The sequence below is a fragment of the Pseudarthrobacter sp. NIBRBAC000502772 genome (assembly GCF_006517235.1).
Taxonomy (GTDB): Bacteria; Actinomycetota; Actinomycetes; order Actinomycetales; family Micrococcaceae; genus Arthrobacter.
Window position 1 is genome coordinate 4,496,595 of sequence record NZ_CP041188.1, and the last position, 55,115, is coordinate 4,551,709.

Genomic DNA, 55,115 nt, shown 5'->3' on the forward strand with positions numbered 1-55,115 from the left:
AACCGAAGTTGGAGAAGGAGGCCTGACGGTCGGCGGAATCGCTGGCTGCCACCGTGACCGCTGCGGGGAGCCGCGCCGGCGAGCTCCCGCAGGCGTCCGCGGCAGAGTTGCCGGCGGCAACCACTGCAGTAACGCCGTCGTTAATGACACCTTGGAGCGCCGAATCCACGGCCGCGCTGGCCACTCCGCCCAGGCTCATGTTCACCACGGCGGGGGTTCCCGCGGAGTGGTTGGCGGCGATCCAGTCCAGGCCGGCAACGACGTCGGAGTTGAAGCCGGAGCCGGAGCAGTCCAGCACCCGGACGGGGACGATCGTCGCGGCCTTGGCCACGCCGTACGTGGTTCCGGCCACCGATCCGGCCACATGGGTGCCGTGGCCGTTGCAGTCGCCGGATCCGCGGCCATCGGCTACTGCTGTCCAGCCTGCTGCCACGCGGCCGGCAAACTCTGAGTGCGACGCCAGCACGCCGGTGTCCACCACGTACGCGTTGACTCCGGCGCCGGCGGCCGTCCAGGTGTAGGAACCCGAAAGGGGCAGGGGCCGCTGGTCCACGCGGTCCAACCCCCATGGCGCGGGCTGCTGCGTTGCGGAGAGTGTGATGGGCGCATCCACTTCAACCGACGCGACGCCCGCCGCATGGGACAATGCCGCGGCTTGCGCCGGCGTCGCCGTGACCACGGCGCCACGCAGGGCGTGCGAAAAGGAGCGGCCGACGCCGAGGCCCTGGGACTTGAGGCGCGCCGCCTCCGCCGGGACGTCCGTTTCCGCGGTGAAGCGGACCAGATAGCGGACGCTTGCGTCTTTGCCGCCCGGGGCAAGGGGCGGTGCAACGGCGGCGGCGGGCAGGCCCGAGGCGGTCAGGGCCACAACAGAAATCAGCATGGCGGCAGCGGTCAGCACAAAACGGAAGGTGCGCATGGCGGGGTCCTAGTGTGACGGTCTGGATCGATGCTGGCGGCAACAAATCCCCGCCTATCACCAGATTAGGAGCCCGCCACGCGCCGCGGCCGGGAATTGAGCTGATCTTGCGCCAACCCTTCGGCGCCTGCGGAATTCTTGAGGGACCGTCCCCGCTCCGCCGACCCTTCCGATCAGCCTTCCGATCAGCCTTCCGCGATTCAGTCTTCCGTGGGCGTGGTCCTGTTGGAGTGGTAGGTCCGCCACGTGTGTTCAGGCTCGTAGCCCAACAGGCGCCGGGCCTTGTCGATGGACAGCAAGGTCTCGTGTTCGCCCAACTCCTTGGTCACGGTGACGTTGGGGAACACCTCCGCGGCGAGGCTGGCGCTGGAACGCGTCATGACAGTGTCCGCGTTCGCGATGATGAATGCCTGGAACCCGGGCTGGCCGTTTTCCAGCGCACGCGCCACAGCCTGTGCGCCGTCGCGCCCGTCGATGTAGCCCCAGAGGTTCCACTTCCGCGCACCGGCGTCCGAATCGAACGACGGGAACCGTTCGTAGTCCTCAGGATCCATGACGTTGGAGAACCGCAGGCCCGCAATGCTCAGCTCGGGATCCCAGCGCGTCAACTGGATCGCCATCTGCTCCTCGAGGTGCTTCACGAGTGAGTACGTGCTCTCGGGCCGGGCCGGGTATTCCTCATCCACCGGGATGTAGGGAGGGTCGACGTCGAACGGCAGTCCCAGCACCGTCTCGCTGGAGGCGTAAACCACCTTCTTGATGCCGGCCCGCCGCGCCGCCTGGAAGACGTTGTAGGTCGAGAGCATGTTGTTCTCGAAGGTGGCGGCATCCGGGATGATGCCAGGCGCCGGAATGGCTCCCAGATGGACGATTGCGTCGAAGCCGTCATGCCGGTCGTCGAGACCGAGGAACACGTCAAGGACCTGGCCATAGTTGCGCAGGTCCACGATTGCCAACCCGCGGTGCCGCTCCCCCGCCCGGTCCAGGTTCAGCACCTGGTGGCCGTCGTCGGTCAGCCTGCGGACCACATGCCGTCCCAGTTTTCCGCTGCCTCCGGTCACTGCAATTCTCATGGGGACACCCGGGTGGCCAGGAACTTTTCGACGGCGGCAATGGCACGTGTGGTGATGGCACTTGGGTCACCGCTGCCATCCACCGAAACCAATATGCCCCGGCCGGCGTAGACCGCCACGACCTCGTGGGTTTCGCGGTGGTAGAGGTCCAGCCGGTGCCGGAACACTTCGATGGTGTCGTCCTTCCGGCCCTGTTCCTTGGCCCGCCGCAGCATCCGTTGCTCCAGTTCGGAATCCGGTGCGCGGAGTTCCACCACGGCGTCGAGGCGGTGGCCCTGGGACGCCAGTATGTTGTCCAGTTCCATGATCTGGGGAGCTGTCCTGGGGTATCCGTCCAGCAGGAATCCGGGCTGCAGATCGGCGTCGAGGAGCCGGTCCTTGACCAGGGCGTTGGTGAGATGGTCCGGGACAAAAGCGCCGTCGTCGAGATACTTGGCGGCCTCTACGCCCAGCGGCGTCTCGTCGCTGACGTTGATCCGGAAGATTTCGCCCGTGGATACGGTCGGAATGCGGAAGTGCTTGGCGATCTGCACCGCTTGGGTGCCTTTTCCTGAGCCCGGCGGCCCGATGATGAGCAGTCTGGTCATGTTCCTGTCCCTCCGCGGCGTCCCTGCCGGCTGGTCTCGGGTCCACTATCGGCTGCGCCAACGTGTGCTTCATTCTGCCCACAAGTCGCAGCACAACGCCAGCCTCCGGGAAGGGAGCCGGAGGGCTGGCGCTGGATTGGAGGGCTAGAACTTGGAGTTCGTCCCGGCAATTTGCGCGGCGGACAATGGATTGCCAGCGATGTCCGCGATCCCGGCGTCGGGGGTGAAGTTGGGTCTCACGTTGCCATTCACGTCCAGGGGCGAGCCGGTACCGGTACCGAGCGTAATAGTGAGTTGATTCGTTGTTACGTTCCATGAAAGGGATGATCCGGCGAAGGTCAGCCCGCCTGTCCCCGCATAGTTGCCGACAAGCCCAACTTTCCCGACCCTCATAGTTGTACAGCCGTCCGCTGTTAGGCGGAGGACGTCATCGGAACCCACGGTAACAAGCACTTGGTTCACCGTCTGGCTGCCGCCGGCCGCGGACCAGCCGCTGCAGATTGTTGACGGGTCAAGCGCCTCGTTGAATTTGAGGAAAATCTTGTCCCCCAGATCCATGATGCCGCTCGTTCCGCCGTTTTCGAGGCTAACTGTGGAAGCAATTGGCACGGAGACGTCCTTGGTGCGCGTCACTATTCGGGGATCACTCACATTACCTGCCGCATCCTTGGCGGTGGCAGTGTAGGTAACGGCTCCTGGGCTGAAGGCCGTGAGGTCGAAATCGGCTGTGGTCCAGTCTCCGCTCTCGGTGGCAGCGACCGTCTTAGAGACAGGAAGCGAACCGGACCCCGAAACAGTAACTGTCACCGATGAACTTGGCTCGGCGGTGCCACGGACTGGGACGCCTGAAACGTTGAGACTATTGACGTAGGCGGGTGCGATGATCAACGGCGGGTCCGGCTTCGTCGTGTCGGCGACGAAGACTCCCACGCTGCGGGCAGACTCCGGCCCCGCCCACGAGCCGAGCACAGGTGTAACCGTGTAATACCAGGTGCCGGAAGGCAAGGCAGGTTCGCTGCAGCTCAGCGTGGTGACTGTTCCAGCGCAGGTTCCTCCAGCGGCAACCTTGGTACCGCCGGTGACGGATGAGTAGCGGGCAACGGTGTATCCGGAGACAGGCCGGCCCGCCGCCGTCGTGCTTGCCGCCCAACTGACGGAGGTAGCACCTGCCGAAGCGGACGCCGTCGGCGCGGCCACGGCAACGATGGCATCGGCCCCGGCGCCGCCGTTGTTGCTGCTGAGGGTCTGCCAGTAGGCGCTGGCCGCCGGGGCGCCCCAGGAAATGACGAGGGCTGCAGCCATAACGCCGGCAATGCGGGCCTGGCGATTCGGGCGGAGCAGTCGTGGCCTGGTTTCGACAGGCTCAACCACCGGCCGCCTGGGAGGGATAGGGCGGCTCATTTCCGTGCCTCCAAAGTGACGGGCAGATTGAACGTGGCGCCCTGGCAGCCTGACAGCGATGCCGTGGACATGGCGGCGGCGCCCTGCAGGGTGATCAGCACAGACGAGTTCGCCGGAATACTCACTGTCGGGGCCAGCGGAGCGGCAGGTTCAACGAACGTCACTCCGGTTCCGGTGGCGGGGCAGCCCGCGGGGTTGCCGACCGCCGTCACAGCCCCGTTGCCGCGGATGGCGTAGACCTGCACGGCGTGGCCGTTGGGGTTGTGTGCCCGGACGGCAACATCGGCGGTGCCGCCCGGGACAAGGGTGTTCTGCGGGCTGTCGCCCGCCACGAGGGCCTCGACGGTGACGGTGGCCATGGTGCCGTTGGTGGCGGCGCCGGATCCGGCACCCACCGTGGCCCAGTAGGCGTACGCTCCGCCCACTCCCGTGGCGAGGCAGAGGGTGACGGTTGCTGCCGCAGTCCTGGCAGCCAGTCGTCGGGGGGTCTTTTCCGGTGTGGCGGTCATGTCAGTTCCCCTCCCCTGCTCCGGAGTACGAGAACTGCAGGGTGGCACCCTTACAGCCGTCCTGGTTCAGCGCCGTGTCCAGCATGGCGATTTTAGGCCACAGTGCCGGAGCGATGCCGAGTGATTGGAGCGAGCTGGAGCCCACAGGGACCGTGAACGGATAGGAGCCGGTGTAGTTGGTCACCACGTAGTCCGACGCCGTGCAGGGAAGCGCTGCTGCCGCTGCCGCCTGCGTCCGGGTGATGCTGGTGATGGCGACGGACAGGCTGGTCAGCGCCAGGCTCTTGTTGTTGGGATTGGCAAAAGAAAGATTCAGCGGCAGCGTGGCACCCGGCGTGAGCTGCGTGCCCAGATTCCCGGAAATGCTGAAGGTCTTTTTGGACGACTGGACAAAGAGTTGGACCACGACGGCGGCGGCCTGGCTTGCGCCGGCGGCCGTGGCGATGGTCAGGTCCGCTTTGCCGTCCGGAGTGGTTGCCGACGTCGTTACGGTGAGCACCACTGTGGCGGTTTTACCGGAACCCAGCGTGACCGACGCCGGTGCGAAGGCCGCCGTCGTACTGGCCGGCAGGCCCGAAACAGTGGGGGTGACGCTGCCGCTGAACCCGTTGGTGGAGGTCAGGGACACCGAATAGTTGACCGGGTCGCCCCGGTCAACCGTCCGACTGGAGGGATTCACCTGGATGGTGACGCCCTTTGTGGTGTTGCCCTGGCTCCCGCCCTGGCTGGCCGCGAAGATAGTGCCCGCCGAAACGAGCATCACCACAAGACCCACCAACAGCACCTTCGCTGCGGTGGTGGTTCTTCGCATGACTGTGCGGAAGTACCCAGAATCATTCTGCACGTTCAGCCCTTCTGGCCTGTTCTGAATTGAGGGGGAGGCGGTGGAATTCGCCGGCAGGAAGGCCCCTGCTCCTCCCGCCGGCGAAGACTTTTAGACGCTGCCGACAGTGATCGTGACGACGGCGCCCTTGCAGGCGTCTTGGTCCACCGTTGCGCTGTCATTGAACGTCAGGGTTCCGCTGCCGACAATTGTGTCGGTCGAGTTCTTCGCGACCGTGGTGTTGCTGGTGTCCGCAGTGACGTCGAACCAGGCCTGAAGGCAGCCCGCGACGTCCGTGCTCACACTGGCGGTCAGGACCCCCACCTGGGTGCTGGTGTTCGGGTCGGCGTTGTCCGCCGTGTAGGTCACCGTGCGGGAGTCTCCGGGCGTCAGTCCGCCCTCGAACGCAGCGTGCAGGGTGACCGTGCCGCCGCCTTCCGAGTTGGTCGCTTCGCCTGAGCCGTCGCCGGTGGTGGTCCAGTAGGCGTAGGCAGCGCCGCCGCCGCCGGCCACCAGTGCCAGGGCACCGACTGCTGCCAGGACCTTGTTCTTCTTGGTCATTTTGCGCATGAGAGAGACTCCTTTGGGCTGGGGGTAAAGACAGATGCTGAGACGCACAGCCATCGGGAACCACTAAGGGACCTTGCTTCCGGCTGATCGATGACGCCCATACTTCCCGGCGCTGGTGATCCCAACAACGCGTAGCAGTACTGGACTTTTGCAGACCTCCTCGGCCACGACCTCTTGGATGAGGGGCAGGGTACTCAGACTTCGTCGACGAGGGGTGAGGTGTCCGATGCGCCGGGAATCTTCGCACAAGCGTTCAGGAACCATCCGCACTCCTTGTAGTTTCAAGCCCAGAGGCCTCACTGCCGGATCCTCCGGCGGTGCCCCCGCACGGTAAGCAGGTAGTCCTTGAGTCCCCCTGGCCTGGCCGCCTTGTGGCGCTTTCCAAGGCTCTGGCCTGTATATACTTCTGGATATCGGTTTAGCAGCAGGCCGTTGGACAGTTCGTCGATCCAGCGACCGTCGCCACCCTTTTGCCACTACGGCAGGGTTGTGCGGAGGGTTACCGGCTCCTTTGACCTGAGCGAATGGCACTAAGAACCGTGGCCAGCGAGTCAACACCAAAAACAGCTACATCAATCACCGAGCACCTCCACGAAGAACTCCTCAACAGCTCCGACGTGGAGGAGTTCCTGGATGAGCTTGCCCGGGTGTCGGCCAGCACCCTTTCCGAACCCGGCGACGAAGTGCTGTGCGGCATCACTCTCCTGCGTCAGCGCAAGGCGGCCACCATTGCCAGCAGCGGCGCCGCTGCCCGCGCTGTCAGCCAGATTGAATACCAGTCCGAGCAAAGCCCGGGCATGGCTGCCTCGCTGGAGCAGGTGACGGTCCATGTTGCTGACGTGAAAGACGAAGCGCGCTGGCCCGGATACTGCGAAGCCGTCCTGGACCAAGGCATCCGGTCAGTCCTGGCCATCCCATTCCGGCTGGAGGGGGAAACCAAAGCCACCCTGCTCCTCTACTCCCACCGGACCTCCCGCTTCGAAGGCCGCGTCCTGAAGGCTGCCGAGGATTTCGTCCGCCAGACCTCGCTGGCCCTGCGGCTTGCGGTGCGTTTCGCGCATTACAGCGAGACTGCGGCGCATCTGCGTGCCACCCTCGAATCACGCACGGTGATCGACATGGCGGTGGGCATCATCATGGCCCAGAACCGGTGCAGCCAGCAGGACGCATTCGAGCTCCTCAAAGCGGCGTCCAGCACCCGTAATTCCAAGCTGCATATCGTCGCCGCGGCCGTGGTGAATGCGCTGGGCCAGGGGCCGGCCCGGACCCAATACGACGGCTGAACCCGGCCCCGCCGGCGGCGGCCATCGAGGTGTCCGCTGAGATCAACGACGGGCGGGTTGCGGAATACGTCGCTTTGACGGTTTACCCACCCCACCAGCCCGTACACTGGTGGCAAAGCTGGCTGAGGGGCTTTCATGGAAACAAAACGCATCTGTCTTGTCATCGAGGACAACGACGACATCCGCGGTCTGATCACGGTGGTCCTGACCCGCGCAGGCTTTTCCGTACGTTCGGTCGCCAACGGCGCCGATGGAATTGCCGCGGCCGCTGAACCATCGGTTGCGCTGATCACACTGGACCTTGGCCTGCCGGACATGGACGGGCACGTCGTAGCCCGGGCAATCCGTGCCTTAAGCACCGCTCCCATGCTGTTCCTCACGGCCAGGTCCGAGGAGGACGACATCCTGGCCGGAATGGCCTCCGGCGCTGCTGCCTACCTGACCAAGCCATTCCACCCCAAGGAACTGCAGGAGCTCGCACTGCGGCTCTGCCCGGCGGATGCCCCCGCCCGCCAGCATTCGACGCCGCAACGGCAGCAGTAAGCCGCATCCTGGCGCCTGCCCGCTCGCTTGCCCACCAGTTGACGTAACCTATTCAGCCTCAGGCGGCCGGCCGGCGTCGGACCCTGCGACTACCGCGATGGCTCCCAGGAGCAGCGCGGCGTTGGCCCAGAATATCCCCAGCACGCCAAGGGGTGCGGCGAAAGAGCCGACGGCGATGGGCAGTGTAATCTGCGCCAGCCGGTTGACCGTCATGCGCAGGCCCAGGACCGCTCCGTGGCTTGAGGACGCAGTCAGGGACACCACCCAGGCCATGGTTAGCGGTTGCGGAATGCCGAGCCCAAGTCCCAGCCCGATCATCACCGCAATGGCACCAAAGGGACCCACGAGCGGAAGGGCGGCCAGGGATAGGACTGCGGCGCCAATGGACACGATCAGCATCGCCTTGCGTCCGAAGCGCCCGATCAGCCGGGTAAGGCCCACCCTGCTGGCGACTGACACTGCAGCCCGGAGGGCCAGCAACAGTCCGACGACGGCGGCGCTCACGTTTTGTTCGGTGGCCCAGACCGGGACGAACGCATACATCGGAACTGTTCCTCGTCGCCCTGCGCTATTTCGGCCTGGTTCTTGTTCTCCTCGCCGCCAACTATGGCCTGATCTCGGCCCTGGACGCGCTCTCCGTTGCAGCACTGCCGGCCAAGATCCTTGCCGAAATCGCCCTCCTGTCCGTCAGCTGCGTGGTGCAGCAGCGCTTTCTATTCGCCCGGCGAACGCCCAGGAGCGCGGCACGGGAGGCTGAGGACCAGGCTCTGGACCCGAGCCGCGGCCACCATCCCGGGACGTTGCGCCGGTAGCCGAGGTACTGCGGGCGGGACGGCAGCAGCCGCGCTGCCTTATCCGGTGGTGCCCGTCTTCTCGGCGTAGGAGGTGGCCTGGCGGCGCACCTGGTCCACGTAGGAATCGGACTGGTTGTAGGAGTAGATGGCATCAGTCCATCCGTTCGCGGCGGTGAGGTCGCGGCCATGGGCGCATAAGTACCCGGCCGCGCTGAGGGCGGCGTCGTCGATGTTGAAGGGATCCGCTTCTCCGTCACCGTTCCCGTCAAGTCCCGCAAGCTCCCAGGTGGAGGGGATGAACTGCATGGGTCCAACGGCGCGGTCCCAGCGGGCGTCGCCATCCAGGACGCCGTCGTCGGTATCAGCGATGGCGGCAAATCCGTTGCCGTCCAGGCTCGGGCCGACCAGTGGCCCGCTCGCCTGCCCCGCGGCAGTCAGGCTTCCACCACCGTAAGCTCCGTGGGCGGATTCGATGAAGCCGATCGCCGCCACCGTATTCCAGCCGATTCCACACGCCGGAGCGGAATGATTGGCCGCGCCGGCCGCACCCACGTAGGCCCGAAGCGCGCGGGCGGGAATACCGGTTTGCGCGGCAGCCAGGATGAGCCACTCAGCGTCCGCGTTCCGGGTGATATTCACCGCAGTGGTAATGCCGGTGGAGGACGTTTCGAATTTCGCCTCCGACCGTGGCGGAGGAGGAAGAGCCCGCGGGCGGGCGCGCCGGTCTGCCCGAGCGCCCAGAATGACACCGCGGTGATGACGCAGATCGCGAACACGCAGAAAACCGCAAGGCGTTTGAGTCGGAGCACGGGTTTGATCCTATCGATCGAAATCCGCCAGTCAGAACGGCGGCTGCATGGCGCCCGGGAAACAGCAGCCGGACGCCCGGCCGGCACTCATATTCGGACTTAGGTTCCGTCACAGCACCTGCACAGTATCGCCCGGGATGGTAGAGAACAGCCCACCAACAGATTCCGGAGAATCCCGATGACTTCCATCATTTTCATCGCCGCAGACCTCGCGGCCATCAGCATCCTCACGTTCGTCCTCTACCTCCGCCGCCACCGCCGCCGCGACCTGGTGGTCTCGTACCTGGGCATGAACGTGGGCGTCCTGGCCGTGGCCACCGCCCTGTCCGGCTCCGCTGCCGGACTCGGCCTGGGACTTGGCCTCTTCGGCGTCCTGTCCATCATCCGGCTCCGCTCCACCGAGCTGGCCCAGCACGAGGTGGCCTACTACTTCTCGGCCCTGGCGCTGGGACTCATCGCCGGCCTCGGCATCGAGCCTGTGTGGCTCACCGCCTCCCTGATGGGCCTGATCCTGCTGGTGATGTTCGTCGGCGACCACCCCCGCGTGCTGCCCGCGCACAGGTACCAGATGGTCATCCTGGACCGGGCCCTGGCGGCGGACGGCGAACTGTACGCCCGGCTCGAGGAAGTCCTGCACGGCAAGGTCCACTCCGCCACTGTCCAGGAGCTTGACCTGGTCAACGACAAAACCATCGTGGACGTCCGCTACGCCTACAGCCCCCGCGTCGTCCAGCCCGCCGCCCACGCCACCATCTCAGCCATCACGACGGCGGCACCCCGGCATGCAGTACCGGTACCTTCCGTGATGCTCCCGACAGAGGAAACAGCGCCGGCTGTGCCTGCCGACTTCGCGGCCGACCCCGTTCGTGCGGCTGACCCCGTCCACGCCTCGGCAGGTGCGGCATGAACGCCCCCGCAGGCGTCGGCGTCGTCAGCAGCCTCAGCGGGCTGCCGGCCGTGGGGCTGGACGAACTGAACGCCGAAGCCGCGCTGCAGACCCGGGTGGACCCACCTTCACCGGCAGCTCGTCCACCACCTAAGACGATCGCCCCGTGAGACGCCGATGTCGGGGGCGGGAGGTCGCTCTGGCAGGCTAGGAACGTGATTGCAATCCTGTCTGCACCAAGTAACCTCGGCCTGCGGCCTCCAAGACGCGGCAGTGTGCCCGGCACAGCCAAAGCACCCGAGGCCCTAAGAGAAGCCGGTCTATTCAAGCGGCTCGCACAGGTGGGGGCGATTGACGCTGGCGTAGTCCTTCCAGGGCGGTACGTCGATGACGACACCACTCGCTCGGCTGGCCATGTTCGCAACGAGGCTGCGATGGCCGAGCACGCCCATCGACTTGCCGATCGTCTGGCGGGTGTTATCGAAGCAGGAAATACTCCGTTGGTGGTCGGCGGAGATTGCAGCGTCCTACTCGGAATCGGCCTCGCTCTCTCGCGGCGCGGCCGGACTGGCCTGGTTCATGTAGATGGCCACACTGACTTTCGGCACCCTGGCAACAGCGAGGAGTGCGCTAGCGTCGCCGGTGAAGACCTTGCCGCTGCCGTTGGCCTGCACTGGCCAGCAATCGCGAATATGGACGGATTCGGGCCGTACTTCCCCCCAGCTCGTACCGTCCACATAGGGCACCGAGACGATGATGCAGAGGCTTCCGAAGCGCGTCGGAAACTGGGCCTCGTCGTCTCCGCCCAAGAAGCCCTTGCTCAGGCGCCGGACGCCATCGCCGCTGCAGCTCTTGCAGTTGCGGGCGTTGGCTACTGGCTGCAGATCGACGTCGACGTACTCGATCCCAGCGTGATGCCAGCCGTAGACAGTCCCGACCCAGGAGGATTCGCCGCGAATGAACTGACGGAACTTCTGGCTCAGCTCGCCCCATGGGCCATCGGGGCGTCAGTGACCGTGTTCGACCCTGACCTCGACCCCGACGGACGGTACTCCCGCGTGGTTACCGACGTCATTTCGGACGGTCTCGCGCGACTAGGTGTGGCTGCCTGACCTCCCCACCCCAGTAAGGGATCCCCCTACCGGCCAACCGGGCGTGTCATTTACCGCTGCAGAAACGCCGCCATTTAGCGCTGCGATTCATAAAAGTGAGAGAGCGTTGCGAATTAAGTCGCATCAAGTGAGAGAGCGTCCGGGGGTGTAGAGGGGGCAGCGTTTTTGGTCCTGTGAGCTTTCCGGATATCGGCGCATACTTGAACGCACAGGCCACGCCATGGGAGGACACCATGAAGTTTCTCGGAGCACTTATTGTCATCTGGCTGATCATCGGAGGAATCGCCGCCTGGCAGCGCGGCTATTTCGGCGGGGCTCCAGGGTCCTGCGCCGCGGCGGGAACGGTGGCCGTGACCATCGTCGCCGGGCCCTTGAACTACCTGGGCGTCAACCCGCAGGTCGGCTGCGAGCTGCCCCAACCCTCCCAGTAGCCAGATCCTTGGTGCCCCGGCGTGTGGTCCCTAGAGTAGGGAATGCCGGGCGCTGGCTTTTGCTTGGCGCCCGAAACTGATCCCGAAGCTTCGAAAGGACCGCCGAGATGGCATTCGTCACCGTTGGAACCGAGAACAGCACCGATACCGAGCTCTACTACGAAGACCACGGGAGCGGCCAGCCCGTTGTCCTGATCCACGGATACCCGCTGGACGGATCCTCCTGGGAAAAGCAGACCACCGCCCTTCTGGAGGCCGGCTACCGCGTGATCACCTACGACCGCCGCGGCTTCGGCAAGTCCAGCAAGACCACCCGCGGCTACGACTACGACACGTTCGCCGCCGACCTCAAAACCCTCCTGGAATCGCTGGACGTCAACAACGCCGTGCTGGTGGGCTTCTCCATGGGTACCGGCGAGGTTGCCCGTTACCTGAGCACGTATGGCTCCGCCCGGGTGGCCCGCGCAGTGTTCCTCGGATCGTTGGAACCGTTCGTCCTGAAAACCGAGGACAACCCGGAAGGCGTACCGCAGGACGTTTTTGACGGGCTCACCGAAGCCGTCACCGCGGACCGGTACGCGTTCTTCACGGAATTCTTCAAGAACTTCTACAACTCGGACACGTTCCTGGGCACACCGCGGCTCAGCCAGGAAGTCCTGGACGCCAGCCGGAACATCGCAGCCGGAGCCGGCGCCACCGCATCAGTCGCCGCGCAGCCCACCTGGCTGACCGACTTCCGCGGCGACATCCCCCGGATCGATGTCCCCGCGCTGATTGTCCACGGCACCGAGGACAACATCCTCCCCATCGACGTCACCGGCCGCAGGTTCGCCAAGGCCCTGCCGTCGGCGGAGTATGTGGAGATCGACGGCGCCCCGCACGGGCTGCTGTGGACGCACGCCGCGGAAGTCAACGAATCCCTGCTCGCCTTCCTGAAGAAGCAGACCGGATAACAAAAAAGAGTGGAAGGGCCAGGCGTTTCGCCTGGCCCTTCCACTCTTTAAGGCTTAGTCAGCTCAAGCCCTGGCGGCCTTGCCCGGCAGCGCCAGCTTGAAGACCTTCGCCCAGGAAGATCCCACCTGCTTCAGCAGCGGACCAGTGGTGTACTTCAGGCCATAGCGCTGGCAGATCTCGCGGACCCGCGGAGCAACCTCGGCGTACCGGTTGGACGGCAGGTCCGGGAAGAGGTGGTGCTCGATCTGGTGCGACAGGTTGCCGGTCATCAGGTGCATGAACTTGGAACCGGAGATGTTGGCCGAGCCGATCATCTGGCGGACGTACCAGTCACCGCGGGTTTCGCCTTCCACCATTTCCTCGGTGAAGGTGTCCGCGCCTTCGGGGAAGTGGCCGCAGAAGATCACGGCGTGCGCCCACACGTTGCGGACGGCGTTGGCGGTCAGCGTGCCGTAGAGGGCCTGCTTGCCGGAACCGGTGAGCATGGCGACGGCGGGCGTGGCCGCGTAGTCCTTGGTGAACTGGGTGACCACCTTGCGGCCCAGCGCCTTGAGGTCCTTGAGCAGTGCTTCCTTGGACTTCTTGCCTGCCTGGTACTCAGCAAGCTCCAGGTCGTAAATGGCGATGCCCCATTCGAAGACAGGAGCCAGGATGGCGTTGTACAGCGGGTTGCCCAGGTTATGAGGCTTCCACGGCTGGCTCTCGTCCATCCGCAGGAGGTTGTATCCGACGTCGTTGTCCTTGCCCACCACGTTGGTCCAGCGGTGGTGGAGGTCATTGTGGCTGTGCTGCCAGGAGCGCGCCGGGGTAACGAAGTCCCATTCCCAGGTGGTGGAGTGGATGTCCGGGTCACGCATCCAGTCCCACTGCCCGTGCAGGATGTTGTGGCCGAGTTCCATGTTTTCCAGGATCTTGGCGAAGCTCAGCAGCGTGGTGCCGGTGACCCAGGCTGCCTTGTTCTTGCTGACCAGCAGTGCCGCGCGGCCGGAGATCTCGAGTCCGCGCTGGATCTTGATCATGCGGCGGATGTAGGCGGCGTCGGATGCGCCGCGCTTGGCGAGGATTTCGTCGCGGATCGCGTCGAGTTCCCGGCCCAGCTCAGCTACCTGTTCGTCGGAAAGGTGCGCGGCAGCGGGCGGGCGGACAGAGGGGCCGCCGGACTCGGCGAGCGCTCCGGGGCGCGTCTTTGCCGCTCCGGTCGGGGCGGCCTTGCTTTCTGAAACTGATTTGTTTTCTGAAACTACTGACATGCGTTAATGCTCCTCAGAGTTCGAGGTTGACGGGTCCGGCGGCTGCCGAGACACACGTTTGGATTAGTTGGCCGGGTTCGCCGTGGACTTCGTTGGTGCGAAGGTCACGGACCTGTCCGGCCAGGAGCGGAGTCAGGCAACTGTGGCAGATCCCCATCCGGCAGCCGCTGGGCATCAGCACCCCGGCGTCCTCGCCGACGTCGAGCAGCGGAGTATCGCCGTCGGCGTCAATTTCCCGGTCCGACGCCTCAAAGGTGACCAGGCCGCCGTCGTGCCCTACACCCCCGGCGAAGGTGGTGTTGAACCGTTCAATCATCAGGTTGCCGGGATCGCCGGCGAGCGCAACATCGGAACCGGGGGCACCGGCGGTGAGGGACGCCTGCTTCCACAGGGCCTCGGCGTCGTCCAGGAAACTGTCCGGACCGCAGGCGTAGGCGGCGCGTTCCTTCCAGTCCGGGCAGATGTCATCGAGCTCGGCCGTGTTGGTCAGGTCCATGCGGCCCTGCTCGCCGGTGTACCAGTGGGCCAGCCGGAAGTTGGGGAACTGGTCAGCCAGTTCGGCGAGTTCCTCGCGGAAGAGGCTGTCGCCGGGCGTGCGGGCTGAGTGGACCAGGACGACGTCGGCATCCGGGCGGCGGGGAACAAGCGTGCGGATCATGGACATCACCGGAGTGATGCCGCTGCCGGCGGTGACCATCAGGAGCGGCCTGGGGTGCTCGGGCAGGACGAAGTCGCCTTGCGGGGGTGCCAGGAAAAGGACGTCGCCCGGTTTGGTGGTCCGGACCAGGGTTCCGGAAACAGCGCCGACGTCGGTGACGGTGATGGCCGGGTCCTTGCCGGCGGGGGCGCTCAGCGAATACGAGCGCCAGTGGCGGACGCCGTCCAGCTCAACGCCTATGCGCGCCCACTGGCCAGCCAGGTGGGAATGCCAGCCGCGGCCGGGACGGAAGAAGATGGTGGCCGACTGTGCCGTTTCCTGGACCACACGGGTCACCACTCCACGCAGCTGGCGCGCGGAGAAAACAGGGTTAAAGAGCGCCAGAATATCTTCCGGTGCCAATGGCGTTGTCAGTACGGAAGCCGCCTGTGCCAGCTGACGTAGCCGGATCATGCAGTCAAACCTAAAGCGGCGCGAGCCATATGTCTCTCTCCTGACCGTTCCGCAGTCACGCAGTAATGTTGGGGCCTCAGCCCCCAATGCCCGCTACAAGCCTAACGGCTGTGGCTTGCTGATGGTTCCCGGGTCAGCGGCTGTCCCGGTCTTCGAATTCCTCATCGAGGTCGTGGTGCCTGAACTCCGTCTCCGGGTTCGGCTCCCCCTCGGCCACGTACTCGTAGTCCAATTGGCGTTGCACCTGGCTGTCCAGAACCTGCAGTTCCCGGTCCGGAACGGTGGAAAGATCTTCCGGGAACTCATCTTCCGGTGTCAGGTGGAGCTTTTCGGACATGTTGAGCCTCTCTGGGCCGTGACAGAAAGCCGGGCCACCGTGGCCCGTACCTTCTCAGGATATTCCCTTCCGGGCGGATCGCCCAGCGGAAATTACGCCGGATCAGGAACGGGCCGGGGTCCAGCCGACGGCGGGCGCAATGTACCGGGCGATGTTTCCCAGCATTTTGGCATTGAAGTCAACGCCCAGCTGGTTGGGCACTGTCACCAGCAGCGTGTCCGCGGCCTGGACCGCTGCGTCGGCCGCCAACTGCTCGGCCAGGACATCCGGAGCACCCGCATAGGTCTTGCCAAAGCGTGCCGTCAGTCCGTCGATGACGCCCACCTGGTCCCGGCTGTCCCGCAGCGCGCTGCCCGCAAAATACCTGCTGTCCTCGTCGTCCACGATTGGCAGGATGCTCCGGCTGACAGAGACCCGCGGCTGGTGGCTGTGTCCTGCCACGGTCCAGGCCTCCCGGAAGAGTTGGATTTGCTCCGCCTGAAGCTGGTCGAAGGGGACGCCGGTGTCCTCGGTGAGAAGGGTGGAGCTCATAAGGTTCATGCCCAGGCCGGCCGCCCACACGGCGGTGTTGCGGCTACCGGCGCCCCACCAGATCCGCTCTGTCAGGCCCGGTGACTGCGGCTGGACCGGCAACAGGCCAATGGCTCCGCCGGCGTAGCGCGGGTCCGCCTCGGCCACGCCGGCGCCGCTGATGGCGTGCCGGAACTCGGCTGTGTGCCGGCGGGCCATGTCTGCGGCGGTCTCCCCTTCGGCCGGTTGGTGGCCGAAGGCGGCAGCCCCGTTCCGGGCGGGCTCTGGTGAACCACGGCTGATGCCCAGCTGCAGCCTGCCGCCGCTGATCAGATCCGTGGCGGCGGCTTCCTCGGCCATGTACAGCGGATTTTCGTACCGCATGTCGATCACGCCCGTGCCCATCTCTATCCGGCTGGTCCGGGCCGCGATGGCTGCCAGCAGCGGGAAGGGGGACGCCTGCTGACGGGCGAAGTGGTGCACCCGGAAGAAGGCGCCGTCGATACCGAGTTCCTCGGCGGCCACCGCCAGCTCAATGCCCTGGCGGAGGGCCTCGCCGGCGGTTCGGGTGCGGGAGCCCTGGCCGGGGCCCCAGTGGCCGAAGGAAAGGAATCCGATGCGTTGCATGTAAGGCCCAACCTCACGCCGGGTGGCCGCATTCCCGGCTGGCATGATGAGCCTGTGAGTATTCCTGCTGAAACCGTGGCGATCGCCAAAACGACTGTGCTGTTCGTCCTGGCCGCTGCTGCCGAGATCGGCGGCGCGTGGCTCGTGTGGCAGTCAGTCCGTGAGGGCAAGGACTGGTGGTGGGCAGGGCTGGGCGTGATTGCCCTGGGCCTCTACGGTTTTGCGGCCACCCTCCAGCCGGATGCCCATTTCGGCCGGATTCTGGCCGCCTACGGCGGCGTGTTTGTGGCTGGTTCGCTGGCGTGGGGAATGATCTTCGACGGTTTCCGCCCGGACCGGTGGGACATCGCGGGATCCGTCATTTGCCTGGTCGGGGTGGCTGTGATCATGTTTGCCCCGCGGAGGTAGCCCGTACCCGCGGTTGGGAGCACAATTGATCCATCCTTTGGATGTGGATGGTGATCAGCGATGGCCACAATAATTGTGGTGGGGTCCGCCCTTTTTCTGCTCCTTGGCCTGCTGGTGGTGGTGCTGTGGGGAGGCCGCAGCATCCGTGAGCCATCCGCCTCACGACCCCACCCCTCCACGGGCACCGGCGGGCAAGAGTTCCGGACTGACGAGAAACTGAGCGCGCTGCGCCGGTTCTTCTGGTGGGCCAACGTCGTGTCCTTTTCCGCACTGGTCTCTGCGTTGCTTGCCGCCTGGCCCGGCGGGCGGCTGGTCATGCGCATTTTGGCGGACACTTCCCCCGCTTCCGCACAAGGCCGGCTAACGGAGGCCCAGGCATTCGTGGGAATTCCCAGCGTTGGGGGGACCATGGCCCTGCTGTTCTTCGGTGGCCTGCCGGCCGGCTTCCTTGCCGCGATCCTGTTCCCCCTCGTGCGCCGCTGGCTTCCACGCGGACGTCTCGCCGGACCGCTGTTCGGTTTGCTCCTCCTCGTGTGGGTAGGGTCCTTGATGGATCCCCTGCGCGCGGACAACATCGATTTCAACATCGTTGGACCCGGCTGGCTGTCGGTGGCACTGTATGCCGGACTTGCCCTCCTTCACGGCGCCGTCGTCGCTGCCGCGGCGGGGTGGTGGAGTGAGCGCCTTCCGCTGTGGGGCTCCGGAGCGGCTAAATTCTATGTTCCGTTGCTCGCTGGTGCCATCTTGTTTCCACCGTTCGCAGTCCTCGTCGTCATTGGAATCCTCCTCTTGTTCCTCTGGCTGAGCGTCGTTCCGGTTTCCTTGCTGAGATCCGCGCGGCCCCGCCGGACAGTGCCAGTTTGGGTGGGTGCCGGGGCGATAGTGCTGATCAGTGCCGCCGCGCTTCCTGTTTTCATCAGCGCCGTGGTTTCCATCTCGTCCAGGACCGGCTGACGCCAGCGGCCAAACTGGCCCCGTGCCCAGCGACCAGACGCCGCCCAACGACCCCGTGCCGCCGTCGCGCGGAAAGATCGCCGAACGGCTGCTGGCCGGCGGCATCGCCATCGAGGCCTTCACCTCGGACCTGTTCCTGGAACCGGTCCGCAAGAGCCTGGCGGTACTGCTCCTGCTCCTGGGCATGCTGCTCAGCGCCGGCGCCGCAGGGCGCTGGATCCGCGTCGAACGGAGCATGCGCAACAAAACTCCCCTCCCGCTGCCGCTCATTGTGCCGCTGCTGGCCGGCGCAGGGGCACTGGCTGCCGCCGTCGTCCTGGATTTTATCCTCTGGCGTTAGCCCGGTGGTCCGCACCAGGCTTCCGGACCGATACGTCAGCGGTGCTCTGGACCGCCTTTGCGGGTGTTGCGCTGGGCGCGCTCGGCATCGGCGTGGTGCTGGCCGGCTGATTCAGCCGCTGAACGTCAGAACATCGGCAGCAGGAAGCCCGCGATGAGCGCCGCGGCACCGATCCCGGTGAGCACGCGGCCAAGCACGACGGCGGTCCGCCCCACCGGTTCGGGCGCTGCGGTCTGCCACTGTGTGGGGCGCTTGGGGTGGTAGTAGATCGGCAGCGTGTCGCCCACGGCCAGGTCCTTGATGTCGTAGGGCGACATCGGCGCGTGGTGGACCTGGAACTTGCGGTCAAACCAGCGGAAGCCCGTTCCGGTAGCGTCCGCGTAGACCACTGCTTCCGCAACGTTCCACGGGTGCACAAACCGCCGAAGGATGCCCGAGTAGAACAGCAGGGCAACCCCCGGCGGAAGGCACAGCCAGGTCATCATTTCCAGGATGGGACCTGCCATTTCAAGCGCAGTGGGCATAGCAATGATGCTACCGGGAGTTGCGACCCCCAGCGTGCCCCCGCCCGGCGGAATCAGCCGATGGGCTCGGCCATCTGCTCCACCACGTACTGGGCATCCACGGTGGCTCCTGTCACGGGGTCTGTCATCTCCACTTTCCAGCTGCGGGCGAACTGGTTCACGCCGCTGGTCATGGCCACCGTGCCGGAAATGAGGACCGTCCCCGGCTCGTTCAGGCTGCGCTCGGCCAGCACCTCCAGCCAGTAGTCCGGGGTCAGCAGGGCTTCCAGCGAGCTGTCCTGGATCAGCGTGTCCGGAGTATCACCCTGCCCCACCCAGGCCTTCAGCGTGATCTGGTCCAGGTGGTCGCGCACGTCGTCCAGCCGCCACGCCTTGCGGCCCAGGACGTCCGGGCTGGCGTTCTTGCTCCAGGCCACCCCATGGACCTCAAGCTCTCGGTCCGTGTGGTCGCATGCGACCGTCAGCAGCACGCCGTCGTCCGTGACTACCAGCGCCCATTCGGCTTCCCCGGAGGTCCGGGCATGCTGCACGCGGACTTCTGAAACCTGCTGCGCCAGGTACGGCGAGACCGGGTAGAGCGCAGGAGTGGTGGCGGGGCCGGGGACGCCCAGTTCAGCCAGTTCGGCAATGTGGGCCTGCACTTCCTCCTGCTCCCGCCCCGCATATCCGGCGTTCAGGAGGTGCTTGACCTGGACTGTCCGGGTGCTGCCGTCGGGAAGTTCGAAGCTCAGAGTCGTCATGTTCTGTCCATCCTTTTGCGTGTCCTGCTGGAGAAATTTACAAACTGGAAACCGGAAACGGTGGCCAATGTACATCCAGTATGCGTAATGTATACATTTAACGCCAGCGTGACAGGCGTCACCCGTAAACATCTCGTGGAGGACAACACCCATGGCTAACGTCCCAGTTCCGGCTTCCGGCACAGCGCCGCATCCGGACAAGCCGATTCACCCCAAGGGCCTGTACAAGGCCTTCGCCGCCAGCCTGACCGGCACCGCCCTAGAGTGGTACGACTTCGCCGTCTACTCGGCCGCGGCCGCCGTCGTATTTCCCCTCGTGTTCTTCCCTTCATCCGATCCACTGACGGGCACCATCCTGGCCTTCTCCACATATGCGGTGGGCTACGTGTCCCGGCCTGTTGGTGGCATCATCTTCGGCCGTCTGGGTGACCGGATCGGACGCAAGAAGGTGCTGGTGACCACCCTGATGATCATCGGCGTGGCCACCGTCCTGATCGGCGTGCTGCCAGGCTACGCAACCATCGGCATCGCTGCCCCAATCATCCTGGTGCTGCTGCGGTTCGCCCAGGGCGTGGGAGTCGGCGGCGAATGGGGCGGCGCCGTGCTGCTTTCCAGCGAATACGGCGACCCCCACCGGCGCGGCTTCTGGGCGTCTGCAGCCCAGGTGGGCCCTCCCGCCGGCAACCTTATGGCCAACGGCGCCCTGGCTGTCCTGACCCTCGCCCTGACCGAGGAACAGTTCATCGGTTTCGGCTGGCGCATCGCGTTCCTGGTCTCGGCCGTGCTGGTCGGTTTCGGCCTCTGGATCCGCCTGAAGCTGGAAGACACCCCCATCTTCAAGGCCATCGAGGCCCACGGCGAACAGCCCCACGCCCCTGTCCGTGAGGTCTTCAGCACGGAGCTCCGGCCCCTCATTGCCGCCACGCTATGCCGGGTGGGCCCGGACGTGCTCTACGCCCTGTTCACCGTTTTCACCCTTACCTACGGCATCCAGACACTCGGCTACGAACGCAGCCAGGTGCTCACGGCAGTCCTGATCGGCTCCGCGTTCCAGCTCTTTATGATTCCGCTGGCCGGCGCTGTGTCCGACCGCTTCAACCGACGCCTGGTCTACGGCACCGCCGCTGTGGTGGGCGCCGTGTGGACGTTTATCTTCTTCGGCGTCCTGGGCGGCAACAACGAGCCGGTGCTCATTGCCGGCATTGTGCTGGGCCTCATGGCGCACTCGTTTATGTACGGCCCGCAGGCTGCCTTCATCGTGGAGCAGTTCTCACCCAGGCTCCGGTCCACGGGCAGTTCCCTGGCCTACACGTTCGCCGGCGTGATCGGTGGCGCCATCGCCCCGCTGATGTTCACATTGCTGCTGGCGCAGTTCGGCACGTGGATTCCGGTGGCCATCTACGTGGCCGTCGCTGCAGGCGTCACCGCCGTGGGCCTGGCCCTCGGCCGCGATTCCAACACCGTGGAGGACGAGGACTACCGCCTGCTGCTGGAAGGATCCGCACTGGAGCGCCAGCAGTCGGCCCACGGCAAAGTCAACTGACGATTCCCCACTCACCAGACCGGAGTTTTTGTCCACATAATGCACCCAAAACGACTCTCAACCCGCGTTATGTGGACAAAAACTCCCTTAGGTGCGGAGCAGGATATCTCGGGTGATGGCCAGGTGATGGTCAATGGCCTCCTGCGCCTTCGCGGCGTCGCCGGACACCAGGGCATCGAGGATGTCCTGGTGTTCGGCGCACACCTGTCCGCGCCGGTCTCCGGTGCGGAACAAGGCAGAGACGCCCACCAGGATCTGCCGGACATGGAGCTTGCTGTAGGTTCGGGAGATGAGCTCATTGCCGGCAGCGTCGATCAGAAGCTGATGGAAAAGGGTGTCCAGCCGGATGAACTCCTGCGCAGCCTCCGCATTCAGCTGCTCGGGAAGCTGGGCCTGCAGGTCGAGGGTGTCCTGCATCGTTTTCGCAGGAACGCGGTTCCGTTCGATAACCAGGCGGGCGGCATGGCTTTCCAGCACACCCCGGAGTTCCATCAGTTCCGACATTTCACGGCCCGTCACCGGCGGAACATAGGCCCCGCGCTGCGGAATCAGTTCCACCAGGCCGTCGGAGACGAGCAGCAGGAGCGCCTCCCGGACCGGAGTTCGCGAGACGCCGATCTCGGCGGCCAGCTCCTGCTCATTCAGGAACTTCCCCTGCACCGCCGGGTCAACCAGGATGTTTTCGCGCAGGTACGCGTACGCCTTCTCGCGGCCGGACGCCGCCGTCCCCGAACTTTTTCGCATACTTTATGTATACAACAGACTGGAGTAATTTCATGCGTTTAGCAGTGGCCCAAATCATCACCGGAGCCGATCTGGCCGCCAACCTGGAGCTCATCCGAGACTACGCCACGCGGGCCAAAGCCGCCGGAGCGGAGCTCGTGGTGTTCCCGGAAGCAGCCATGCGCGCCTTCGGCAACAGCCTGAAGGACATTGCCGAGCCGCTGGACGGGCCATGGGCGGCCGCCGTCCGAGGCATTGCCCACGAGCTGGACATCACCGTCGTGGCGGGCATGTTCACCCCGGGCGACGGCGGCCGCGTGCGGAACACCCTGCTGGTCACCGGCCCCGGCGTCGAGACCTCCTACGACAAGATCCACCTCTTTGATGCATTCGGATTCGCCGAGTCCGATACCGTGGACGCCGGAACAGCCCCCGTGACCTTCGAAGTGAACGGCACCACGTTCGGTCTGGCGACCTGCTACGACGTGCGGTTCCCGGCACTGTTTACGGCCAATGCCAAAGCCGGCGCCCAGGTCAACATTGTCTGCGCCTCGTGGGGCGCCGGCGAGGGCAAGGCAGAGCAGTGGGACCTCCTGGTCCGGGCCCGCGCGCTGGACAGCACCACCTTCGTGGTGGCCTGCGGACAGGGCGACCCGGCAAGCGTCGGCATCGCCTCCGCCGGCAAGGCTCCCACCGGCGTTGGCCACAGTGCCGTCATCTCTCCCCTGGGAGCTGCACTGGTGGCCCTCGGCGGCGAACCGGAACTCGCCGTCGTCGACATTGACCCGGCCGTCATTGCAGAGGTCCGCGGCCAACTGCCCGTCTTGGTCAACGCCCGGACGTTCTGACCCGGCGGGGCCATTCCCGCGGATTCTCCCCGCGGGGGCTGGCTGCGCTCGGGAAACCACGAGCGTGTGGGCGGACACCCGCTCCCACTCGGTCCACCGCGGCACACGCACCGGGCTGATGGCCGCCACCATCACGCCGGCGTCGAACCGTGGCCAAAACCCATCATCGCGCTCCTCCAAGTCCGCCCGGCGGTGAGCCGCCGTTCATGTTCAGGAAACGTTGCCCATTCAGCGTCCGACGGCGGCTTCTCACCACGTGCGCGGACCGGCGCCCGCCGTCGCTGGCATCGGAGTCCCAGGGCTTCCTGTCCCGGCGCCGTTCAACAGGTCCCGTTTACACGCCGGAAACATCACCGTCATGCGATCTTCACGTAAGCCGCCGGGCCGTAACCTATCCGCAACTTAGCGAAGCGCAAACGGAAACACACGGCGACAAATATTGATCGGGGGGAATTGCGCGGGCCAGGTAGGAAAGTCCCCGTATTCAGGATCAATGGAAGGGACCCACCGGTGGAGATCACTGCGCAACACGTCTGGATGATGATCGCGGCGGCAATGGTGCTGCTTATGACACCCGGGCTCGGTCTCTTCTATGGCGGCATGACGCGCGCCAAGGCAGCGCTGAACATGATCATGATGAGCTTCATCTCCGCCGGCATCGTGGGAGTTGTGTGGGTCCTTTGGGGATACTCGATGACCACCGGCGAGGGAATCCTGGGCATCTTCGGCAACCCCTTCGCCAACTTCGGGCTGCAGAACCTCATGGGCTCCCCTGACCTCATCAAGGCCGGCTTCAGCGCCACCTTCGCCATCATCACGGTGGCCCTCATCAGCGGGGCAATCGCGGACCGCGCCAAGTTCAGCGCCTGGGCAGTGTTCGTGCCGCTGTGGGTCACACTTGTTTATTGCCCCTTGGCCTACATGATCTGGGGCGGCGGGCTTATGAGCGCCGGCGGAGCCATCACCGAGACCTTCGGCCAGGTCATCGACTTCGCCGGCGGGGCAGTGGTGGAAATCAGCTCCGGGACGGCCGCCCTCGTCCTGGCCCTGGTGGTTGGCCAGCGCCACGGCTTCGCCAAGGATCCCAGCCACCGCCCGCACAATGTCCCCTTCATCATGCTCGGCGCGGCCATCCTGTGGTTCGGCTGGTTCGGGTTCAATGGCGGCGCCGCCACCACCGCGGAGCAGGCCGGCCTGATCTGGATCAACACCCTGGTCACCCCGGCCGCGGCCATGCTCAGCTGGCTGCTGGCGGAGAAGATCCGGCACGGCCATCCCACGTCCCTGGGCGCAGCCTCCGGTGTTGTTGCCGGCCTGGTGGCCATCACACCGTCCTGCGCCAACATCAGCCCAGTGGCCGCCATCGGCCTGGGCCTGGTAGCCGGTGCCGCCTGCTGCGTGTTTGTTGACCTGAAGTACCGGTTCGGGCTGGACGACTCCCTGGACGTGGTGGGAGTTCACCTCGGCGCCGGGCTCATCGGCACACTGGCCCTGGGCTTCGTCGCCCTCCCCGTGGACGGCCAGGGCGGCGGCCTCTTCTACGGCGGCGGTCTCCAGCAACTGACGGCGCAGGCCGTGGCGGTAGCAGTCACCGTAGTTCTCTCCGGCGGTGTGACCCTGGTGATCGGCCGGGCCATCAACAGGACCATCGGGTTCCGGGTGAGCCACGAGGCCGAGATGGCGGGGGTGGATCTCTCCGAGCATGCCGAGACCGCCTACGCCTTCGGCGGGCTGGGCAGCCACTTCAACCCGCTGGGCCGCGGCGTCACGGCACCTGCTGCCACTTCCGCCAAAGAAGACACGTTCGCCTGAGGCCACAGGGTTCAAAAGCGCTCAGTCGGCCAGGATCCGGTAGAGCGCGCGGCGGGTTTCGTCGAGCTTTTCCACCGCAGCGTTGCGCTGTTCTTCCGTAGCTGCCGTGCGGAACTGATGAATGACCCCCATCAGCTTGCCCACACTCTGGTGGAAGGCGGGTCCGGATCCTTCCGCATCGCTGTTCCACGCGTTCTCCAGTTCCTCCGCATGCTCGGCCACGTAGGCCTTGCCGGCGTCGGTGAGGGTGAAGTCGGTCCGCCGGCCCTCGCTGAGGGGCGCAATGAGGTCCTCGTCCACCAGTTGCTGGAGTGTGGGGTAGATCGACCCGGGGCTGGGCCGCCATGCGCCGGATGTTTTCTCCGCGATGGTCTTGATCAGGCCATAACCATTGGACGGGGCCTCGGCCAGCAGTGACAGGATGGCCCACCGGACGTCCCCCCTGCTTGCGCGCCGGGGACCGGGCCCAAAGCCGGGACCGAACCCTCCACCAGGTCCAAAACCGGGACCAAATCCGCCCCGCGGGCCAAAGCCCGGGCCAAACCCTCCCCCGCGGTGCCCGTGCGGTCCGCGGCGGCCCCTGCCGCGCTCAAACCGTCCCCGCCCGAACTGTCCCCGCCCGAACGGCGGTTCCAAAAACTTGTCGTCGTGAATGCCTTTCATGGTGGCATCGTCCCTTCCCTGTCTGTTGAATGCTTTTTGGCCCTTGTTGAATGGTTATCGGTCGACTACTCACCGACACTTAACGATATATCGGTATGTATCGCGAAACAAGACCCGGAACGGACTTGGGGACGTAAAATACCGGCTTGGCATCAGTTCCTCCAGCATCTGGATGCTGCAGGTGCAGCGGCGTATTCTGATCACACGTCGCGAGCTTGGGGCTGAACAATGGCGCAGCAAAAGAAACGCAGGCACGGGTTGGCCGCCACCCTGGGAAGGGTCATCGGGTTCTTTGCTGCGAGCGCCATGTGCGGCGTCCTGGCCGCAAGCCTCGTGGTCCCGGCTGTGGCGACGGTCGGCTACGGAGTCAGCACCTCCATCAGCTACTTTGAAAATCTGCCCTCGGAACTGATCGTCGGGCCGCCGTCGCAATCCACCAAGGTCCTCACCTCCGACGGCCAGCCGATCGCGACGTTCTATACCGAGAACCGGATCAGGATCCCCCTGGACCGGATATCGCCTTTTGTCCGGGATGCCATCGTGGCCATCGAGGACAGCCGCTTTTATGAGCACCCGGGCATCGACCCGCAGGGGATCGTCCGGGCTGCGATCTTCAACCTGACGAATGAGGGCAGGCAGGGCGCCTCCACTATTACCCAGCAGTACGTCACCAACGTGATCAACGAGTCCTTCGTGTCCCAGGACAAAACCGACGCGGTGATCCTCAGCGGCCAGAAGAGCATCGGGGACAAGCTCCGGGAGATGAAGCTGGCCATCGCGCTGGAGAAGAAGTTCAGCAAGGACCAGATCCTCGAGGGCTACCTGAACATCGTGTTCTTCAACCGCGAGGCGTACGGGATCGAGGCCGCGGCACGGTATTTCTTCAGCACCACGGCCGCCGATCTCAACCTGCCGCAGGCGGCCCTCTTGGCCGGGCTGGTCAACAGCCCCAGCTACTACAACCCCGCGGTCAATCCGGAGCAGGCCACAGGCCGCCGGAACCAGGTTCTTGCGGAGATGCTGGCCACGGGCAAGATCACCCAGGCGGACCATGACGCCGCCGCGGCCGCGCCCATCGAACTCAAGCTCAGTCCGGGGAAGCAGGGCTGCGCCCACGCCCAGATGGCGCCGTACTTCTGCGACTACATTTCGCACCTGATCCTGAACAACCCGGCCTACGGCACCACCCTGATCGAGCGCGAGCGGAAGCTGTACCGGGGCGGGCTCACCATCGTCACGACGCTGGACAGCCGGCTCCAGGCTGCGGCCCAGACGCAGGTGGACGCCACCGCCGGGGCGAATCCTGACCGCTGGGGCGCCTCCCTCGTGACGGTGCAGCCGGGCACCGGAAAAATACTGGCCATGGCGCAGAATACGGTGTTCCTGCCGGCCGAGGGCAGGTTCGATACCCAGCTGAACTTCAACGTGGACTCCCGCGATCCGCAAGGCAATGACCTTAACGGGGCGGGCGGTTTCCAGCCCGGCTCCACCATGAAGCCCTTCACGTTCGCAGAGTGGCTGAATGAGGGCAAGCCGCTGACCGGGGTGGTGGACGCCTCCCGCCGGGTGTATCCGCTGGGCTTCCCGTGGCGTTCCAGCTGCGGAAGGGTGCTGGGCGCCTACAGCACGGCCCAGAACAACCCTGAGCTGGGCGCCGCCGATGACCTGCAGAATGCCGATCAGGGCTACTACCGCCCCATGCCCGTGAACTACGGGCTGTACAACTCGATCAACACGGCCACCTTCGCCTCGGCCGCCCAGCTTGATTTCTGCGGCATCCAGAAGATGGTGGACAGCGTGGGGCTGCACAGCGGACTCGATGGCGCGCAGATCAACATGCATCAACTGGGCAATCTCCTCGGCGCCATCGGCGTCGCCCCGCTCCACCTGGCCAATGCCTTCGCCACCTTTGCCAACGACGGCCGGTACTGCGCCCCCATTGCCGTGCTTGAGGTAACGGACATGTCCGGCGGGAAACTCCCGGGCCAGACCAGCGAGTGCCGCGACGCCGTCAAACCTGAGGTTGCCCGAGGCGTCAACGCAGTGCTCCAGGACGTGCTGAAGGTCGGCTCCGGCGTGTGGATCAACCCCAAAATCCACACGCTGATGCCGGTTGCCGCCAAGACCGGCACGTCCAACAACAACGGCTCCACCTGGGTGGTGGGCTATACGTCGGGGCTGGCCACAGCATCCTTCTTCGGCGACGCATTGGAGGGCCAAAACCGCCCCGGCCAGAACGTCACCATCAACGGCCAGTTCTACCCCCGCCTTGACGGCTACATGATCGCCGGGCCGCAGTGGGTCAACTACATGCTCCAGGCCGCCCCGCTCTACCCGGCAAACCCGTTCCCGGCCCCGCCGGCATCCATGATTGCCCCGCCGAAACCGACTCCCGCACCGGCCGCGCCGAGGCCAGCACCCGCCCCGGCGCCCGCACCAGCACCCGCTCCAGCGCCCGCACCAGAACCAGCACCCGCGCCGGAGCCACCTCCTGCTCCCGCTCCCGCGCCTGTCCCGCCGCCTGTGCCCGAGATTCCGGGCGTTCCGCCGCAAAACGGCTTCCCGGGCGGGAGACGCTAGGAGCCGAAGACCCTGACAGCCGACGACGGCGGGAGGCGCCGCCGTCGACCGTTCCCTCCGTTGTGCATTCCCCTCGCCCGCTCAGCTAGGTGGTGCCCGCTCAGCTAAGTGGTGCCGCGCCATAGCCGCTGCCACCAGGAGCGCTGCGACTCCGGTTCAGGTAGGGGGTCCTGTGCGCGGGCGGCGCGGCGTTCGTGCCAGCGCGCCACCTCGGCGTCGACGTTCCGCGTTTTGGTGACGACGGGCGGGCCGCCCTGGAGCTGGCGGCGGGCGTCGACCACCCGGGCATTGAAGTCGGCGAGGATGTCCCGGACCTGTTTTTCGGTGAACTGCGCATCAAGGCGGCCGTCCAGTTCGGCGTCTTCGGTGCGGAGCAGGATGGCTTTGGGCCCCAGTCCGCTGATGTTTTCGCGCTGGATCAGGCCCTTGACCCACCAGTCGGGATCGTAGGCCTCCCCCAGCCCGGGGATGGGCTTGCCGGCGTATTTGAGGTTGTCGAATTTGCCCTGTGCCATGGCGTCCCGGATCAGGTACTCCGCCCTTTTGGCGTCGTCCACCTTCTTGCGCTTCTGCCGCTCACTCTCCTCGGCGGCGTCGAGCTCGGCCTCCTCTTCGGCACTGATCCCCGCTCCCCGGTAGGAGCGGAGTTCCGCCGCCCGCTCGAGGCGCCGCTTGAAGTCGCCCGTCCCGCTCATGGCTAAACACCGCCTCCGCTTCTGAAATCGAGCATGTCTTCCAGTATTCAGAACGCCGGCCGGGGTTTCAACGGGGGCACCGCAGCGTGCCGGAGTGCTCAGCCAAGCACCAGGGGCGGGACCCCGGTGTCCGCGACCACCACCGCGCCGCTCGCCGTCGAATCCGGGTTCAGCATCCAGCCCATCCGTTTGGCGGTGTTCAGGATCACAACGCTCTCCACCAGCTCGATCTGCGGGATGCGTTGCTGGAGGGCCAATTCGGCGTTCATCACATCGGCCAGCGTATTCAGCCACATGAGGATCACAAAATTTGTGCCTCCGGTAGTGGATGCGCTGAACCGGACGGTGCGGAGGCTGCGGAGTTCGGCGGCCGCGGCCTCGTGTTGGCCAGGCGGCACGTTGGCGAACCACTGGCAGCTCACCGGGTAGCCGGAGAGCTTCTGGGCAATTTCACAACGGAAGGTCAGCAGCCCGCTGGACATCACCCTGTTGAGCTGCCGCTGGACCGTAGCCTGGCTCCGGCCCAGGCTCCGTGCTATCTCCGCGGCACCTGCGCGCCCGTCCCGGGCCAGGAACGGGACGAGGTCCAGATGGCTCGGCGGCAGCGGGGCTCCGAGCCGTGGTGCTGCCGAACCGGTGGCCGCAGGGCCGGCAACGGCCTGGAGCGCCTGTTGCTTGGCCTTGTCCAGGGTATTGAGCCGCCACGAATGGCCAGCGGTATGCAGGCGGGTACCCAGCGAGGTCCGGTACTTCAACAATCCGTGGATCTCCTTGAACCGCGGCAGCACATGGTCCGTGAACTGGGCCAGGGTGGGCGCAATGACCGTCAGCATGAGGTCCCTGTTGCTGGCAGCTTCCTCCACCGTGACCACTTCGGGGATGGCGGCGAGTGCCGCGGTCACCTCGGCCCGCAACCGCATTTCGCAATCCACGCTCACCAGTGCCAAGCACGTCTGTTTGGGATCGCCGATCAGATGGGCCGTCGTCCAGGCTGCGCCCGACAATCGCAGCCTGTCCCAGCGCGCGGCCAGCGTTGTGGCGTGCACACCCAGTACATCGGCTGCATCCGACCAGCTGATCCGCGGGGCAATCTGCAGCACGTTGATCAGGGCAAGGTCTTCCTCGCTGAGTACCACTTCGCAGCCTCCTATCGTTCGCGTGGATAAATCCTGCCGTTTCAATCATACTTTTGATTTTTTCCTGCCATTTCGCGGCTTGTGAACCACATCACCACACAATGGACAGCAGGCCGTCACCGGACGGGTTGCTGAAAGGGAGAGCAGATGTCAATCACCACCGACGCGAAAGAGCTTCAGGCGGACATTGTCCAGTTGCGCCATGCTCTTCACCAGGAGCCGGAGATCGGACTCGAACTGCCCCGCACCCAGGAAAAGGTCCTCAAAGCGCTCGACGGCCTGCCGTTCGAAATCACCCTGGGCAAGAGCACGACGTCGGTCACTGCGGTGCTGCGCGGCACCGCGCCGCACGCATCGGCAACAAAGCCGGCGGTCCTCCTGCGTGCCGACATGGACGGCCTCCCTGTCCAGGAGCGGACCGGTGCCCATTTCTCCTCGAAGATCGACGGCGCCATGCACGCCTGCGGCCACGACCTCCACACCGCCATGCTCGCGGGGGCAGCCACCCTTTTGGCGGAGCGCCGGGACCAGTTGGCCGGCGACGTTGTGCTGATGTTCCAGCCGGGCGAGGAAGGCTTTGACGGGGCAGGCCGCATGATCCGCGAGGGCGTGCTGGAGGCGGCCGGGCGCCGGGTTGATGCCGCCTATGGGATGCACGTCTTTTCCGCCTTGGAGCCGCACGGCCGGTTCTGCACCAAACCCGGGGTGATGCTCAGCGCTTCGGATGCCCTGACGGTCACGGTTCTTGGCGCCGGCGGCCACGGCTCGGCTCCGCACGCGGCCAAGGACCCGGTCACGGCGGCCGCAGAAATGGTGACTGCCCTGCAGGTCATGATCACCCGCCAGTTCAATATGTTCGATCCAGTGGTCCTGACCGTGGGCGTCCTCCAGGCGGGTACGAAGCGCAACATCATTCCGGAAACGGCGCGCATTGAAGCCACCATCCGGACCTTCTCGGACGCCGCCAGGGAACGGATGATGTCCGCCGTTCCCACGCTGCTGAAGGGCATCGCCTCTGCCCACGGCCTCGAGGTGGACGTCGATTACCGTCACGAGTACCCCCTCACCGTCAACGACGACGACGAAACACACACCGCGGAGAAGACCATTGAGGACCTCTTTGGAACGTCGCGGCTCACCCGCTGGGCCACCCCGCTCAGTGGCTCTGAAGATTTCTCGAGGGTGCTGGCGGAAGTACCCGGGACGTTTATCGGGCTCAGCGCCGTCGCCCCCGGCGCCGACCACACCGAAACCTCCTTCAACCACTCCCCCTACGCAGTCTTTGACGACGGCGTCCTCTCCGACGGCGCCGCGCTCTACGCAGAGCTGGCCGTCTCCCGCATCGCGGCCCTGGCCTCGGCCAACTAACCTTCCCTCTCTCCCTGGAGCACACGATGACCACCACTGCAGGCGTCCCAGCCGACGTCCAGGTTCACAAGTCCCACCTGCGCACCCTCGTCGGCACCGGCATCGGCAACGCCGTTGAATGGTACGACTGGGCCATCTATGCCACGTTCTCGCCGTTCATCGCGAGCGCGCTGTTCAGCAAGGCGGACCCGACGTCGGCCTTCCTCGCCACCCTGGCGATCTTCGCCGTCGGCTTTGTCGCCCGTCCGTTCGGCGGCTTCGTATTCGGCTGGATCGGTGACCGGATCGGCCGCAAGACGTCAATGACGTTCGCGGTGGGCCTCGCCGCCCTGGGGAGCCTGATCATCGGCGTCGCCCCCACTTTCGAAGCCGTGGGGGCCTTCGCCTCGGTCCTGCTGTTGGTGGCCCGGCTTATCCAGGGCCTTGCCCACGGCGGAGAGCTGCCGTCGTCGCAGACCTACCTCTCGGAAATGGCGCCCAAGGAACAGCGCGGCTTCTGGGCAACCCTCATTTATACGTCCGGCACGGTCGGTATCCTGGCCGGAACCATGCTCGGCGCCATCCTGTCCAACGTATTGAGCACGGCCGACATGAACGCCTGGGGCTGGCGGGTGCCATTTCTTATCGGCGGCGCCATGGGCCTCTACGCCCTGTTTATGCGGGCCCGCATGAAGGAAACGGCGGCGTTCGAGGCAGAATCACCCAAGGAAAAGCACGAGCCGATGTGGCCGCAGATCTACAGGCACCGTAAGCAGGCCCTGCAGGTGATTGGCCTGACCGTCGGGCTGACTGTGTCCTACTACATCTGGGGTGTCGTGACTCCCAGCTATGCCGCGTCGGTCCTCAAGATGGACCGTGGCGAGGCCCTCTGGGCCAGCGTGATCGCCAACGTGCTGTTCATCGCGGCGCTTCCGTTCTGGGGCAAGCTCTCGGACCGTATCGGCCGCAAGCCCGTCATGATCATGAGCGCCGCAGGCGCCGCCCTCTTCCACTTCCCCATGACCTGGCTGCTGAAGGACTCCCCGTGGCAGCTCGCGGTCACCATGTCCGTCATGCTGTTCTTCATCGCCGGAAGCGCAGCAATCGTCCCGGCCGTATACGCGGAACTGTTCCCCACCAAGATCCGCACGGTGGGCGTGGGCGTCCCCTACTCCATCTGCGTCGCAGCCTTCGGCGGCACGGCACCGTACCTGCAGGCCTGGCTCGGCTCCATAGGACAGGGCAACCTTTTCAACGTCTACGCGGTGGTGCTACTGGCCATCAGCATCGCGTTTGTGTTCACCATCCCGGAGACCAAGGGCAAGGACCTGACGCACTAAGCAGTCCACACCGCCGCCTCCGTAGGAGCGACCACCACCACGCGCGAAAGGACACTTGAGGCCCCGGATCCTGGGGCCTCAAGTGTCCTTTCGCGCTCGCCTTTTGCGTCAAAACCGTCAGCGTTACTCAGGCGCGGGCGTGTTCGGCGAGCAGTGCGTCGATCTGGCCAGCAGCCTCTCGTATGCCCTCTTCCATGCCCATCTGGACCATCTGTTCCATCTGCTCTTCGGACTCGAAGGTGGACAGGACGGTCATCCGGGTGCGGCCGCCGAGGTCTTCGAGGTCAACGGCGGCATGGGTGACTCCCATGGCCTCGTTGGGGGCGCCGTCAGCATCCGCGAAGCCGTCGTCGAACTCGAGTTTGCGCGGCGCCTCGATGGCGGTGAAGCGCCACCAGCCGCCGGCCTTCTCCCCCTCGGGGCCGGTCATGTAGTAGCCGGCCTTCCCGCCGGGCTGGAAGTCGAACGCCTCAAACGTGGCCGGCCAGGTGGGCGGGCCCCACCACCGCTCCAGCTGGCGGGGGTCTTCCCAGATCTGCCAGACCTGCTCGACGCCGGCGTCGAACTCGGCAACGAGGGTGAAGCTGAGGGCTTCGAGATTCTTGGTGGAACTGATAACAGGCATTGCGAAACCTTCCTATCCTTCAGCCAGAATGTCCGCGATCCGCCCGGCACGCTGCCGCCAGATCGCCTCATACTCATCGAGCAGCCGGCGGGCCTTCTGCAGTCCTTCGTGGTTACCCCGCACGATCTGTTCCCTTCCGCGCTTCTCCTTTGTTACCAGGGAAGCCCGCTCCAGCACCGCCACATGCTTCTGGACGGCGGCGAAACTCATGGCGTAGAGGGCGGCGAGGCCGGAGACGGAAGACTCCCCGGCCGTCACCCGCCGGACAATGTCCCTCCGGGTGGCGTCCGCGAGGGCCTGGAACAGGCGGTCCACGTCCGCGTCTCTGAGCTGATCTACAACCATTTGGTTGTACGATACGCCCGGGGCGGCCGGGTGTCAAGGCTTACCCGCGGAAGGCTACGGGAGGCATGCCTCCATAGAGCCTTCATGCAACCGGGCTCCGGTGACGACGAACTGTCCGAAGGGGGACACCCCGACACTCTCTGCCAGATCCTTGTAGGTGTCCACGTCGAACTCCCCGGCCGGAGCCTCGCTGGAGACAATGATTCCCACGCAGCTGGCGTTCGGGTTGGCCGCTTGGGCAGCTGGCAGTCCGGCTGTGAAGGCGAGCGGGATGGCGACAGAAAGCATGACGAAACGACGAGTAGGAGTTTTCATTGCGTGACCTCTTAGCAAGACGGAATTCCATCAAAGGATGAATGGCAGTATTGGCTCGGCCGGAGCCGGCGATGTGGCCGGCGGCGGCTCATAAGGCCTCTTGGTTGCCCCAGTGCGTGGACCCGAACGCGGCGCCGAAGAAGCGGTGGCGGCGCCTTCACTCAAAGGCACACGGTCAGCTTGTGCCCGTTTGAAAGATTACCGCTGCCGAAATAGCGCGTCCACCACTTTGTGACAGGACCTGCCGGCGCGAGCGTGTAATCGCTCACACTTTGGCCATTTCTGTTGCAAATCTTGGCGGCAAGCATGAACCATGAGATCGGGACCCCGTTCCCGCACTACCAAGATCAGCAATCCTCACCGACGAGGATGCGGCCCGCTCAAGGACGACGCGGAGCCGTTAACTGCATGAGCGAAAGTACTGACAATGACGTTTGAAAACACTGACTCCATCACGCTAAAAATCTGGGACCGGTCGGCGATTGAGCACACACTGGAGAGCGTTGTGCACGACCTCTCAGTGAAGGCGAACACCACGAAATGCCGCATTGCGGTCCAGTGCAGCGGCCCCAACACTTTCACGGTCAGCGTCCGCGGCCAGGAACGCCAGCTCGCCACCGTCTGATCGGTTCACGGCCAAAAACTGAAGCGGACGACGGCGGGAGGTTCCCGGCGTCGTCCGCTTCAGTTTTGCATCCGGGCTGACAGCCTTACGCGGTTGCCTGGCGGCTCACCATCTCGTTGATCCAGATCGGCGCGAACGGTGATGTGCAGTTCGGGGGCGTCGGGTAGTCCTTGAGGACCTCGAGCCGTTCGCCGATATCGAGCGCCCGGGCCCGGTACTCGGGATGCTCGATCCCAATGAAAGCCAGCGTGTGGTTCATGGCCCACTGCAGCCGGTCCGGGGCGTCCCTCATCTGGGCCTCGATAATGTCCAGCAGCCCCGGGAGGTCGAGCCCCGCGGGCTTTTTCGCCACCCGTTCGCTGGTCAGGGCCCAGCCGGCGCTGGCGACCACCGGATCCGGGTCAGCCATCCAGGCCACGCGCAGGTCCTCCGCGTGCGGGCTCTTCTTCACGACGTAATTCACGAGCCAGTCGTGCACTTTGGGGGCGCGCGCCTCGCGGAGCATGGCGTCCAGTTCGTCGCGTTCGAAGGCCTTTGGCCGGCAGATCAGCAGCGCCACCAACCTGGCCGGGGTGTCGTTCGTGGCCCAGAGCTCGCGCGCGAGTTCCTGCTGCGTCTTCAGCCGCTTCGCGACCGCACGCAGCTTGGACAGGTTCACGCCGTGGTCGTCGCCGCGCTTCTCGTTCGCCTCGCGCATCTTCGGGTCCTCAAGCACGGCCAGCTCGGCCATCACCTCGCCCAGCCGCCCGGCCGTCATGGTCTCGGACATTGTCACCCTTTCGGTCACCCTTTTGTCGGTTCCAGCCTACGGCTGACAGAGCGGAAGCGGACGACGGCGGGAGGCTCCCGTCGTCGTCCACTTCTGTTGGGTGCCAACGCTGGTCATGCCCATGCCACAACGAGCCGCGCGGCCTGGTTGGGCACGGTGAGATCAATGCCGGTCAACTCCTGAAACCGGTTGAGCCTGTTAAGGACCGTGTTCCGGTGGCAAAACAGTGCTTCCGCCGTGAGCGTCACGCTTCCCGATTGAAGAAAGTGGCGGGCAGCCTCGGTGAGTCGTTCCCGCTCCACGCCACGGCACGGGTCAAGCGCAGCGTCAAGCTCCTCCACAAGGTCCAGACCAGCCTCCGCGAGTTGCCGCTTGGCAAGGCGCGGCCACGCCTGGTTGGCAGATAGCGGTCCGGTGTCCGCAGGCTGCAGGAGTGCCGCCAAGCTCGACGCGGTTCGTGCCGCTTTGGGCAAAGCGCGCAAACCGTTCGCTTCGGCTACGCCGCAGGGGATGTCCGCAAATACCTGCGGCACCGTTGCGATGACAGCCTTGACTTCTCCCGTCCGCGCTGCTGCCACGGGCCAGAAGACATAAGCCATGTCGCCCGACTCCCGGAGAAAGAATCGCTGGTTGCGCTTGGCCGCGGCTTTCACCTGGGCAGCTCGCAGCCGGGCGGCGGCGCTCCCACTGGCCGCGACGAGCCCAAACCGAGCATTGGCGGAGACTCCCAACGCCTCAGCTACCTGGGCAGCTGTGTCCGCCGAGGGACTCACCACACTGAAAAGCCTGGCAATGAACTCGTTCTGAATGCTGGACTCCTCCTGAGCCATCCGCACCCGTTCATTGAGGTAACTCGTGTGCGTGCGGACGGCGAATTCGTCGACAACCCGCCACACTTGATCCACGCGGGCGGTCAGCATGGGCGCATCTTCCGGTGTGGCAATGGCCAGCAGCTCTGCCCAAAGGATGGTGAAATCCAGGCGCACGGCAGAGACCAGCGCTTCGGCGGGAATCCCGGCCCGTGCACGTTTGGCTCCCAGGGACGCTGAAATGTCGGCGTCATAGTCCGCCCCGGCTTCAGCGTTGCCGCCGTTCCTGAGGCCGTTCACCAGCCGATGGAAAGTTTCCCGGGCCGTCTGCATGATCTCGTCTGTCTCGACGGTTGATTCGCCGTATTCCGGGATCTCCCGGACCTGGCTGATGAACTTCTTTGCCAAAACGTCGACCCTGTGGTGAAGCTGTTCGACGAGCTCCGACCACCTCCGTGCGACGGCGGCATCCTCAAGATTGTGCATTCACACACCATACAAGCCGATTTCGGTTGCCGCCAGCTAACTTATTTGAGCAGATCTACTGAGACAATTGAATCCGGTGAGACCCGTCACACCCATCTGGCCCCGGCCGGCAGAATCTATCCGCACTACCATCCGTTATTGGAGTAAGCATGGCAAGCAGCAGCCCCGCAACTGGTCTCGGACCATCGCTACCCCGCGTTGTAGACGAGCGTGTGACGAAAAAAGTGGCACTGGCCGCGCTGGTGGGCACCGCGCTGGAGTGGTACGACTTCTTCCTCTTCACCACGGCCGCCGCCCTGGTATTCAACGCCCAGTACTTTGTTTCAGCCGATCCGTTCGTCGCCGCCATGAGTTCCTTCGCCACCCTTGCTGTGGGCTTCGTGGCCCGTCCCATCGGGGGATTCATCTTCGGAGCCCTGGGCGACAAGGTGGGGCGTAAGAAGATCCTGATGATCACCATCGTCGGTATCGGCGTTGTCACGGGCCTGATCGGGCTGCTGCCGAACTATGCGACCATCGGCGTCGCAGCGCCCATCATCCTGGTGGCGCTGCGCATCCTGCAGGGCCTGGCAGTTGGCGGTGAGTGGAGCGGTGCGGTGATTATTGCCGTCGAAAACGCCCCCGTTGCCAAGCGCGCCCGCTACGCCGCCCTGCCCCAGATCGGTTCCCCGATCGGCACCATCCTGTCCTCCGGCGGCTTCTTCGGCATGCTCTACCTCGTTGGGCAAACCAACTTCGACGCCTGGGGCTGGCGCATCCCGTTTATTGCCGCCATCCCCCTGCTGGCCATCTCCATGTGGATCCGCAGCAAGCTCAGCGAATCGCCGGAGTTCGAGGCACTCATGGAATCCGGTGAAACCGAGCACGCCCCAATCCGCGGTGTCCTGACCAAAAGCTGGCGCCAGATCCTGGTGGGCGGGTGCTCGGCACTCCTCGGCATCGGCGGCTTCTACCTCATCACCAGCTTCGTGGTCTTCTACGGCACCAAGGTCCTCAAGATGCCCTACGAGACCCTCCTCATGGGCTCGCTCCTCGCAGCGGTGTTTGAGATCTTCGTGCTGATCTGGGCAGGCCGGATGGGCGAGAAGTACGGCGCCAGCAAGGTCATCCTCTGGGGCGGCATCGCCTCCGCTATCGTCGCTGTGCCCGTCTTCCTCTTGATCGACACCGCCAACCCCGTCCTGGTGATCCTGGCCATGATCGTCGGCGTGTGCACCCTGTCCGTCCCTTACGCCGTCTCCGGCACCGCGCTGACCTCGCTGTTCGCCACAAAAGTCCGTTACACGGGGGTAGCTATCACCTCCAACAGCGCCGGCGTGATTTCCGGCTTTGTGCCGCTGATTGCCACGGCGCTGGTGGCCGCCAGCGGCAACTCATTCTGGCCTGGCGCCATCATCCTCCTGGTGGTTTCCATCATGACCGCCTTGTCCGGCATTTTCCTGCCGGCACTCAGCATCGAAGAAGAAGGAATGAAGCATTGAGCACCCAAACCACCGCCGGACACTTGATCGTTGCCCAGCTCGAGCGTGCCGGCATCAGACGGGTCTACGGTGTCCCCGGCGAAAGCTTCCTGGACGTCCTGGACGGCCTGCACGGCTCCTCTATTGAAACCGTGGTGACCCGCCACGAAGGCGGCGCCGGGTTCATGGCACTCGCCGAGGGCCGGCTCACGCAGCTGCCCGGCGTGGCCATGGTGACCCGCGGCCCCGGCGCGGCCAATGCGTTCATCGCCATCCACACCGCCCACCAGGACGCCACCCCGTTGATCCTCTTTGTGGGCCTCATCCCGGTTGCCGACCGCGGCCGCGAATCCTTCCAGGAATTCGACATCAACGCCTGGTTCGGCAGCACCGCCAAGAAAGTGGTGACGCTCGACGACGCCGCGTCCGCCGCCCGCGTGGTTGACGACGCTATCTTTACCGCACTGAGCGGACGCCCAGGACCCGTGGTGATCGGGCTTCCCGAAGACGTCCTGGTCCACGCCATCGGCTCGGGAACAGTGCAGCCCAGAGTGGTGGCACGGTCCGAGCCGACCACGTCAGACCTGGCGGCGTTGGAACAGCGCCTGGCAGCATCACACAAACCGCTGATCGTGGTGGGCGGCGAAGGCTGGGACCAGGCTTCTTCCGAAGCGTTGGCCGGCTGGGCAGAACGCCACGGCGTTCCTGTCCTGGCTGATTTCCGCGCCTACGATGCGGTTCCGCACAATAGCGGTGCCTATGCCGGATACTTGGGCTACGCCCGCAGCGACGCCAACGCGGCACGGCTGGACGAGGCCGATCTCTTGATCTTCGTCGGCTGCGTCCGCGCCGACGTGCTCTCCGACGGCTACCGGCGTGGCCTCGATGCAGTAACCGTCGTTGTCAACGCCGACGCCGACCTGCTGGGTCATTTCGGCCGGCTGGATCAGCACATCCCCGCCCACGTCGCGTCCTTCGCCACGGTCCTCGCCGCTACCACCTCCGAGGTGAAGCCGGCCGCGGGTTGGCTGGCCGAAGCCCGCGCCGACTACGAAAAGTTCTCCACCGCGCAGCCGGACAGGGTCAACGAAGTGGACTCAAAATATGTGGACCTCGCCGTCGTTATGGAAATCCTGAAACAGGAAATGGACGACGACGCCGTCATCACGTATGGGGCGGGGAACCACTCGCTCTGGCCGGCCCGCTACCTCAAACACAACGCCGCGAACTCACTGGCCGCGCCCCGCAACGGCGCCATGGGCATGGGCATCCCTGCAGCGGTGGCGGCGTCCCTGGCCTACCCGGGCCGCCAGGTCATCTCCGTGGCCGGAGACGGCTGCTTCATGATGAACGGGCAGGAGATCGCCACGGCCATGGGCCACGGCGCCCGGTTCATCGTGCTGGTGGTGGACAACGGCATTTTTGCCACCATCCGGGAGCACCAGGAAGCCCACTATCCGGGCCGCCCCTCCGGCACGCACATGACCAACCCGGACTTCGTCGCGCTGGCCCGCTCCTACGGCGGATACGGCGAGCGCATTGAGAAGGCCGAGGACTTCGCTGCCGCGTTCCGACGGGCAGCCGAGTCGGGGCTTCCCGCGGTCTTGCACCTGCCGCAGGACCCTGCCACCCGCTCGCCCCAGACCGCCAGCAACTGACCGGAGCATTCCATGATCACCCTGAACAACATCATCAACGGCCAGTCCGTTCCGGCTGCGGCTTCCTTGCCGTTTTTCGATCCGGCCACCGGAGTCCAGCTCGGCACCGCACCGGACAGCGACTCAGCAACCGTGGACCGCGCCTTCCAGGCCGCGCACACGGCGTTCAAGAGCTACAAGCGGACCACCCCGGCGGAACGCCAGGCCATGATGCTCAAGCTCGCTGACCTGATCGAGGCCAACGCGGACCGGCTGCTGGAGGCGGAAGTGGCCTGCACCGGAAAGCCCCGGCAGATCACCAGGGAGATCGAAATCCTGCGGGGCGCGGACCAGCTCCGCTTCTTCGCCGGTGCGTGCCGGGTGGTCTCCGGAACGGCACAGACCGAATACGTCAGGGGATTCTCCTCGACGGTCCGCCGGGAACCTCTCGGCGTGGTCGCCCAGATTACTCCCTGGAACTACCCGTTCATGATGGCCATCTGGAAGATTGGGCCAGCCCTGGCCGCCGGTAACACGCTGGTGCTCAAGCCGGCCGATACAACGCCCTGGTCCACACTGATCCTGGGTGAGCTGGCACAGGAGGCCTACCCTGCAGGGGTGGTGAACATCCTCTGCGGCGGGCGCGGAACCGGCGCCGCCATGGTGGACCACGAGATCCCGGAAATGGTCTCCATCACCGGCTCCACCCGTGCCGGGGCGCAGGTCATGTCCGCAGCCTCGAAGACGCTTAAGGACGTCCACCTGGAACTCGGTGGCAAAGCACCGGCGATCGTTTTCGCCGACGTCGACATCCAGCTGACCGCCAAGGAGATCGCGCTCAGTGCGTTCTTCAACGCCGGGCAGGACTGCACCGCAGTGACCCGCGTCCTGGTGCACGAAACCATCCACACCGAATTCGCGGCCGCCCTCGCCGAAGCCGCTTCCGCGCTTCAGGTGGGCGGTGACAGTGCCGACCTCGGACCGCTTAACAGCGCCGCCCAGCTGGACCAGGTGGAGGGTTTTATGTCCCGGCTGCCAGCCAACGCCAAGGTCCTCGCCGGTGGCAAGCGCACCGGCACCGGCTACCACTTCGAACCGACGGTAATCGACGGCGTGTTCCAAAGCGACGAGGTGGTGTGCGACGAGATCTTCGGTCCTGTGCTCACTGTCCAGCCGTTCGCCACAGAGGAAGAAGCCCTGGAACTGGCCAACGGCACCCAGTACGCCCTGGCGTCCAGCGTCTGGTCCAACAACCACGGAGTGGTCACCCGGGTCTCCAATGAACTGGACTTTGGCGCCGTTTGGATCAACTGCCACCAGGTGATTCCGGCCGAGGCCCCGCACGGCGGCTTCAAGCACTCCGGCACCGGCAAGGACCTTTCCGTCTTCGGCCTGGAGGATTACACCCGCATCAAATCCGTCACCACCTCCCACCGCTAAACCCACGCTAGGTAAACCATGAAACTCGATCTGCTGCTGCGTAATGCGGACATCATCACCATGGACGAGCGGCGCCCGCACGCCACCTCGTTGGGCATCTGGCAGGGCCGCGTGGTGGGCCTGGACGAAGACGTGTACGGGCTGGACGCCGTCGAGGTCCTGGACCTCCACGGCGCTACGGTGACTCCCGGCTTCATCGACGCCCACTGCCACACCACCTGGTTCGGCCTGGGCCTGGCAGAAGTGGACGTTGCAGCCGCCCGCGGCCTGGACCAGCTGTATGCCCTGCTGGAGGCGGACATGGCCACGGTTGGGGCCACCGGCGAGGAGAAGACCACGGATCAGCAGACCGGATGGCTTATGGCCACCGGCTTCAGCCAGACACAGCATGGCGGCAAGTTTCCGGACATTGCCGTACTGGATCGGATCACCGGGAACCGGCCGTTGTTTATCCGCCACAATTCGGGGCACATGGCTGTGGTCAACACCGCGGCGCTGCGGCTGGCAGGTGCCGAGTCGCCGTCGTTTCCCGACCCCGACGGCGGGGTGATAGTCCGCGACGCCGCCGGCCGGCCCACGGGGCTGGTTCAGGAGACGGCGCAGCAGCTGATCCAGCAGCTGATCCTGCCGTATACCTTGGACGGCATCGAAGCCGCCCTGGATCGTGGGACCCGGTACTACGCGTCGGAAGGAATCACCAGCTTCACCGAAGCCGGAATCGGCGGCGGTTGGATCGGACACAGCCCCGTGGAACTCGCCGCCTACCAGCGGGCCATGGCCAACGGCCGGCTCCACGCACGCGCACAGCTCATGCCAGTCCTGGATGCGCTCCACCCATTGGATGGGCACGGCGCGGATTCGGCTGGAGCCTCGGGCCTTGATTTGGGCATGTACAGCGGCTTTGGAAATGAATTCCTGTCCCTTGGGCCGGCCAAGGTTTTCCTGGACGGCTCACTGTTGGGCGAAACGGCGGCGGTCAGCGAGGCCTACTGCAGCCACGGACACACGGACAACAGCAGCAACACCGGCTATTTCCAGGCCGATCCCGAAGCGCTACGGAACCGGATCGAGACCGCCTACGCGGCGGGCTGGTCAATAGCCGCCCATGCCATCGGGGACCGGGCTGTCGACCTGGCGATTGACATCATCACGGAGTGCGCGGAAAAGTACGGGCCACGGACCGTTCCCAACCGGATCGAGCACGCGTCCATCACCAGGCCTGAACAGGTGGTCCGGATCGCGGAGGCTGGAATCGCCGTCACCCCGCAGGCCAGCTTCTTCGCGGACGGCGGCGACGGTATGACTGCCTCGCTGGGTGGGGAACGGCTGGACTGGGCCTACCGGGCGGCATCCTTTCTGGACGCCGGCGTGACCGTGGCCGGCAGCTCGGACCGTCCGGTGGCTGACGGCAACGTACTCCGCGGGATGCAGGCGTTCGTCGACCGGCGCACCTCAACCGGGTACGTTTTCGGGAACCCGGATGAGCGGCTCACACCGCTTCAAGCCCTCGCCGCCTACACCACCGGAGCCGCCGCGGCCACTGGCACGTCCCACATCAAGGGCGCACTGACACCCGGCAAACTGGCAGACTTCGCTGTCCTGTCCGGCTCTCCGCTCGCCGTCGACGATATCTCCGGACTCCAAGTGCTCGCCACTTCCGTCGCCGGCAAGTTCACCCACCTAACACCTGGCCTGGAACTGACCCACGGCAGGCCAAAGGTTCTGCAGCACATCCCATCAGACCGTTCATAGGGGAAATACCTTGACCACCACAACAGCTTTCAGCACCCAGGACGCGGCGTTCATCCGGGACTTCCAAATCATGAGCCAGTTTGGATCAACGGCGAACGGGGGCGTGGACCGGCAGGCGGCCAGCGTGCCGGACGGCGAGCAGCGCCGCTGGCTTGCGGGTCTCCTCGAAAGCCGCGGTTTCACCGTAAGGTTTGACCGCGCCGGAAACCAGTGGGGCCTCTACGAGGCAGTGCCCGGCGCACCATACGTGGTGCTGGGTTCGCACATGGATTCACAGCCGACGGCGGGGCGTTACGACGGCGCGTACGGTGTCCTCGCCGCGGCGCACGCGGCGTTCCGGCTGGTGGAGAAATGGGTCTCCGCCGGGCCGGACAGCCAGCCATTGTTCAACATCGCGGTGGTCAACTGGTTCAACGAAGAAGGGTCCCGCTTCAAGCCGTCCATGATGGGCTCTTCCGTCTACACCGGCAAGCTTGACCTGGAAACAGCCATGGCCATCACGGATGCCGGCGGAGTGAGCGTCCGTGACGCCCTCGATGCCATCGGCTGCCGCGGGGACTATGAAGGCCCCGAGGCGGCGTTCTGCGCCGAAATCCACATCGAGCAGGGCCGCAGCATGGAGCGGGAAGGAATCACCATCGGGCTGGTGCACTCCAACTGGGCGGCCAACAAGTACGAGTTCGTGGTGCACGGCGAGCAGGCGCACACCGGCTCCACCGTCATCGCGGACCGCAAGGATGCCCTCCTGGGCGCCTCCATGATGGTGGTCGCAGCCCGCGAACTGGCAGACAAGTTCCCCGGCGTTCTGCATACGTCGGTGGGCCAACTCACCGTCTACCCGAACTCCCCTGTGGTTGTGCCGTCCCGCGTCAGCCTGTTGCTGGATCTGCGCAGCGCGGACGAGGTCGTTCTGTCAGAGGCCGATGCCCTGCTGCATCAGCGGATCATGGAGATCGAGACCCTGGCCAGCGTCACGGTGGAGCGGAACCACTCGCATTCCTGGCCGGTGAGCCCGTATCAGCCCGAAGGCGTGGAACTCGCGGCCAAGGTTGCCGCCGATCTTGGTCTGTCCAACAAGACTGTGATGACCCTGGCCGGGCACGACTCCACCAACATGAAGGACATTGTTCCCACGGTGATGCTGTTTGTGCCCAGCGTGGACGGCATCTCGCACAACGAGCACGAATACACCACGGACGAGGACATCGTCGCAGGACTGACCATGCTGACTGAGGTGGCCAGCAGGCTCTGCAGCGGAGACCTGGAGCCTGTTTCCACCGAAGGGAATCGCACGCCATGATAGTGGCGGATCAGGATGCCATGTCCGTCCGCTCGCACCATACGGAATTGTGGGCCCGACGGGCGGCATGCACCCCGTCCACGGCCGTGCGGGAGATCTTTGCCGCCGCTGCCCGGCCAGGGATTATTTCACTGGCAGGTGGAAACCCCGACGTCGGCTCCCTGCCTCTGGCTGCCCTTGGCGAGACGTCGGCTGCCATTATCGCCGGCCAGGGTTCCCAGGCGCTGCAGTACGGTGCCGGGCAGGGAACCGAGGAACTGCGGTCGCAGATCTGCTCGATCATGTCCCTCGAAGGCATCACTGACGCCGACCCCGACGACGTTTCCGTGACCATCGGATCCCAGTTTGGTCTTGACACCGTGACGAAGATTCTTTGCGATCCTGGCGATACGGTGCTGACCGATGATGCCACGTATATGGGGGCCCTGGGCACGTTTTCCGTGTACGAAGTCGACGTCCAGCCTGTTCTGACGGACTCTGACGGACTGATCCCGGAAGCCCTGCAGGAACGCATCCATGCGCTGCGGCGAGTGGGGAAGCGCATCAAGTTCCTCTACACGATTCCCAACTTCAACAATCCAACAGGTGTGACCCTGAGCCTGGAACGGCGTCAGCAGGTAGTGGACATCTGCCGGGACGCGAACATCCTCGTGGTTGAAGACAACCCTTATGGATTGCTCCGGTACCGTGGAGACGCGCTTCCTGCAATGCGGGCGGCCAACCCCTTGGACGTCATCTATTTGAGTTCCTTCTCCAAAATATTCGCTCCCGGCCTCAGGCTCGGCTGGGCGCTGGTTCCGCCTCACTTGAAGCAGCGCTTCCTCATTATCGGAGAGTCCAGCACCCTGTGCCCGCCGGCCTTTAACCAGATGCTCACCTCTGCCTATCTCCGCGACTACGACTGGCAGGGCCAGCTCAATGTCTCACGTGCCGCCTATCGGCTCCGCAGCGACGCCGCCCTAGCGGCGCTTTCGGAGACCATGCCCGACGGCGTGACCTGGACCAGGCCCGAAGGCGGCTTCTTCACCTGGCTCACACTGCCTGGGTCTGTGGATACCCAGGCGCTCATCACGACGGCGGTGGACGCCGGCGTGGTGTACTTCCCGGGAGCCGCGTTCTCACCGACCACAGCGCCGTCGCAGAAGCTGCGCCTGGCGTTCAGCGCGCTCAGCCCGGACCTCATCACCGAGGGCATCCACCGGCTGGCTCCCGTGCTGGCAAGGCTCTAGTCCGCTTCGCGGGGCTGACATTTCGGGCCGGACATCTCGGGCTAGCTTCGTCAGGCTGCAGCCCTACTCCGACAATTGCCTTGGACACACCGCTCCCCCGCCGTCCAGAGGCATAGCGGGGCTTTCGTCGCTCGGGAAACGCGGCTAGGGCTTTCCCTGTAACGCGGTCGCCGAACGAGGCACGAGCAGGTCGTTTTCTCGCCTTATCTCATCGGCAACCGCCGAAAGGGCTAGGTGTGCCTCAATCGACTTCTTCAGCCACTCAGGCGTGGCTGGATCCTCGACTGACTTGGCTATCTCCTCGGGCTTACTGTCAACTAGGAATTTCCAGCTACGCGGAACACGACCAGGTCCGAGCGCTCCGACTAGCGCGGCAGCTTCGGCTCCCATATCGCTACTGATCGTGCTGTCGGAGTGGCCTCCGCGCCCTAGGTTCTGTTTCAGCCTCAGAAGAGTTTCAAGCTCGAACATCAGATGTGCCTGCTTCAGCGCCGCGCGGCGGTCTTCGCCGGCGATACGGCGCGAGTTCCGCCGATCCAGCGCCGACACAATGAGTGCGACAATCGCCGCCGCCACGGCCGCGAGCACTGCGGCGACCTGAACCCAGAGGGCTATCTCTTCTTTCGTCATGGCTACACAGTATTGTCCGATCGGCGAAGAAGTCGCAGACAACGGCTCAACGGCATCCGCCCACGTATTCGCTAGTTAGGCTCGTTCGTCGCCCTGGGCGACGTCAGCGTGAGCCGCGGAAATGCCGCCAGCGAACTCTGAAGATCACAACAAAGAGCCCGACTGGAATACCAGTCGGGCACTTTGCATTCGGCGGTTCCGGGGAGCTTATTCCATGCCGCCGGGAAGAACCGTGTCGATGGCCTCCCCCGAACGCAGGCGTCGCAGAATGTCCGGTTCGGCACGGTCCGTTGACAGGACTAAATCGACGATGGCGGCGGCATCCTCCGGAGAGAGAACAAGGACACCATTGTCGTCGGCCATCACTACGTCGCCGGGGTTTACCGTCACCCCGCCGCACAGCACAGGAACATTCACCGCACTGTTGGCATCGAGCTTGCGCTTAGCCGTCAGGACACTGGTTCCACGTGCGAACACCGGAAGCCCCGCGCTCCGGAGCTCCACGATGTCGGTCACCACACCATCCACCACGATCCCTGCGGCACCGGCGCACTGGGCTGCACACGCGGTGACAGCACCCACCGTTGCATGAGTGGTGTCATGCCCTGTTTCGATGACCAGAACGTCGCCAGGTTCCAGAAGCGCCAACGCCCGGTTCGTGGCGAAGGCATCCGCAGAGGCAACGCGAACAGTCACTGCCCGGCCAACAAGGTGAACGTTCCGGAGCATCGACCGGACGCCCGAGTCGAGGAAACCTTCCTCCAGGAAATGCCCGATGGTGGGAAAGCTAACGGACTGAAGCCGGCTAACCAGCTCCGCACCCAGGGCCTGGGTCAGACGAACTGTGCCGTTCATGAACTGCTTCCCTCCTTGACAACAGCTATGCACTGAATCTCGAAGGAGAAATCCCAAATCCCCACGCAGATCGACGTGAGTGCCGGTGCGCGGGAACCGAACACATCAGCATAGATACGGCGGTACTCCTCGTCCTGACTCTGGTCGGATATGTACACGGTCGCGTTGACCACGTGGTCAAGGCTGGAGCCCGCCCCCTCAAGAACGGTCTGTAGATTGGTCAGAACCTGGCGGACTTTCCCTTCAAAGTCCGCCGGTCGTCCGTCCGTCCCTGCGATAAGTGGAATCTGGCCTGTGGTGAAGACAAATCCCCCTGCAACCACTGCTTGGGAGAAAGGCCCCACCGAGGCCGCCATACCTGGAAATGTAGCCAGTCGATTCAGCATGCCTGCACCGCTTCCTGGGTAACGGAGACGAATTTCGGCCCGTTCGTAAGTGGGTCCTGGAGCGGTCCGTCCGCCACGAAAGCAATGCATTCGATTTCCAGCGCTATGTCCCAAATGCCAACGCAGCATGAAGTGCGGGCCGGCAACGTTGATCCGAAAGCCTCGGCGTACACTCCGTTGTATTCGGCCAACTGGTCCGGGTCCGTCAAATAGGTGGTGACCTTCGCGACGTGGGCAAGGTCAGAGCCCGCCTCAAGGAGGATGGCTTCCAGGTTGGTCAGGGTCTGGCGGACTTTTCCGGCGAAGTCCTCCGGCTGGTCCTGCATACTGCTTCGGGCCGGGATCTGGCCTGACGTGAAGACCATTCCGTTTGCAACGACGGCCTGGGAATAGGGTCCCAGTACCGGAGCCATTCCGGGTGCGTTGGCGATGCGGCGAATATGCGGTGGCTTTTGGACGTCCGCCACCGCCGCTATGCAATGGATTTCGATGCTGTAGTTGCTTTCGGACACCATAACGGTGGTTCTGGCAGGAAGGTTATCGCCGAATACGTCCGCGTAGATCTCGTTGTATTCGGCCAGCCGTGGATCCGTGAGGAACGTAGTTATCTTCAGTACGTGTTTCAGGCTGGACCCCGACTCTTCGAGAGTCGCGGAGAGGTTTGAGAGCGCCAGGCGAACGTCGTCGGCGAAATTCCGGTTGCCATCTTCCGGGACGGTGGGCAGCGGTACCTGTCCTGAGGTAAATACCAGGCCGTTGGCCACGACGGCCCGCGGGGATTGACTGGTCAGGGCATTGACGGGGTCCGCTGTGCCGATGCGCCTGATCATGCTCGAGCCAGTTCGTTGCGGTCGGCAGCCTCGGCAGGGGCCTCGTGGATTGCATCGATGTTGGAACGCAGCGTTTCGGTGAGCAGGAGCAGTGCCACGAGGGAAACGGCAGCCGAGCCGATCATGAACCATGCCACGGAGGAACCTTGGCCTGTGGCGTTCAGCAGCGCCGTTGTGGCGACCGGTGTAATGGCGCTTCCCAGGAGTCCGGCGAGCATGTAGGCGACGGAGAGGCCGGAGTATCGGACCCGCGAACCGAAGAGTTCGGCCAGGAAAGTAGCGATCGGGCCGTAGTTCGCACAAAATGCCGTCATCAGCAGGATGTATCCGAAGACCACACCGGCGAGGGAACGGGTGTCCATCAGCCAGAAGAGCGGGAATGAGACGACGATCTCGGCCACGATTCCGCCGACGATGATGGGCTTGCGGCCAAATTTGTCCGACAGTTTTCCGAAAACGGGGAGCATGACGATACCCACTGCGCACGCCGCCAGGACTGCAATCAGCATGTCATTGGTGGAAAAACCCAGCTTTGTCTTGCCGTAGGTCAGCCCGAACGCCACCAGAATATTGAAGGCGGTTCCGGTGGAAATTGTCGCCAGCGCGCCAAGAAGGACCTGCTTCCAGTACTTGCGCAGCAGTTCGGCCAGGGGCATTTTTGCTTTGGCTCCCGCGTCCTTGACGGCCTGGAATGAGGGAGTCTCTTCGAGGGTCAGCCGAATGTAGAGACCCACAGCAACCAGGATGACACTGGCGAGGAAAGGAATCCGCCAGCCCCATGCAAGCAAGGCTTCCTCGGGCATGATTCCGGCGATGATCAGGAACACGAGGTTGGCGATCAGCGTTCCGCCGGGGACACCGACCTGGACCAGGGACCCGTAGAACCCGCGCTTGTCCTTCGGAGAATGCTCCACCACCATCAGGACTGCGCCGCCCCACTCCCCGCCCAGGGCAAGTCCCTGAATGACTCGAAGGACGAGCAGAAGGATCGGTGCTGCGATGCCGATCGTTGCATAGTCCGGCAGGAGGCCGATGGCAAATGTCGCGGCACCCATCGTCAGCAGTGATGTGAGGAGCATCGATTTGCGCCCCATCCGGTCACCGAAGTGGCCGAAGAGTGCGGCGCCGGCCATTCGGGCGACATAGGCAGCAGCGAAGGTGCCAAAGGCCAGCATGGTTCCAACCAGTGCATCAAAGCTTGGGAAGAAGATCTTGTTAAAAACGAGGGCAGAAGCGGTAGCAAAGAGGAACAGGTCGTACCACTCAACGGTGGTTCCGATAACGCTGGCTACTGCGATCTTGCGCATCTTGTCTATTTTGGGACCGGACGTTGTTGCGGGCGGGGCAACGGATGATTGGGGCATGGCTCTTCTCCAACGTGAGAGGCGGCTGAGGTGAAATGTAACTGATCGGTGCACTCAACATTGGTGTGCGCGAGATCACAATTCAATAGATTTTTCCCCCCGGTTACACCCTCAAAATAGGGCATTTGCCCAAATTTTTAGGATGCGTGCCGCGGCAGAATCCCTCACAGCCTTCGGGCACATCCGCCCGCCTCAGTTATGCGGCCATTACCGACCGCCGGTGGCCATCCAGGAACCGGGCGGCTCCTCCGCCACTTCCATGTCCTCTTCCTCAGTCCCGCACGGCACAAACCCGCGGGACTGGTAGTTCGCCAGGGCCGCCGGACCGTCCAGGGTGCAGGTGTGGACCCAGACGCGGGACACCGGCGGGAGGTCGCAGCGTTGTGCCAACGACCATGCGGCCGTGATGACGTGTTCCAGCAGCCGGCCGCCGAGGCCCCGGCCGATCGCCTGCCCTGAAAGGCCGAAGTACCTGACCTCGACGTGCGTGCCATCCTCGGCGACTACGGGCTGAAGGTGGACATAGCCCCACGGCACGCCCTCACCATAAAGGACCCAGAATTCCATCCCCGGCACGGCGAGCTCCTCGGCCCACTGCTGCCGTGTCCACTCGAGCCGATCCGTCCAATGCCACGGCCCGCCCACCAGGCCATAGAGGAAACGGGCATACTCCGGAGTGACCCCGTCAGCCCGGTCCAACCGCGCCTCATCGGGCAACGGGCGCGCCGTCCAGGCTGGCGGCTGGAGCATCTGGAGCGTTGTGGTGGTGACCTTCATGGACAGCCCAAAAACCTTTCGATCAGGATCGTCGGTCAATCGTATTTGAGACCAGGGCACGCGGACGACGGCGGGACCTCCCGCCGTCGTCCGTCTTGCCCATGTGGCGCTTTCCTATGAGGTGCGGAGCCTGCCGAGGCAGTAGTTCTTGACGCAGTGCCGGACCGGCCGCGGCAGCCGTGGATACACCAGGGCGGACCACCGGGTGGTGCGCTCGAAAAGGCGGCTGTGGCGGTCGCTCCACGGCAGCCCGAAGCCGGCACGCAAGTGGTCCGGCAGCAGCCCGGCGGTGATGAACCGGATCAGCGGCATGCTCATCCGCAGCCAGAGCGGCCCGGCCGGCGGGTACAGGAGGTCGCGGCCGACGCCGGCGGTGACGGCGTCCAGCTCCAGTCTCAGCAGGGACGCGTCCCAGTACGTCCTGAAGGCTGCGCGGTCGGCCGGCCACAGGTCCGCCGGAAGTTGCAGGACGGTGCCGATTCTTGCGTAGTCGCGGTACATAAGGTCTGCCGTCTCGTCGTCCAGCGGGCCGTAGATTTTCTCGTAGACGGTGATGGCGGTGTCGTACAGGGTTGCCACCACCCATAATTGCGCCTGGGCATCGAACGCGCTGTACCCGTGGGAGCCGGCGTCGGGCTTGCGGCGGACCGCGGAGTGGGCCCGGTTGACGCTGCGGCGGACGGCCGCGACCTGGGCCTCTGTTCCGTAAACGACAGCGTAGACGTAGGTGACCGTAGCCCGGAAGCGGTCCAGGGGACGGGCCATAAAGTCACTGTGCTCGGCGACGCCATGGCCCACCGCGGGGTTCGCGATCTGCAGCAGGATGGCGCGGCCCGCCCCGGCGAGCAATACACCTTCAGCGCCGATGTCGGCCAGGTTCCGCACCATGGACCCACGATACCGGAGAAGGCAGCCGCTACTTCCTTCGCGACGCCGTTCGTCCGGATCAACGGGACCGCCACTATGCTGGGCAGACCATCAAAGGAGATGGCACGGCAGCGCAAGGGGGAACTGTTGGAATCAGATTCTGGCGGCAGGGAGTTTCCCCGCATCCGCCGTTCGCCCAGCGGGCGCATTCCGCAGTGGGCAATCGATGAGGCACTGAGCAAGCCGCCAGCGCCCGAGCCGTGGCGCGGTGCCCCCATCTCGCCAATCTCGGCCAAGAGGACCGTCCACGGCCGGAAAGTCCGCGGGCGCAAGTGGAGATCGCGCACCGCCACGGTCCTGGGCATCGCCCTCGTGGCGGGTCTCTATTTCACGCCGACGCTCTTCGAACGGTTTGTGCTGCCGGCAGCCATGCCCCACTTGCCGGGCGCCAAAGTGCCGCCACCAGGGTTTGAGGCCGCGTCAGCCCCGCTCGGCCTGCCGCCGGCCACGAGCGGATCCACCGCCTATGTCCTGCAGAAGTCCCCGGATCCGGGCCAGGCCTTTGTTGCCTACGACCCCTGCCGTCCGCTGCACTACGTGGTCCGGCCGGACAACGCTCCGCCAGGAACGGACGTACTTATCCAGGAGGCCGTGTCCGCGGTTTCCGCGGCCTCGGGACTGCAGTTCGTGTATGACGGAACCACGTCCGAGGCGCCATCCGAAGCCCGCGAAGCGTACCAGCCGGCGCGCTACGGCAAGCAGTGGGCGCCGATTCTCATTGCGTGGTCGTCACCGGCGGAAGCACCCAAGCTGGCAGGGAAGGTTGCAGGAACCGGTGGAAGCGCCTACGCCCATATTCCCGGCGAGCCTTATGTGTACGTCGCCGGCCAGGTGACCCTCGATGCGCCGGGCCTCGCGGAAACACTGGCCTGGCCGGAGGGACCTGCCCACATCCGCGCCATCATCATGCACGAGCTGGGGCACGTCCTGGGGCTGGACCACGTGGACGATCCCACGCAGCTGATGTATGCGGAAAACAGCGGTCAGTTCGACTTCGGCGATGGCGACCGCGCAGGGCTGGCGTTGCTGGGAACCGGGGAGTGCGTCCCGCGGCTGTAGCCCTGACATATCCACGTCGGTGCGGCTGCGCGCTTTGCGGGTCAGCGGACTTTGCCCGTCAGCGGACGACGGCGGGAGCTCCCGCCGTCGTCCGCTTTCTGTTTGGGCGTGGCCCAGGCAGCGTCCCGGCAGTTGACACCCGCCGGTGCGTGCGGTTGACTTTTGCATATGCTGAAATAACAGTTCCATGATGCGGAATAGCTTATCCGCATAGCCCTACACCGTGGATGCCAGCATCAAAACACGAGGATCTGTTTTTATGCACCTTGAACAGTTCAACACGGCCGGCCGCCCGGAGGCTGCCGATTTCCTGCGCCCCTGCCTGGACATCCAACGCTGGATCGACGAGCTCGCCGACGCGCGGCCCTATTCCAGCCTCGACGCGCTCCTTGCTGCGGGCCGCGGCGCAGCAAACCCCTTCACGCCGGCGGAGATCAAAGCGGCCCTCGCCCACCATCCGCGGATCGGCGAGCGGGCGCAGGGCGACAGCGCGGAAGCGAAGCTGTCCCAGTCGGAACAGGCCGGACTGGGCGTGGCCGACGCTGCCGTCGCCAAGGCCTTGGCGGAAGGCAACCGGACCTACGAGGAAAAGTTCGGGCAGGTGTTCCTGATCCGCGCCGCCGGCCGCAGCCGCGAGGAGATCCTGGCCGCCCTCAACACCAGGCTCACCCACACCCCCGAAGCGGAACAAACAATCATTGGCCAGCAGTTGCGGGAAATCGCACTGCTCCGACTCGAAGGACTGATGGGCAGATGAGCACCTCCCACGTCACCACGCACGTACTCGATACCGGCTCCGGAAAACCGGCGGCCGAGATCCCGGTAACCCTCCAGGCGCTCGACGGCGAGCGCTGGGTCCGGATCGCAGCGGGCACCACCGACGCGGACGGGCGCATCAAAGAGCTGGGACCGGAGCGGCTGCCCTCGGGGACCTACCGCCTGGCGTTCGACACGGGCAAGTACTTCGCCGCCACCGGCACCGAAACGTTCTTCCCGGAGGTGACCCTCACGTTTGGCGTGCTGGAATCGGAAGCCCACTACCATGTGCCGCTCCTGCTCAGCCCGTTCGCGTATTCCACGTACCGGGGCAGCTGAGCCCGCCGGCCCCCGCCGGAAAACTGAGGCGACAGGAAGGGTCCGCGGCGTCGCCGCGGGCCCTTTCGCGCGCCCATCATCCGGCCCCGCCGGCAGGATCCCCGCTGGCCGCAACCACTCCGCCAGCCGGAACGCCAACGGCGGTCACAATCGGTGATTTGGCCCGGGTGGGCCATGACGGAACAAATTCCTTGATCCCAAATTGGGATCCCAAAGATCGTGATCCACAGTTCATAGCCCGGCCGTAACGCTGTGGCATTGCCTCAGGATGGCGGGGGCACCGCTGCTGGACCCGCGCTGGGGCAGGCTCCTCACGTCCGCCTGAAAGCAACGCGGGGTCAGATAGGGCCGATTCCAGGCGGCTTATGGGGCCGTATCCGACCCCGCGTTGCTTGTGGCTCCGTTAGCAGCCAAATGTGACCGTCCGCTCGCCTTGACGCGCGGATTGTCGCTTGGATAATCTCGAGATGCAATAAAGTTTTCTCACAGAATGAAAACTTGAGCCAACTATTCAACGATGAAAAGAGGCTGGACGTGGCTGCAGGAGAAGAGACCTCCCATATCCTCAGCGGGTTGACAAACCAGCTGCCTGATCGTGATCCGGAAGAGACCGCCGAATGGGCTGAGTCCCTGGATGCACTGATCAGGGAACAGGGCACGGAGCGTGCCCAATACATCATGCGGAGCCTGCTCCAAAGGGCGGGCGCGCAGAGCGTCGGCGTGCCGATGGTGACCACCACGGACTATGTGAACACCATCCCGGTGGACCAGGAAACTACGTTCCCCGGCAACGAAGAGTTCGAGCGCCGGTACCGGGCGTACATGCGCTGGAACGCCGCGATTATGGTGCACCGGGCACAGCGGCCGAACATCGGGGTGGGTGGGCACATTTCCACCTACGCCGGGGCCGCCACCCTGTACGAGGTGGGCTTCAACCACTTCTTCCGCGGCAAGGACCACCCCGGCGGCGGTGACCAGGTCTTCTTCCAGGGCCACGCCTCCCCCGGCATGTACGCCCGCGCGTTCATGGAAGGCCGGCTCGCCGAGGAGGATCTGGACGGATTCCGGCAGGAAAAGTCCAAGGAAGGCCACGCGCTCTCCTCCTACCCGCACCCGCGCCTGATGCCGGAGTTCTGGGAATTCCCCACGGTCTCGATGGGCATCGGTCCCATGAACGCGATCTACCAGGCCCAGTCCAACCGGTACCTGCACAACCGCGGCCTCAAGGACACCTCGGACCAGCAGGTCTGGGCGTTCCTGGGCGACGGCGAAATGGACGAGCCCGAGTCCCGCGGCCTGCTCCAGCTCGCCGCGAACGAGAACCTCGACAACCTCAACTTCGTGATCAACTGCAACCTCCAGCGCCTGGACGGTCCCGTCCGCGGCAACGGCAAGATCATGCAGGAACTCGAAGCGTTCTTCCGCGGCGCGGGCTGGAACGTCATCAAGGTCGTCTGGGGCCGGGAGTGGGATGACCTGCTCACCAAGGACGCCGACGGCTCGCTCGTGAAGATCATGAACGAGACTCCGGACGGTGACTACCAGACCTACAAGGCGGAATCCGGCGGGTTCGTCCGCGAGCACTTCTTCGGCAAGACCCCGCAGACCAAGGACATGGTCGCGGACCTTTCCGATGACGAGATCTGGAACCTCAAGCGCGGCGGCCACGACTACCGCAAGGTCTACGCCGCCTATAAGGCTGCCACCGAATTCAAGGGCAAGCCCACCGTGATCCTGGCCAAAACGGTCAAGGGCTACGGACTCGGACCCCACTTCGAGGGCCGCAACGCGACCCACCAGATGAAAAAGCTCACCCTCGATGACCTGAAGAAGTTCCGCGACCACCTCCGGATCCCCATCACGGACGAACAGCTCGACGCGGACCTCTACCGGCCCCCGTACTACCACCCCGGCACCGACTCCCCCGAGATTCAGTACATGATGGAGCGCCGCCGCGCCCTAGGCGGCTTCGTCCCCGAACGCCGGCCTGACCACACGCCGGTGGAGCTGCCGGACGCCAAGACCTACGAGGTTGCCAAGCGCGGTTCCGGGAAGCAGCAGGCTGCCACCACCATGACCTTCGTGCGCCTGCTCAAGGACCTGCTCAGGGATAAGAAGTTCGGAAACCGCATTGTCCCCATCGTTCCGGATGAGTCCCGGACCTTCGGCATGGACGCGTTCTTCCCCACGGCCAAGATCTACAATCCGGGCGGCCAGG

General features: G+C 64.9%; 58 protein-coding genes (2 of these 58 cut by a window edge). 27 read left to right on the forward strand and 31 right to left on the reverse strand.

The genetic code is table 11. The features are described from left to right. From NIBR502772_RS20840 to NIBR502772_RS20870, 7 genes are all read right to left on the reverse strand, one after another. A protein-coding gene (locus tag NIBR502772_RS20840) for a S8 family serine peptidase (RefSeq protein ID WP_246848616.1) crosses the window boundary here: on the reverse strand, positions 1-919 show its start. 932 nt of this gene lie to the left of the window's left edge; 919 of the gene's 1,851 nt are visible here — the first part of the coding sequence; its start codon is at positions 917-919; its stop codon lies beyond the left edge, outside the window. A 200-nt stretch (positions 920-1,119) separates the two neighbouring features. Continuing rightward, positions 1,120-1,992, reverse strand: coding sequence for an NAD(P)-dependent oxidoreductase (locus tag NIBR502772_RS20845; protein WP_141141628.1), 873 nt, complete (start codon positions 1,990-1,992; stop codon positions 1,120-1,122). Next, positions 1,989-2,579 carry an adenylate kinase gene (locus NIBR502772_RS20850; protein WP_141141629.1) on the reverse strand — a complete coding sequence of 197 codons (591 nt, stop codon included), beginning with the start codon at positions 2,577-2,579 and terminating at the stop codon, positions 1,989-1,991. The genes NIBR502772_RS20845 and NIBR502772_RS20850 overlap by 4 nt, the downstream gene beginning before the upstream one ends. Positions 2,580-2,723: 144 nt before the next feature. Then, positions 2,724-3,980: a hypothetical protein gene (locus NIBR502772_RS20855; RefSeq protein WP_141141630.1), complete on the reverse strand. Its 1,257-nt coding sequence runs from the start codon at positions 3,978-3,980 to the stop codon at positions 2,724-2,726. Next, positions 3,977-4,489, reverse strand: coding sequence for a hypothetical protein (locus NIBR502772_RS20860; RefSeq protein ID WP_141141631.1), 513 nt, complete (start codon positions 4,487-4,489; stop codon positions 3,977-3,979). Before NIBR502772_RS20860 ends, NIBR502772_RS20855 begins: the two co-directional genes overlap by 4 nt. 1 nt (position 4,490) lies before the next feature. Next, positions 4,491-5,333 (reverse strand): hypothetical protein, encoded by an 843-nt coding sequence (locus NIBR502772_RS20865; protein WP_246848617.1) that lies wholly within the window; start codon positions 5,331-5,333, stop codon positions 4,491-4,493. A 90-nt stretch (positions 5,334-5,423) separates the two neighbouring features. Then, positions 5,424-5,882, reverse strand: coding sequence for a hypothetical protein (locus NIBR502772_RS20870; RefSeq protein ID WP_141141632.1), 459 nt, complete (start codon positions 5,880-5,882; stop codon positions 5,424-5,426). Between the two features lie 539 nt (positions 5,883-6,421). Between NIBR502772_RS20870 and NIBR502772_RS20875 the strand changes: the two genes are divergently transcribed. After that, positions 6,422-7,165 carry a GAF and ANTAR domain-containing protein gene (locus tag NIBR502772_RS20875; RefSeq protein ID WP_141142200.1) on the forward strand — a complete coding sequence of 248 codons (744 nt, stop codon included), beginning with the start codon at positions 6,422-6,424 and terminating at the stop codon, positions 7,163-7,165. Positions 7,166-7,300: 135 nt separating this feature from the next. Beyond that, positions 7,301-7,708 (forward strand): response regulator transcription factor, encoded by a 408-nt coding sequence (locus NIBR502772_RS20880; RefSeq protein ID WP_141141633.1) that lies wholly within the window; start codon positions 7,301-7,303, stop codon positions 7,706-7,708. A gap of 48 nt (positions 7,709-7,756) precedes the next feature. Here the strand turns inward: NIBR502772_RS20880 and NIBR502772_RS20885 are convergent, their stop codons facing one another. Further along, the gene (locus NIBR502772_RS20885; RefSeq protein ID WP_141141634.1) at positions 7,757-8,251 is read right to left on the reverse strand and encodes an MFS transporter; all 495 of its coding nucleotides are present in this window, start codon (positions 8,249-8,251) and stop codon (positions 7,757-7,759) included. 308 nt (positions 8,252-8,559) lie between these two features. After that, entirely contained in the window at positions 8,560-9,141 is a 582-nt protein-coding gene (locus tag NIBR502772_RS20890; RefSeq protein WP_371706720.1) for a lytic transglycosylase domain-containing protein, read from the reverse strand. A 348-nt stretch (positions 9,142-9,489) separates the two neighbouring features. On the opposite strand from NIBR502772_RS20890, the gene NIBR502772_RS20895 reads away from it, so the two are divergent. The 5 genes from NIBR502772_RS20895 (at position 9,490) to NIBR502772_RS20910 (ending at position 12,693) form a co-directional block, all read left to right on the forward strand. Further along, positions 9,490-10,218 (forward strand): DUF4956 domain-containing protein, encoded by a 729-nt coding sequence (locus NIBR502772_RS20895; RefSeq protein ID WP_141141635.1) that lies wholly within the window; start codon positions 9,490-9,492, stop codon positions 10,216-10,218. Then, positions 10,215-10,367, forward strand: coding sequence for a hypothetical protein (locus tag NIBR502772_RS22555; RefSeq protein WP_168223593.1), 153 nt, complete (start codon positions 10,215-10,217; stop codon positions 10,365-10,367). Before NIBR502772_RS20895 ends, NIBR502772_RS22555 begins: the two co-directional genes overlap by 4 nt. Positions 10,368-10,472: 105 nt before the next feature. Further along, entirely contained in the window at positions 10,473-11,309 is an 837-nt protein-coding gene (locus NIBR502772_RS20900; protein ID WP_246848618.1) for an arginase family protein, read from the forward strand. A 233-nt stretch (positions 11,310-11,542) separates the two neighbouring features. Further along, positions 11,543-11,740, forward strand: coding sequence for a hypothetical protein (locus NIBR502772_RS20905; protein WP_056346486.1), 198 nt, complete (start codon positions 11,543-11,545; stop codon positions 11,738-11,740). A 107-nt stretch (positions 11,741-11,847) separates the two neighbouring features. Beyond that, positions 11,848-12,693, forward strand: a complete 846-nt coding sequence (locus NIBR502772_RS20910) for an alpha/beta fold hydrolase (protein WP_141141637.1) — start codon at positions 11,848-11,850, stop codon at positions 12,691-12,693. A 63-nt stretch (positions 12,694-12,756) separates the two neighbouring features. Here NIBR502772_RS20910 and NIBR502772_RS20915 read toward each other — a convergent pair whose 3' ends face one another. From NIBR502772_RS20915 to NIBR502772_RS20930, 4 genes are all read right to left on the reverse strand, one after another. Beyond that, a complete protein-coding gene (locus NIBR502772_RS20915; protein ID WP_141141638.1) occupies positions 12,757-13,944 on the reverse strand; it encodes an acyl-CoA desaturase in 1,188 nt (395 codons plus the stop codon). Positions 13,945-13,957: 13 nt separating this feature from the next. Continuing rightward, complete coding sequence (locus NIBR502772_RS20920; protein WP_141141639.1) at positions 13,958-15,055, reverse strand: ferredoxin reductase; 1,098 nt, start codon at positions 15,053-15,055, stop codon at positions 13,958-13,960. 133 nt (positions 15,056-15,188) lie between these two features. After that, positions 15,189-15,392, reverse strand: coding sequence for a hypothetical protein (locus NIBR502772_RS20925; protein ID WP_141141640.1), 204 nt, complete (start codon positions 15,390-15,392; stop codon positions 15,189-15,191). A gap of 102 nt (positions 15,393-15,494) precedes the next feature. After that, entirely contained in the window at positions 15,495-16,529 is a 1,035-nt protein-coding gene (locus NIBR502772_RS20930; protein WP_141141641.1) for an LLM class flavin-dependent oxidoreductase, read from the reverse strand. Between the two features lie 75 nt (positions 16,530-16,604). On the opposite strand from NIBR502772_RS20930, the gene NIBR502772_RS20935 reads away from it, so the two are divergent. From NIBR502772_RS20935 to NIBR502772_RS20945, 3 genes are read left to right on the forward strand one after another with little or no spacing between them, the layout of a single operon-like run. After that, positions 16,605-16,937, forward strand: coding sequence for a YnfA family protein (locus NIBR502772_RS20935; RefSeq protein WP_141142201.1), 333 nt, complete (start codon positions 16,605-16,607; stop codon positions 16,935-16,937). Positions 16,938-16,997: 60 nt separating this feature from the next. Beyond that, the gene (locus NIBR502772_RS20940; protein WP_141141642.1) at positions 16,998-17,891 is read left to right on the forward strand and encodes a hypothetical protein; all 894 of its coding nucleotides are present in this window, start codon (positions 16,998-17,000) and stop codon (positions 17,889-17,891) included. 22 nt (positions 17,892-17,913) lie between these two features. Beyond that, positions 17,914-18,231 (forward strand): hypothetical protein, encoded by a 318-nt coding sequence (locus NIBR502772_RS20945; protein WP_141141643.1) that lies wholly within the window; start codon positions 17,914-17,916, stop codon positions 18,229-18,231. Between the two features lie 125 nt (positions 18,232-18,356). Here NIBR502772_RS20945 and NIBR502772_RS20950 read toward each other — a convergent pair whose 3' ends face one another. Both NIBR502772_RS20950 and NIBR502772_RS20955 read right to left on the reverse strand, forming a co-directional pair. Further along, the gene (locus tag NIBR502772_RS20950; RefSeq protein WP_141141644.1) at positions 18,357-18,755 is read right to left on the reverse strand and encodes a hypothetical protein; all 399 of its coding nucleotides are present in this window, start codon (positions 18,753-18,755) and stop codon (positions 18,357-18,359) included. 53 nt (positions 18,756-18,808) lie between these two features. Continuing rightward, positions 18,809-19,495, reverse strand: a complete 687-nt coding sequence (locus NIBR502772_RS20955) for a DUF2848 domain-containing protein (protein ID WP_141141645.1) — start codon at positions 19,493-19,495, stop codon at positions 18,809-18,811. A gap of 151 nt (positions 19,496-19,646) precedes the next feature. Between NIBR502772_RS20955 and NIBR502772_RS20960 the strand changes: the two genes are divergently transcribed. Then, positions 19,647-21,038, forward strand: a complete 1,392-nt coding sequence (locus tag NIBR502772_RS20960; RefSeq protein ID WP_210412333.1) for an MFS transporter — start codon at positions 19,647-19,649, stop codon at positions 21,036-21,038. Positions 21,039-21,125: 87 nt separating this feature from the next. On the opposite strand, the gene NIBR502772_RS20965 is transcribed toward NIBR502772_RS20960, so the two are convergent. Then, a complete protein-coding gene (locus NIBR502772_RS20965; protein WP_141141646.1) occupies positions 21,126-21,782 on the reverse strand; it encodes a GntR family transcriptional regulator in 657 nt (218 codons plus the stop codon). 32 nt (positions 21,783-21,814) lie between these two features. On the opposite strand from NIBR502772_RS20965, the gene NIBR502772_RS20970 reads away from it, so the two are divergent. Together NIBR502772_RS20970 and NIBR502772_RS20975 are read left to right on the forward strand one after the other, a co-directional pair. Then, complete coding sequence (locus tag NIBR502772_RS20970) at positions 21,815-22,609, forward strand: carbon-nitrogen hydrolase family protein (RefSeq protein ID WP_141141647.1); 795 nt, start codon at positions 21,815-21,817, stop codon at positions 22,607-22,609. Positions 22,610-23,119: 510 nt separating this feature from the next. After that, on the forward strand, positions 23,120-24,421 hold the full coding sequence (locus tag NIBR502772_RS20975; protein ID WP_210412334.1) for an ammonium transporter: 1,302 nt from the start codon (positions 23,120-23,122) through the stop codon (positions 24,419-24,421). A 21-nt stretch (positions 24,422-24,442) separates the two neighbouring features. Here the strand turns inward: NIBR502772_RS20975 and NIBR502772_RS20980 are convergent, their stop codons facing one another. Next, the gene (locus NIBR502772_RS20980) at positions 24,443-25,084 is read right to left on the reverse strand and encodes a PadR family transcriptional regulator (RefSeq protein ID WP_058931246.1); all 642 of its coding nucleotides are present in this window, start codon (positions 25,082-25,084) and stop codon (positions 24,443-24,445) included. A gap of 228 nt (positions 25,085-25,312) precedes the next feature. Here NIBR502772_RS20980 and NIBR502772_RS20985 point away from each other — a divergent pair, with 228 nt between their 5' ends. Further along, positions 25,313-27,664, forward strand: coding sequence for a transglycosylase domain-containing protein (locus NIBR502772_RS20985; protein ID WP_141141648.1), 2,352 nt, complete (start codon positions 25,313-25,315; stop codon positions 27,662-27,664). Between the two features lie 104 nt (positions 27,665-27,768). On the opposite strand, the gene NIBR502772_RS20990 is transcribed toward NIBR502772_RS20985, so the two are convergent. After that, complete coding sequence (locus NIBR502772_RS20990) at positions 27,769-28,359, reverse strand: DUF1992 domain-containing protein (RefSeq protein WP_141141649.1); 591 nt, start codon at positions 28,357-28,359, stop codon at positions 27,769-27,771. 98 nt (positions 28,360-28,457) lie between these two features. Beyond that, on the reverse strand, positions 28,458-29,495 hold the full coding sequence (locus NIBR502772_RS20995) for an Lrp/AsnC family transcriptional regulator (RefSeq protein ID WP_141141650.1): 1,038 nt from the start codon (positions 29,493-29,495) through the stop codon (positions 28,458-28,460). 147 nt (positions 29,496-29,642) lie between these two features. Here NIBR502772_RS20995 and NIBR502772_RS21000 point away from each other — a divergent pair, with 147 nt between their 5' ends. Continuing rightward, the gene (locus tag NIBR502772_RS21000) at positions 29,643-30,863 is read left to right on the forward strand and encodes a M20 family metallopeptidase (RefSeq protein ID WP_141141651.1); all 1,221 of its coding nucleotides are present in this window, start codon (positions 29,643-29,645) and stop codon (positions 30,861-30,863) included. Positions 30,864-30,889: 26 nt separating this feature from the next. Beyond that, on the forward strand, positions 30,890-32,182 hold the full coding sequence (locus NIBR502772_RS21005; protein WP_141141652.1) for an MFS transporter: 1,293 nt from the start codon (positions 30,890-30,892) through the stop codon (positions 32,180-32,182). Positions 32,183-32,309: 127 nt separating this feature from the next. On the opposite strand, the gene NIBR502772_RS21010 is transcribed toward NIBR502772_RS21005, so the two are convergent. The 3 genes from NIBR502772_RS21010 to NIBR502772_RS21020 are packed head-to-tail and all read right to left on the reverse strand — an operon-like array spanning position 32,310 to position 33,467. Further along, positions 32,310-32,807, reverse strand: a complete 498-nt coding sequence (locus tag NIBR502772_RS21010) for an SRPBCC domain-containing protein (protein WP_141141653.1) — start codon at positions 32,805-32,807, stop codon at positions 32,310-32,312. A 12-nt stretch (positions 32,808-32,819) separates the two neighbouring features. Next, positions 32,820-33,152 (reverse strand): metalloregulator ArsR/SmtB family transcription factor, encoded by a 333-nt coding sequence (locus NIBR502772_RS21015; RefSeq protein WP_141141654.1) that lies wholly within the window; start codon positions 33,150-33,152, stop codon positions 32,820-32,822. Between the two features lie 54 nt (positions 33,153-33,206). Continuing rightward, positions 33,207-33,467, reverse strand: a complete 261-nt coding sequence (locus NIBR502772_RS21020; RefSeq protein WP_141141655.1) for a hypothetical protein — start codon at positions 33,465-33,467, stop codon at positions 33,207-33,209. 427 nt (positions 33,468-33,894) lie between these two features. On the opposite strand from NIBR502772_RS21020, the gene NIBR502772_RS21025 reads away from it, so the two are divergent. Beyond that, positions 33,895-34,092 (forward strand): hypothetical protein, encoded by a 198-nt coding sequence (locus tag NIBR502772_RS21025; RefSeq protein WP_141141656.1) that lies wholly within the window; start codon positions 33,895-33,897, stop codon positions 34,090-34,092. A gap of 85 nt (positions 34,093-34,177) precedes the next feature. On the opposite strand, the gene NIBR502772_RS21030 is transcribed toward NIBR502772_RS21025, so the two are convergent. Continuing rightward, positions 34,178-34,861, reverse strand: a complete 684-nt coding sequence (locus tag NIBR502772_RS21030; RefSeq protein WP_141142204.1) for a DNA alkylation repair protein — start codon at positions 34,859-34,861, stop codon at positions 34,178-34,180. A 113-nt stretch (positions 34,862-34,974) separates the two neighbouring features. Further along, a complete protein-coding gene (locus NIBR502772_RS21035; protein ID WP_141141657.1) occupies positions 34,975-36,156 on the reverse strand; it encodes a CdaR family transcriptional regulator in 1,182 nt (393 codons plus the stop codon). A 149-nt stretch (positions 36,157-36,305) separates the two neighbouring features. Between NIBR502772_RS21035 and NIBR502772_RS21040 the strand changes: the two genes are divergently transcribed. The 6 genes from NIBR502772_RS21040 to NIBR502772_RS21065 are packed head-to-tail and all read left to right on the forward strand — an operon-like array spanning position 36,306 to position 44,974. Next, positions 36,306-37,637, forward strand: coding sequence for an MFS transporter (locus tag NIBR502772_RS21040; RefSeq protein WP_141141658.1), 1,332 nt, complete (start codon positions 36,306-36,308; stop codon positions 37,635-37,637). After that, positions 37,634-39,274, forward strand: a complete 1,641-nt coding sequence (locus NIBR502772_RS21045; RefSeq protein WP_141141659.1) for a thiamine pyrophosphate-dependent enzyme — start codon at positions 37,634-37,636, stop codon at positions 39,272-39,274. The genes NIBR502772_RS21040 and NIBR502772_RS21045 overlap by 4 nt, the downstream gene beginning before the upstream one ends. A 12-nt stretch (positions 39,275-39,286) precedes the next feature. Continuing rightward, a complete protein-coding gene (locus NIBR502772_RS21050) occupies positions 39,287-40,693 on the forward strand; it encodes a gamma-aminobutyraldehyde dehydrogenase (RefSeq protein WP_141141660.1) in 1,407 nt (468 codons plus the stop codon). Between the two features lie 18 nt (positions 40,694-40,711). After that, positions 40,712-42,445 carry an amidohydrolase gene (locus NIBR502772_RS21055; protein WP_141141661.1) on the forward strand — a complete coding sequence of 578 codons (1,734 nt, stop codon included), beginning with the start codon at positions 40,712-40,714 and terminating at the stop codon, positions 42,443-42,445. Positions 42,446-42,455: 10 nt separating this feature from the next. Continuing rightward, positions 42,456-43,745 (forward strand): M20 family metallo-hydrolase, encoded by a 1,290-nt coding sequence (locus NIBR502772_RS21060; protein WP_141141662.1) that lies wholly within the window; start codon positions 42,456-42,458, stop codon positions 43,743-43,745. A 20-nt stretch (positions 43,746-43,765) separates the two neighbouring features. Next, positions 43,766-44,974, forward strand: a complete 1,209-nt coding sequence (locus NIBR502772_RS21065; RefSeq protein WP_246848619.1) for a PLP-dependent aminotransferase family protein — start codon at positions 43,766-43,768, stop codon at positions 44,972-44,974. Positions 44,975-45,118: 144 nt separating this feature from the next. Here NIBR502772_RS21065 and NIBR502772_RS21070 read toward each other — a convergent pair whose 3' ends face one another. The 7 genes from NIBR502772_RS21070 to NIBR502772_RS21105 all read right to left on the reverse strand — a co-directional run bounded on the left by NIBR502772_RS21070 (position 45,119) and on the right by NIBR502772_RS21105 (position 50,704). Further along, entirely contained in the window at positions 45,119-45,604 is a 486-nt protein-coding gene (locus tag NIBR502772_RS21070) for a hypothetical protein (RefSeq protein WP_141141664.1), read from the reverse strand. Between the two features lie 207 nt (positions 45,605-45,811). Continuing rightward, positions 45,812-46,459, reverse strand: a complete 648-nt coding sequence (locus NIBR502772_RS21075) for an RraA family protein (RefSeq protein WP_141141665.1) — start codon at positions 46,457-46,459, stop codon at positions 45,812-45,814. Beyond that, positions 46,456-46,845 (reverse strand): RidA family protein, encoded by a 390-nt coding sequence (locus NIBR502772_RS21080; RefSeq protein WP_141141666.1) that lies wholly within the window; start codon positions 46,843-46,845, stop codon positions 46,456-46,458. Before NIBR502772_RS21080 ends, NIBR502772_RS21075 begins: the two co-directional genes overlap by 4 nt. Further along, positions 46,839-47,675, reverse strand: a complete 837-nt coding sequence (locus NIBR502772_RS22910) for a RidA family protein (RefSeq protein ID WP_246848620.1) — start codon at positions 47,673-47,675, stop codon at positions 46,839-46,841. Before NIBR502772_RS22910 ends, NIBR502772_RS21080 begins: the two co-directional genes overlap by 7 nt. Further along, on the reverse strand, positions 47,672-49,039 hold the full coding sequence (locus NIBR502772_RS21095; RefSeq protein ID WP_246848621.1) for an MFS transporter: 1,368 nt from the start codon (positions 49,037-49,039) through the stop codon (positions 47,672-47,674). The genes NIBR502772_RS22910 and NIBR502772_RS21095 overlap by 4 nt, the downstream gene beginning before the upstream one ends. Positions 49,040-49,246: 207 nt before the next feature. Next, complete coding sequence (locus tag NIBR502772_RS21100) at positions 49,247-49,816, reverse strand: GNAT family N-acetyltransferase (RefSeq protein WP_141141667.1); 570 nt, start codon at positions 49,814-49,816, stop codon at positions 49,247-49,249. 114 nt (positions 49,817-49,930) lie between these two features. After that, positions 49,931-50,704 (reverse strand): oxygenase MpaB family protein, encoded by a 774-nt coding sequence (locus NIBR502772_RS21105; RefSeq protein ID WP_141141668.1) that lies wholly within the window; start codon positions 50,702-50,704, stop codon positions 49,931-49,933. 126 nt (positions 50,705-50,830) lie between these two features. Between NIBR502772_RS21105 and NIBR502772_RS21110 the strand changes: the two genes are divergently transcribed. The 4 genes from NIBR502772_RS21110 to aceE all read left to right on the forward strand — a co-directional run. Continuing rightward, positions 50,831-51,802: a matrixin family metalloprotease gene (locus NIBR502772_RS21110; protein ID WP_246848622.1), complete on the forward strand. Its 972-nt coding sequence runs from the start codon at positions 50,831-50,833 to the stop codon at positions 51,800-51,802. Between the two features lie 259 nt (positions 51,803-52,061). Next, positions 52,062-52,559, forward strand: a complete 498-nt coding sequence (gene uraD / locus NIBR502772_RS21115; protein ID WP_141141670.1) for a 2-oxo-4-hydroxy-4-carboxy-5-ureidoimidazoline decarboxylase — start codon at positions 52,062-52,064, stop codon at positions 52,557-52,559. Then, positions 52,556-52,897, forward strand: coding sequence for a hydroxyisourate hydrolase (gene uraH / locus NIBR502772_RS21120; protein ID WP_141141671.1), 342 nt, complete (start codon positions 52,556-52,558; stop codon positions 52,895-52,897). The genes uraD and uraH overlap by 4 nt, the downstream gene beginning before the upstream one ends. A 534-nt stretch (positions 52,898-53,431) precedes the next feature. After that, positions 53,432-55,115, forward strand: the 5' portion of a protein-coding gene (aceE, locus tag NIBR502772_RS21130) for a pyruvate dehydrogenase (acetyl-transferring), homodimeric type (protein WP_141142207.1). It continues 1,082 nt past the right edge of the window; only the first 1,684 of its 2,766 coding nucleotides appear in the window; the start codon lies at positions 53,432-53,434; the stop codon falls past the right edge of the window.

What these genes read in the sequence shown, in the direction of transcription:
- NIBR502772_RS20845 (WP_141141628.1), bottom strand. Translation starts at nt 1,992, where the DNA reads ATGAGAATTGCAGTGACCGGAGGCAGCGGAAAACTGGGACGGCATGTG.
- NIBR502772_RS20850 (WP_141141629.1), bottom strand. Translation starts at nt 2,579, where the DNA reads ATGACCAGACTGCTCATCATCGGGCCGCCGGGCTCAGGAAAAGGCACC.
- NIBR502772_RS20855 (WP_141141630.1), bottom strand. Translation starts at nt 3,980, where the DNA reads ATGAGCCGCCCTATCCCTCCCAGGCGGCCGGTGGTTGAGCCTGTCGAA.
- NIBR502772_RS20860 (WP_141141631.1), bottom strand. Translation starts at nt 4,489, where the DNA reads ATGACCGCCACACCGGAAAAGACCCCCCGACGACTGGCTGCCAGGACT.
- NIBR502772_RS20870 (WP_141141632.1), bottom strand. Translation starts at nt 5,882, where the DNA reads ATGCGCAAAATGACCAAGAAGAACAAGGTCCTGGCAGCAGTCGGTGCC.
- NIBR502772_RS20880 (WP_141141633.1), top strand. Translation starts at nt 7,301, where the DNA reads ATGGAAACAAAACGCATCTGTCTTGTCATCGAGGACAACGACGACATC.
- NIBR502772_RS20885 (WP_141141634.1), bottom strand. Translation starts at nt 8,251, where the DNA reads ATGTATGCGTTCGTCCCGGTCTGGGCCACCGAACAAAACGTGAGCGCC.
- NIBR502772_RS20895 (WP_141141635.1), top strand. Translation starts at nt 9,490, where the DNA reads ATGACTTCCATCATTTTCATCGCCGCAGACCTCGCGGCCATCAGCATC.
- NIBR502772_RS22555 (WP_168223593.1), top strand. Translation starts at nt 10,215, where the DNA reads ATGAACGCCCCCGCAGGCGTCGGCGTCGTCAGCAGCCTCAGCGGGCTG.
- NIBR502772_RS20905 (WP_056346486.1), top strand. Translation starts at nt 11,543, where the DNA reads ATGAAGTTTCTCGGAGCACTTATTGTCATCTGGCTGATCATCGGAGGA.
- NIBR502772_RS20910 (WP_141141637.1), top strand. Translation starts at nt 11,848, where the DNA reads ATGGCATTCGTCACCGTTGGAACCGAGAACAGCACCGATACCGAGCTC.
- NIBR502772_RS20915 (WP_141141638.1), bottom strand. Translation starts at nt 13,944, where the DNA reads ATGTCAGTAGTTTCAGAAAACAAATCAGTTTCAGAAAGCAAGGCCGCC.
- NIBR502772_RS20920 (WP_141141639.1), bottom strand. Translation starts at nt 15,055, where the DNA reads ATGATCCGGCTACGTCAGCTGGCACAGGCGGCTTCCGTACTGACAACG.
- NIBR502772_RS20925 (WP_141141640.1), bottom strand. Translation starts at nt 15,392, where the DNA reads ATGTCCGAAAAGCTCCACCTGACACCGGAAGATGAGTTCCCGGAAGAT.
- NIBR502772_RS20930 (WP_141141641.1), bottom strand. Translation starts at nt 16,529, where the DNA reads ATGCAACGCATCGGATTCCTTTCCTTCGGCCACTGGGGCCCCGGCCAG.
- NIBR502772_RS20940 (WP_141141642.1), top strand. Translation starts at nt 16,998, where the DNA reads ATGGCCACAATAATTGTGGTGGGGTCCGCCCTTTTTCTGCTCCTTGGC.
- NIBR502772_RS20950 (WP_141141644.1), bottom strand. Translation starts at nt 18,755, where the DNA reads ATGCCCACTGCGCTTGAAATGGCAGGTCCCATCCTGGAAATGATGACC.
- NIBR502772_RS20955 (WP_141141645.1), bottom strand. Translation starts at nt 19,495, where the DNA reads ATGACGACTCTGAGCTTCGAACTTCCCGACGGCAGCACCCGGACAGTC.
- NIBR502772_RS20960 (WP_210412333.1), top strand. Translation starts at nt 19,647, where the DNA reads ATGGCTAACGTCCCAGTTCCGGCTTCCGGCACAGCGCCGCATCCGGAC.
- NIBR502772_RS20965 (WP_141141646.1), bottom strand. Translation starts at nt 21,782, where the DNA reads ATGCGAAAAAGTTCGGGGACGGCGGCGTCCGGCCGCGAGAAGGCGTAC.
- NIBR502772_RS20970 (WP_141141647.1), top strand. Translation starts at nt 21,815, where the DNA reads ATGCGTTTAGCAGTGGCCCAAATCATCACCGGAGCCGATCTGGCCGCC.
- NIBR502772_RS20980 (WP_058931246.1), bottom strand. Translation starts at nt 25,084, where the DNA reads ATGAAAGGCATTCACGACGACAAGTTTTTGGAACCGCCGTTCGGGCGG.
- NIBR502772_RS20985 (WP_141141648.1), top strand. Translation starts at nt 25,313, where the DNA reads ATGGCGCAGCAAAAGAAACGCAGGCACGGGTTGGCCGCCACCCTGGGA.
- NIBR502772_RS20990 (WP_141141649.1), bottom strand. Translation starts at nt 28,359, where the DNA reads ATGAGCGGGACGGGCGACTTCAAGCGGCGCCTCGAGCGGGCGGCGGAA.
- NIBR502772_RS21000 (WP_141141651.1), top strand. Translation starts at nt 29,643, where the DNA reads ATGTCAATCACCACCGACGCGAAAGAGCTTCAGGCGGACATTGTCCAG.
- NIBR502772_RS21005 (WP_141141652.1), top strand. Translation starts at nt 30,890, where the DNA reads ATGACCACCACTGCAGGCGTCCCAGCCGACGTCCAGGTTCACAAGTCC.
- NIBR502772_RS21010 (WP_141141653.1), bottom strand. Translation starts at nt 32,807, where the DNA reads ATGCCTGTTATCAGTTCCACCAAGAATCTCGAAGCCCTCAGCTTCACC.
- NIBR502772_RS21015 (WP_141141654.1), bottom strand. Translation starts at nt 33,152, where the DNA reads ATGGTTGTAGATCAGCTCAGAGACGCGGACGTGGACCGCCTGTTCCAG.
- NIBR502772_RS21020 (WP_141141655.1), bottom strand. Translation starts at nt 33,467, where the DNA reads ATGAAAACTCCTACTCGTCGTTTCGTCATGCTTTCTGTCGCCATCCCG.
- NIBR502772_RS21025 (WP_141141656.1), top strand. Translation starts at nt 33,895, where the DNA reads ATGACGTTTGAAAACACTGACTCCATCACGCTAAAAATCTGGGACCGG.
- NIBR502772_RS21030 (WP_141142204.1), bottom strand. Translation starts at nt 34,861, where the DNA reads ATGTCCGAGACCATGACGGCCGGGCGGCTGGGCGAGGTGATGGCCGAG.
- NIBR502772_RS21035 (WP_141141657.1), bottom strand. Translation starts at nt 36,156, where the DNA reads ATGCACAATCTTGAGGATGCCGCCGTCGCACGGAGGTGGTCGGAGCTC.
- NIBR502772_RS21040 (WP_141141658.1), top strand. Translation starts at nt 36,306, where the DNA reads ATGGCAAGCAGCAGCCCCGCAACTGGTCTCGGACCATCGCTACCCCGC.
- NIBR502772_RS21050 (WP_141141660.1), top strand. Translation starts at nt 39,287, where the DNA reads ATGATCACCCTGAACAACATCATCAACGGCCAGTCCGTTCCGGCTGCG.
- NIBR502772_RS21055 (WP_141141661.1), top strand. Translation starts at nt 40,712, where the DNA reads ATGAAACTCGATCTGCTGCTGCGTAATGCGGACATCATCACCATGGAC.
- NIBR502772_RS21065 (WP_246848619.1), top strand. Translation starts at nt 43,766, where the DNA reads ATGTCCGTCCGCTCGCACCATACGGAATTGTGGGCCCGACGGGCGGCA.
- NIBR502772_RS21070 (WP_141141664.1), bottom strand. Translation starts at nt 45,604, where the DNA reads ATGACGAAAGAAGAGATAGCCCTCTGGGTTCAGGTCGCCGCAGTGCTC.
- NIBR502772_RS21075 (WP_141141665.1), bottom strand. Translation starts at nt 46,459, where the DNA reads ATGAACGGCACAGTTCGTCTGACCCAGGCCCTGGGTGCGGAGCTGGTT.
- NIBR502772_RS21080 (WP_141141666.1), bottom strand. Translation starts at nt 46,845, where the DNA reads ATGCTGAATCGACTGGCTACATTTCCAGGTATGGCGGCCTCGGTGGGG.
- NIBR502772_RS22910 (WP_246848620.1), bottom strand. Translation starts at nt 47,675, where the DNA reads ATGATCAGGCGCATCGGCACAGCGGACCCCGTCAATGCCCTGACCAGT.
- NIBR502772_RS21095 (WP_246848621.1), bottom strand. Translation starts at nt 49,039, where the DNA reads ATGCCCCAATCATCCGTTGCCCCGCCCGCAACAACGTCCGGTCCCAAA.
- NIBR502772_RS21100 (WP_141141667.1), bottom strand. Translation starts at nt 49,816, where the DNA reads ATGAAGGTCACCACCACAACGCTCCAGATGCTCCAGCCGCCAGCCTGG.
- NIBR502772_RS21105 (WP_141141668.1), bottom strand. Translation starts at nt 50,704, where the DNA reads ATGGTGCGGAACCTGGCCGACATCGGCGCTGAAGGTGTATTGCTCGCC.
- uraD (WP_141141670.1), top strand. Translation starts at nt 52,062, where the DNA reads ATGCACCTTGAACAGTTCAACACGGCCGGCCGCCCGGAGGCTGCCGAT.
- uraH (WP_141141671.1), top strand. Translation starts at nt 52,556, where the DNA reads ATGAGCACCTCCCACGTCACCACGCACGTACTCGATACCGGCTCCGGA.